Source organism: Nocardia sp. 852002-51101_SCH5132738, assembly GCF_001665695.1.
Lineage (GTDB): Bacteria > Actinomycetota > Actinomycetes > Mycobacteriales > Mycobacteriaceae > Nocardia > Nocardia nova.
The window spans coordinates 1-53,090 of the sequence record NZ_LZML01000044.1; the positions used below are offsets into that span (position 1 = coordinate 1).

The following is a 53,090-nucleotide window of genomic DNA, read 5'->3' on the forward strand; positions in this document are numbered from 1 at the left end:
ACCGCATTCGGCCGCCGGAAACCAGCCACCAGCCAGGCGACTCCACGCGGGCGTCACCAACGTCCAGGCCTCCTACAGCTAGCCCCCTTGTCGGCGGGGGTCGCGCACGCCGACAGTGTGATGACGCCGAGGGCGACCGTCGCGGCGGCGGTGAAATTCAGAACGAGGTGTCGTGGCATCGGATCCGGCCTCCATCCGGACCCCGCGGAGTGCGGGGCTTCACCGACAGATAGGCGACCGGGTTACAGGCCGAGGTCGATATTCAGTTCCGACGCCGCGCGCAGCGCCCGATGCTGCAGCACCTTCGCATTGGCCACGCTGATGCCGAGCGCGGCGGCCGATTCGCGCACCGACAATCCCTGCAGGAAACGCAGTTCGAGAATTTGGCGGTAGCGTTGCGGGAGTTCGCCCAAGACCGCGCGGACGTGTTCGGGTGCCCGCGACGCGGCGGAATCGGTTGGCGCCGAAGCGGTCTCGTCCGAAATGTCGTCGTCGATGACCGTGATCTCGCGGCCCATCCGCGATCGCCAGTGCGCGGCGAGCACCGTGCGAGCGGTGGTCCGCAGATAGGCGCGCACCTCGGCGACGCTCGCGGTGATGCGCAGCGGTTTCAGTGCGGCCACGAACACCTCCGCGGTGAGATCCTCCGCATCCGGTTTGTTGCCGACCTTGCCGAAGATCAGCGCGTAGACCCAGCCGACGTTGTCCCGGTACACCTCTTCCCAGCTGGGATAGCGATCTTGCGGTACCAGTCGCAGGTCGCGACGCCGGGGCTTCTCCGGCGATCGCGACCCGGCCGTGGATCGCCCTGCCATCCCAACCACCCTCCTGCAGCCCGGTGACGCACGCGCCTGTCAGGGATAGATACGGGATGTGGTTACATGCGGTTCGGTGCGCGCCGTCAGGCCGGCTTCTCCGGTGCGAACACCTCGATCGAGCCGTTCGCTTCACGGACCTGCAGCCGCGGCAGGGGAGCGGGGGTGCGGGGCAGCTCGTGGGTCACGACCTCACCCTCGAAACCGAAGGAGGTCGAGTGGCACGGGCAGCGCAGCCGAGCCGCCGCCGCGTCCAGCCACAATTTGCACCCCTGGTGGGTACAGATTCCCGACAGCGCGTAGACGACCCCGTCGCGGCGGCGGAGGAAGCCGTTGACGGCGCCGAGATCGAACGGTGTGGTCGCGCCGTCGGGCAGCTCCGCACTGGCGAGGACCGGCTGCCAGGTTCCGTGCGACGGCACCAGGGTCTGCTGTGCGGCAGGAACTTTCGGCTCGCCGGATCCGCTCAGCACCGTGTGGTCGATCACCCCGCCCGCCGCGGCCGCGGCCGCCACCGACGTGCCGATCAAGACCGCGCGCCGGGTGGGACGCCGCGTGCGCGCACCCGGGTCGGCGGCGGGCTCGTCGAGGTCCTCGGACAGGCGGTCATGCAGTCGGGCGATGAACTCCTCGTCGGGACTGCCGGCGCCGGTCCGGGCCGCCCGCAGCGCGATCGCGGCGCGGATCTGGGCGGCGTCGTCATCGTCGGGCCGGAAACCGCGCGGGCTGCGGCCGGCGAGGATGTCGTCGACGTAGCGCTCCACATCTTTGCTGCTCACAGCGAGCCTCCTGATCCGGGACGGGCGGCCGATCGCAGCGCCGAGCGCTGGCGTGCCTCGGCCTCGGGAACGCTGACACCGAGCCGCGCAGCTGTGTCGGCCATCGAAAGTCCTTGCAGGAAACGTAATTCCAGGATCCGCCGATCGGGTTCCGGCAGTTCGGCGAGCAGATCGCCGAAGGCTGCCGGCGTGGTCGAGGTACCGCCGGGCGGCTCGGTGTCGATCACGGTGATCTCCCGGCCCACCCGGGAGAGCCAATAGCGGGCCAGGACCGCACGCGCGGTATGTCGCAACAGTGCCGGAATCTCCGATGGTTCCGCACCGAGGGGCGATGGCTCCAGCGCCGTCATGAACACCTCCGTCGTCAGCTCTTCGGCATCGGGCGCGGCGCCCACCTTCGCGAGCATCAGCGCGTATACCCAGCCGACATTGCCGCGGAAGATCTCCTCCCAGTCGGCGTAGCCGTCCCCGGATGGCGGCGCCGGTGTGGGCGCCGACTCGGGCTGCCCGCTCATCTGCCGCCGCCCTCCTCTCCGGTGCCGCCGCACTCGAGTCCCTCTCGGGCCGATCGGGTGTGCGGACACTGTGCCGCCGTCGAAAACTGTGCCGCCATCAATTAGATAGCAGGGCGGTTACACAGACCACCGGTTACGCGCCACGAGCCGGGCGGAGCGCCGCGCCGCGTAACCCGCGCTCCTATCTGCAGGCACAACGACTGCGAGGAGTGAAGAAGATGAACGTGGCAATCGGGGTGCAGTGGGCACGAGTAGTGGCGGCCGGCGTTGCCCTCGCCGGTGCGATCGCGGCGGCCGCACCCGGTGGCGCTGCCGGGGCGCCGGACCATGCGGCCGTCGATCCGGTTGCCACGCAGTGTCTTTGGGCCGACACCGCGCATCCGCGCGGAGAGACCGTCACGGCGGGCGGGTGGAGTTACAGCTGCGGAACCGACGCCGCCGGCGCGCCTCGGTGGATTCGCGGGGCGGCGGCGATGGGGTCGAGTACGGTGCCCGATCCGGGGGCGGCGAACGCGCCCGCCGGACATTTCAGCGCGGGAGCCCGGCAACCCGGCACCGAATACACCGATTACTGCGTGGGCGACCAGTTGATCGAAGGGCGCGACAATGTCTACGAAGTCACGCCGAGCAGGGACGGTCTGCTGTTCTGGCGGCCCGCCGCGGCCGTGGACTCGTGGACGTTCGACCCCGGCAGCCATCCGGCGCCGCCCTCCGCGCGCGGCCCGAGCCTCTGCCGAGACAGTCAACTTCTCTGAATTCGGGCCTTCCCGGCGTCGCCCGACCATGGGCCGCGGCACATCGGCGAGTGAATCACCGGCGGACGGGTAATCGCACTGCCGAGCGAAGTTGTCGCGGTGCGGCGCCCCGGGTGCGGTGGTCGCGACGGTTTCGGTGCGAAAGTGCGGCGGCCGGGCGGTGACGTTCGTCCGGTTCGTGTCGGTGGGACAGGAATCGGCGTGTTCTCCGTAGGGTCGCCGGTGTCGAGGAAAGGGGCCGTCCGAATGTTCGAGCGGGTAGTGCAGAAGTCGGTGGAGACGTTCGTGCGGGCGGGGACGGGGGTGCAGGAACCGCTGGCGGCGAAGTACGTCGGCCGGTTGCGGCGCAAGCATCCGGAGCGGACGCCGGAGGATATCGAGCGCGGCCTGCGGTGGCGCTATCTGGGCGCGGTGACCGTCAGTGGCACACTCGCGGGCCTGTCGGCGGCGGTGCCCGGAGTGGGCACGATCATCGGACTGGCGGCCAGCGGTGTGGAATCGGTCTTCTTCATGGAGGCCTCGGCGTTCTACGCCGTCTCGGTGGGCGAGCTGCACGGGATGCGAACGATGTCGCAGCAGCAGCGCCGGGCGCTCGTGGTGGCGGTGGTCCTCGGCGAGGGCGGGGCGCAGTTGCTCGGCAAGGGCGCCGGGCAGTCGGCCAAGGATTGGGCCTCGGCGGTGGCGGACAAGCTTCCGGTGGTCCGCTCGATCGACAATCCGATGGCCCGCAAATTCATCGTCGGGTTCATCGCGAAGCGCGGGGCGTTGCTGTTCGGCCGGGCGCTGCCCGCCGGCCTCGGTGCGATCATCGGCGGCACCGGCAACTACGCGCTCGGCCGGGCGGTACTCGCGAACGCCGATCGCACCTTCGAATCGGCGCCCAAGTCCTGGCCGGACGACGTCCGGGCCGCCGTCAACGCCTGATTCCGACGTGCCCGAAGGGTCCGCGAGCATGTCGGTGGGCTGGGCTAATGTGCCAGAGGTGAGCGAAACCGGGATCGAGGACGCACGTGCCGCCGAGGCGGCCGACACCGCCGAGGCGGCCGACACCGCCGAGGCGGCGACGGGCGACGAGCGCACCGAATGGCAGCAGCTGGCCGAGGAGGTCCGCGAGCACCAGTTCCGGTACTACGTGCGCGATGCGCCGATCATCTCCGACGGTGAGTTCGACAAGCTGTTCCAGCGCCTGCTGGCGCTGGAGGAGGCGCATCCGGACCTGCGCACACCGGATTCGCCGACGCAGCTGGTCGGCGGCGGCTTCGCCACCGATTTCACCGCGGTCGACCATCTCGAGCGCATGCTCTCGCTGGACAACGTGTTCGACGAGGACGAGATGCGCACCTGGATCAGCCGGGTGGTCGCCGAAACCGGGGCCGATACGCACTTCGTCTGCGAGGTGAAGATCGACGGCGTGGCGTTGAACGTGGTCTACGAGAACGGCCGGCTGGTGCGCGGTGCCACCCGTGGCGACGGCCGCACCGGTGAGGATGTCACCCTCAACGCGCGCACGATCGAGGACATCCCCGAACAGCTCACGCCCACAACGGAATTCCCGATTCCAGAGCTGCTCGAGGTGCGCGGTGAGGTGTATTTCCGGCTCGAGGACTTCGAGAATCTGAACGCCGCGATCGTCGCCGAGGGCAAACCGCCCTATGCGAATCCGCGCAATACCGCCGCCGGATCGCTGCGGCAGAAGGATCCGGCGGTCACCTCCCGGCGCCGGCTGCGCATGATCTGCCACGGCTTCGGCCGCATGGTCGGATTCAGCCCGTCCTCGCAGTTCGAGGCCTATCGGGCGCTGGCGGCCTGGGGCCTGCCCGTCTCGGCGCACACCGTGCGCGTGCAGGGCGCCGACGCGGTGGTCGAACGCATTCGGTACTGGGGTGAGCACCGCCACGACATCGAGCACGAAATCGACGGCCAGGTGATCAAGGTCGACGAGTTCACCCTGCAACGCCGCCTCGGCAGCACCTCGCGCGCCCCACGCTGGGCCATCGCCTACAAGTACCCGCCGGAGGAGGCCACGACCCGCCTGCTCGACATCCAGGTCAACGTCGGCCGCACCGGCCGGGTGACGCCGTTCGCCGTGATGGAACCGGTCACCGTCGCCGGTTCCACGGTCGCGATGGCCACGCTGCACAACGCCTCGGAGGTCGAGCGCAAGGGCGTGCTGATCGGCGATACCGTCACCATCCGCAAGGCCGGCGATGTCATTCCCGAGGTCCTCGGCCCGGTGGTCGACGTGCGTGACGGCAGCGAACGGCGCTTCGTCATGCCCACCCACTGCCCGGAATGCGGCACCGAGCTCGCTCCCGAGAAGGAGGGCGATGCCGATATCCGCTGCCCGAACCAGCGGCACTGCCCCGCGCAGCTGCGGGAGCGGGTCTTCCACATGGCCGGGCGCGGCGCGTTCGACATTGAGGCGCTGGGCTACGAGGCCGCGATCGACCTGCTGAAGTCGGGCGCGATCGCGGACGAGGGCGATCTGTTCGACCTCACCGAGGAGAAACTGCTCGGCACAACGCTTTTCGTCAACAAGAGCGGCACCCTCTCGGCCAACGGCAAACGCCTGCTGCAGAATCTGGACAGCGCGAAGGACCGTCCGCTGTGGCGGGTGCTGGTGGCGCTGTCCATCCGCCACGTCGGGCCGACCGCGGCGCGCGCCCTGGCCGCCGAACTGGGAAGTATGGCGGCGATCGAGGAGGCGTCGGCCGAGGCGCTGGCGGCCGTCGACGGCGTCGGCCCGACCATCGCGGCCGCGGTGAAGGAATGGTTCACCGTCGACTGGCACCGCACCATCGTCGGCAAGTGGCGTGCGGCCGGGGTGCGGATGGAGGACGAGCGCGACGAATCCATCGAACGCAACCTGGAAGGGCTGTCGATCGTGGTCACCGGCTCCCTGCAAGGATTTTCCCGCGACGAGGCCAAGGAAGCGATCCTGGTGCGCGGCGGCAAGGCGGCCGGATCCGTGTCGAAGAAGACGGCCTTCGTGGTGATCGGTGATTCCCCCGGGTCCAAGGCGGCCAAGGCCGAGGAACTCGGTGTGCCCATTCTGGACGAGGACGGGTTCCGCACGCTGCTGGCGGAGGGGCCCGATGCGGTGCGGCCGGAGTCGGATACCGAGGACGAATCGGACTGAGGATGGATCAGCTGGATACGGGGGTGCGGATTCGTCCCGCCGGCCCGGACGATTTCGCGGCGATCGCACTGCTCACGGTCGACACCTACGTCGGCGAGGGGCATGTGCATTCCGAAAGTCCCTATGTGGCAGAACTTTCCGATACCGAGACCAGAGCGCGCGAAGCCGAGGTCCTCGTCGCGGAGCGCGACGGGGACCTGCTCGGTTCGCTGACCATCGCGCGGCCCGGCACCCCGTACGCCGATATCGCGGGGTCGGGCGAACTGGAGTTCCGCATGCTCGCGGTCGCCAAGCGTGCCCGTGGCGCCGGTGTCGGCACCGCTTTGGTCCGGACCGTCGTCGAGACGGCCCGGGCGGAGAGTTTCGCCGCCGTGGTGCTGACCACGATGCCCGGGATGGCCGACGCACGCCGCATCTACGAGCGGCTGGGATTCGTCCATGTGCCGGAACGGGATTGGCACACCGACGCCGGGCTGCCGCTCACCGTGATGCGGCTGGAGCTCACGCGAGGCGCTTAGGCGCATCCGGCGCGAGGCGGGCAGGGGCGGGCACCGCGCAGGTGCCCACCGCTGCTCGTCGCCGAAATGTGCTGCGCCGCAAGCGGTTCAGCTCAGCACGGTGGCGATGATGCCCGCCAGATAGCCCAGCCGCGCGATCTCGGACGGACGGAAATCCGGCCCGCCGGGGCGGCCCAGCAGCAGCGCCTTGCCGGTGTTGCCGAGCGGGGCGGCCGCGAGCTTGGTGTCCATGTCCCGCCAGATCTGCGGGACCCAGTCGGCCTCGGGATCGAGGGCGGTCGGCTTCTCGAGCGGCATCCACGGCACACTGCCGGCCTGCGTCTCGGGTGCGCTGGTGCTGCCGACCAGACGCTGGCCGCCGCCGTGCGGGCCCAGATCCATCACGGTGCTCCATCCGACCTGCAGGACGCGCGGGACGCCGTCGACCAGCACTTGCAGCCGGTCGTCGCGGGCGGTGGCGACCTGGTCGATCAGCTCCAGCTCGCGATGGGTGTCGAGAATGCCGGAATACGGACGCAGCGAATCGACCCGCACATCGGCGAGCGATTCCGCCGCGGTGATCAACGTGTCGGGCAGCGCGCCCGACGGAACTTCCACCACCAGATCGTCGATCGCATATCCTGCGCCGCGTTCGACGACATCCAGCGAGAGGATGTCGGCGCCGACGGAGCCCAGCGCTACTGCGAGTGAACCGAGACTTCCTGGGCGATCCGGAAGCTGCACGCGAAGCAGATATGACACGTGCTTGCCTTCCTTTCCTGTGCGACCGAGACTTTCGGACGTATACCCGAGTCTCGCAATACTTACACCCACTGCTTCCGGCAAACGATTCCACGCGGGGGCAGTGAGGTACGCCACATTCATTGTCGGCCGAACCCCCGGTGCCGTGCCAGTGCCGTTCCGATGACGTTGTGATGTCAACCGTGTGTCCGGCGCGCACCGGAACGAACAGCGCAGCCCGACCGTGACCGGATGGCTACAACACGCACCCATTAGGCTGTGTTGTCCGAGCCTAATGGGAGGCCCTGCGTGGTTACGCATCCGCTGCCGCCTCCGGGCCTCGACCCCATTAGGCTGTCCCATGCGCAGCACACTGCGCCATCGACACGCACCAACCTGCCGAAAGGGGATTCGCGGTGTCCGCCATCTCCCGCGACGAGGTCGCACACCTCGCCCGGTTGTCCCGGCTCGCCCTCACCGACGAAGAGCTCGATCTGTATGCCGGTCAGCTGGATTCGATCCTGAGTCACGTGCAGGTCATCACCGAGGTCGCCGCCGACGTACCGGCCACCGCGTCGCCGAACCCGACCGCCAACGTCACCCGCCCGGATGTGGTCGTTCCCGGGCTCAGCCCGGACGAGGCCCTGTCCGGCGCCCCCGCGGTCGACGAGCAGCGGTTCATGGTTCCGCAGATCCTGGGAGAAGGCGAGTAATGAGCGGCGATCTGACGAAACTGTCCGCGGCCGAGCTGGCGGAGAAGATCCACGGCCGCGAGGTGTCCTCGGTGCAGGTCACCGAGGCGCATCTGCAGCGCATCGCAGAGGTCGACGGTGAGCTCAACGCCTTCCTGCACGTCGCCGGTGAGCAGGCGCTGGTGACCGCCGCCGAGGTCGACGCCGCGATCGCCGCGGGCACCGTGGCCTCGCCGCTGGCGGGAGTTCCGTTGGCGCTCAAGGACGTTTTCACCACCACGGATATGCCGACCACCTGCGCGTCGAAGATTCTCGAGGGCTGGGTGTCGCCCTACGACGCGACCGTGACGGCCAAACTGCGCGCCGCAGGCATCCCGATCCTGGGCAAGACGAACATGGACGAGTTCGCGATGGGTTCGTCCACCGAGAACTCGGCGTACGGCCCGACCCGCAACCCGTGGGACACCAGCCGCATCCCCGGCGGGTCCGGCGGCGGTTCGGCGGCGGCCCTGGCCTCCTATCAGGCGCCGCTGGCGATCGGCACCGACACCGGTGGTTCCATCCGTCAGCCCGCCGCGGTCACCGCGACCGTCGGTACCAAGCCGACCTACGGCACCGTCTCCCGCTACGGCCTGGTCGCTTGCGCGTCGTCGCTGGACCAGGGCGGCCCGTGTGGTCGCACCGTGCTCGACACCGCCTTGCTGCACGAGGTGATCGCCGGTTACGACCCGAAGGATTCGACCTCGCGCGATGTGCCGGTGCCGGCGCTCGTGGAGGCCGCTCGCGCGGGTGCGCGCGGCGATCTGACCGGCGTCAAGGTCGGCGTGGTGAAGGAGCTGCATTCCGACAGCTATCAGCCGGGTGTGCTCGCCTCCTTCGACGCCGCGGTGGCGCAACTGAAGGATCTGGGCGCCGAGGTGGTCGAGGTGTCGTGCCCGCACTTCGAATACGCGCTGGCGTCCTACTACCTGATCCTGCCGAGTGAGGTCTCGTCCAATCTGGCTCGCTTCGATGCCATGCGGTACGGCCTGCGCGTCGGCGACGACGGCGCCCACTCCGCGGAGCAGGTCATGTCGCTCACCCGCGAGGCGGGGTTCGGCCCGGAAGTCAAGCGCCGCATCATGATCGGCACCTACGCGCTCTCGGCCGGATACTACGACGCCTACTACGGTCAGGCGCTGAAGGTGCGCACCCTGATCGCGCAGGACTTCGACAGGGCCTACGAGACCGTCGATGTGCTGGTCTCGCCGACCAGCCCGTTCACGCCGTGGAAGCTGGGGGAGAAGGTGAACGATCCGTTGGCGATGTACCTGTCGGACCTGTGCACCCTCCCGACCAACCTGGCCGGGCACTGCGCGATGTCGGTGCCGTCCGGGCTGTCAGCCGACGACGGCCTGCCCGTGGGCCTGCAGATCATGGCGCCGGCGCTGGCCGACGACCGGCTCTACCGCGTGGGCGCCGCCTACGAGGCCGCGCGCGGCCCGATCGCCTGAGCGCAAGCGATCGGCGAGCTCGTTCCGGGGGCCCGGATGCGTGGCGGCGTACCCATCAGGTGACGCCGCCGCGCGGGCCGGACGACAGGCGCGCGTTTCGGATCGTCGATACGCCGATTACGGCCGCGGCCACGGGCGGCCGTCGAGCCGCTCGATATCGGTGTTGAAGCGCTGCAGATAGTCGGCGAAGCGCGCGACGTCGTCGGGAGACCAGCCCTCGAGCACGCGGCCCAGACCTTCGATATTGGCGTTGCGTTCGGCGTCGAGGTTCTCCTCGCCCGCCGGTGTGATGCGGAATTTGCGGGCCATTCCGCCCTCGGGATCGGGGATGCGCTCGACGTGTCCGGCGCGCAACAGCGCCGCGGTCTGCCGGTTGAGGGTGGAGGCGTCGAGACCGAACGCCTCGCTGAGCTGGCCGATCGACATCGGGCCCTCGATGGCGAGCCGGCTGAGCAGCAGGTAGGCGCTGCGATCGAGACGGGTGCCGTCGCGGCGATAGCGCGGGTGAATGGTGTAGCGGCCGAGCAGCATGGTCTCGAATTCCACCAGATTCGTGGGCTTGTCCATGCCGTCCTTCCGCCGATTTACAGTTCTGACCTGCGAGAACCGGTATAGCACACGGCCGGGGCCGGGCGGGCACGGTGGTCGGCTGGGTGGGAGCGGCGCCGTGGTCGCCGTGGCTGCCGCACTCGACGTCAGCAGCTCCCGAGGGCGGTGCCCTGATCGAATCCGTAGCGGTGGCCGTGGCCGGGCCCCGGGGCGAGGGCGGAGAGCATATCCGCGGTGGTCTGCACCCAGCTCAGTCCCGGCAGCCATATCGGATGGGGTGCGTCGTGACGGGCACCGGTGAGATCGGGTGCGCGCCAGAGCAATTGCGGCGACCACTGCACCACCGGATCGGAGGAGTTGGCGAGGACGGTGGCCCCGCCGCGGTGCACGGCCGATGCCGGCGGGCCCGCCCACAGCGCGGCGCAGACCCGCGCGCCTTCGTCCCGGTCGTCGGCGAAGATCGCGCTGCCCGCGGTCGCGCCCAGGCTCTGGCCGTAGACGTAGAGCTTCGGCGGATGGGCCAGGCCGGACAGGCGTCGTTCGATGCCGGTGAACAGTGCCCGTGCCGAGCGTTCGGCGTCGGCCCGGGCGAACAGGAAGGTCGCCCAGCTGGGAGCCTGCGAATATTGCATGCCGACGAGCGTCGCATCGCCGTCGAACCGTTCGTCCAGGCCGCGAGCGGCATTGGCGTCGAGCCAGCCCGATCCGGTCGGCACCATCATCACGAGGTGGGCGCGGTCGAATCCGCCGGATCGTTCGATCTCCCGAATCGCCAGCGCGACACGGGAATCGAGATCGGGAGCCGAGTCCAGACCGATGTAGACGCGCACCGATCGGCCGCGTTCGGCGACGAATTTGCGCCCCTCCGCTCCGAGCGAGGCCCAGCTCACTTCCGAATCCGGGCTGCCCGAGCGGGTGTAGGAGACCGGCCGCACCACTGTGGGATCCATGGCGGCGTCGGCCGAGGCGAATGCCGACCGCTGCCAATTCACGACTGCCGGAAGCAGGGCGAACTGGCAGCCCAGGACGGTGGCGGTGACCAGTGCGGTCGCCCGCAGTCTTCCCACATACCGTGCCGCCCAGCGTAATCCACGCCCGACGAGCACGATCGGAACGACCACCGCGACGACGCCGATCGCCCAATGCAGCCAGTACCGCACACCTACCGGCGGAAAATCCATGGCCGCCCGCAGCCGGTTCTGCCAGTACCAGGCATGGGTCAGCGCGGCACCGGCCACCGAGCAGGATGCGATCAGGATCGCACTCCGGAACCGCCTCGTCCGCACCTGCATATCGAACGTCCAGTGCCTCAACACCTTCCGTCCTAGTCCCGCCACACCCAGCGCGATGAGTACCAACAGCGCGGTGAGCAACGCTTGCGCGATCGAGGTGCGCGGAAGTAGGCCCGGCGCCAGCGAGGCGGAAATCCCCGCCGCCACAGCCACCAGTGTCCCGGTCCGAGGCGTGCCGATGGTGACGAGCCGCCGAATCGTCGCGCCGAGTGCGTGCCGCGCCCGCTCGGACGCACGGGGAGGCAGCGTCGTGGGAGTTGGTTCGCCGAGCGAGGGTGGTGCGAAGCATGTCCGTACGGTGGCATCGGAGTCGGCTGCCGACGAATTGCCCTGCGTGCCAGTTGAATCTGCAGGACGGTGGGAGTGCTTCGGCGTCGATCGGTGCTTACCGTTCGTGCCAGTGCCAGTGCCAGTGCCAGTGCCAGTGCCAGAGCCCGTGCCCGGCGTCGCCGTCCTTCGTAGGTTGCTCGCCGGTTGGGTGCACGAAACCTCTCGCCCCCCACCCGGCCGCTGGAATGGTGAAAGTTCCAGCGCCGTAACGGACATCCGCGCCCGATCCGGTACCCATCCGCCGGCGCCGCCTCCCGCCGCCGCTGTCACCGGAGTGCCGAGCCACAGGCCGATCCCGTCGACACCCCGCACCGTAACGCTGCGGAGCTGAATAGCCCTGCGCGACAGCCACTCGCGTGCTCCTCGTGCGGCCTGCGACGCCGCTGCACCGATGCGTGCGGCGGGGAGAACGCGCCGGTCACGATCGCCGGCACTCCCAGCCCGGCGTCCGCTCCACCCGCGCCCGGCCGGTACACCGCGATTCGAATCCGACCACGGCGACCACCGATTCGCCGGTGCCGCCGTACGTTGCCCTCCCCGTCGCGGCCGGATGGTTCGGCGCACGATGGCGAACAACGCCGCCACCATCAGCAGCACCATGGCGAGCCGGGCGAGCACGTGGGCGATCTGCGGTCCGAGCTCCGTTCCGGAGAGCTGCCGGCCGAACAGGTATTCGGGCATCGGCGCGGCGTAGTTCTGGCGGCGGGAGTTCAAATCCACCGCCGCGGTGGCGACGGATGCCATCGTGGTGCAGCGAGCGCGGGCGAGCAGATCGCCGCGCGTATCGCAGGCGGCGAACATCCGGGTTTCGAGGGCGTTGTCGACGGCTCGGCGTGCCCACGGGCCGAGGGGATGGCCGCGATCTGCGGCGTAACGCAGCAGGTCGTAGCCGAGGTCGTGGGCCTTGCAGGCGGTGTCGAATTCGGTGGGCAACGGAATCGGCGAGGAGCACTCACCGGACGGATCGACCGGCATACCTGCCAGCTGAACCGGCCGATACCCCTGTGTCGCAGCGAAATCCGCGGGCATCACCGCCAGCTCCGGCCGGTCACCGGTCAGCGCCCGCACCGCATCGCGCGCGGCCGCATTCTCCGGCGCGGGTCCGACTTCGGCCGCCCCCGCCCCCGGCGATGACGACACCAGAATCGCGATCACCGCCGCGACGAGGGAGACGAATCCGGCGATCACGCGCAAAGGCCCACGCCGCCAACGCTTTACGCCGCACCTGCGCGCCGCCCCGCCCCGACTTGGCATCGCGGCTGACAGCGTACCGTCGTGCCCGCGCCGCGCACATCGGCCGTCGCGTCCCGGCCCGGCGTCGACCACTGTGGTCCCGCCGGCCCCGTGCCCCGACCCATCCGCAATTTCGCTCATGGCGGTCGAAGGTAGGAATCGGGAACCGGCGCGCACCTCACGCTGCGGATCGATTTCGGCACCGCTACCGGGGTGCGCGCGGTCGGCCGTCTCATACCCCGGTAGGGGGCGAGATGTCGATCCCGGGGGTGAGGACGGATCGCCGGGAAATTTCTAGGCTCGTCACCATGAGACGGGCGATACGAGTGGCGCGGCAGGCGCGGGCGGCGGCGCGAACTCCGGGCCGGGCGCGGCTGTGGTTCGACATGGCGACGGTGGTGGTCGTGGGAACGCTGTTCGCGGTCGGCTGGCCGACCCTGCACCTCACCCATCAGGTGCCGGCCGCCGCACAGCCGTTCATCGCCGCGCTGGCGGTCTTTCCGCTGGCGTTGATCCGCGTCAACCCGGCGCTGGGCTGGGCCATCTCGGCCGGTGCGGCATTGCTGATCGCGCTGGCCATCCCGCATCAGCCGGGCAACGATCTGCCGTACCAGGTCGTGCACATTCTGGTGTTGTTCGCGTTGCTGTTCGCGGTGGCGGTGCGGGCGCCCATGCAGATCGTGCTGATCGCGTGGATCGCCTCGTCACTGCTGTTCGCGACCACGATGGCGGGCACCAGCTCGTTCGCGGAGGCGGGTTTCGGCTGGCCGCTGGCGATGACCGGGCTGGTCGGATTCGGTCTGCTGGTGCGCTGGCTGGTGCTGTCGCGGCAGGCGCTGGTGCGGCAGGAGGAACAGAACGAACTGGAACGGGCTCGCCGCGCGATCCTCGAGGAGAAGGCTCGCATCGCGCGCGATCTGCACGACGTGGTCGCCCACCACATGTCGATGGTCGTGGTGCAGGCACAGACCGCGCCCTATCGGGTGCCGGACGTGTCGGACGCGGCCCGTGCGGAGTTCGACTCCATCGGCGCCTCCGCCCGGGAGGCGCTCAACGAGATCCGCAGTATGCTCGGCGTCCTGCGCAGCGACGGTCAGCTGCCCGAACACGCGCCGCAACCGGTCGCCGCGGACGTGGTGTCGGTTCTGGACGGCGTGCGCCGGGCGGGTGTGCGCATCGACTGGACCATCGACGGTCCGCTCGCCGCGGTCCCCGATACCGTCGGCCTCGCGCTGTACCGGATCGTGCAGGAGTCGCTGTCGAACGTCTCGCGGCATGCGCCGGGCGCGGCGGTCACCGTGACGTTGACGGTGGCGGTGCAGGCAGTGGAGGTGCTGGTCGCCAACGATGCCGGGACGGGCGGGGTGCCGGTGGTGAGCTCGGACGGCAGCGGTATCTCCGGAATGCGGGCCCGGGCGGAATCCATCGGCGGCATGCTGGCCGCCGGCCCGCGCTCCGAAGGTGGCTTCCAGGTGTACGCGCGGTTACCGATCCTCGTCGCGGAAGGAACCGTCGAGGCACCCGCCGCGGCTGCCCTGCCGGGCGCGCGGAACTGAGTGCGCGGTCGTGTAAGACTTAGCGGCGATGCTCACCTATTTCCAAGCCATCGTGATCGGCGCGCTGCAGGGCGTCACCGAATTGTTCCCCATCTCGAGCCTGGGCCATTCCGTGCTGGTGCCGGCCTGGTTGGGCGGCAGCTGGGAGAAGCTGGTCACCGAGGGCGACTCCGACAACGGCACCCCGTATCTGGCCTTCGTGGTCGCCTTGCACGTGGCGACCGCGCTCGCACTGCTGGGCTACTACTGGCGGGATTGGCGCGACATCATCATCGGCTTCGTGACCACGCTGCGCACCCGGCGCATCGAGACCTCGTCGCAGCGGCTGGCCTGGCTGATCGTGCTGGCGACCATTCCCGTGGGCGTGCTCGGCCTGCTGCTGGAACATCCGCTGCGCACGTTGTTCGCGACGCCGATCTACGCGAGCATCTTCCTCACCCTCAACGGCGTGGTGCTGATCGTCGGCGAGGGCCTGCGCCGGCGCAACGCGCCGTCGCTGGCCGAATACGGTCGCCGCTTCGCCGCGGACGAGGCCCGCGCCGACGCGCAGGCGCGCGGTGTGGCGCTCCAGGAGGATCTCGAGGTCCCCTCCGACGAGCGGCTGGCGGCGCTGTCGGTCAAGGACGCGCTCGGCATCGGCCTGGCCCAATCCGGTGCGCTGCTGGCCGGATTCAGCCGCTCCGGCCTCACGATGGTCGGCGGTCTGCTGCGCGGACTCGACCACGAGGACACCGCGAAATTCGCCTTCCTGCTCGCCACCCCGGTCATCCTGGCCGCGGGCGTGCTGAAGCTGCCGGAGCTGGCCGGTCCGCAGGCCGCCGGCATCCACGGACAGGCGCTGGTGGGGGCGATCGTCGCCGGCATCGCGGCGTGGCTGGCGGTGCGATTCCTGGAACGGTTCTTCAAGTCCCGCACACTGCTGCCGTTCGCGGTCTACTGCTTGGTCGCGGGGCTGCTGTCGATCATCAGATTCATCTGAGGCGGGTATGCCCATCACCGTATTGATCGCCGACGATCAGGCGATGGTCCGGCAGGGGTTCGGCGCGCTGCTGGCCGCCCAGCCCGATATCAGCGTCATCGGCGATGCGGCCAACGGCGCGATCGCGGTGGCCGAGGCCAAACGGCTGCGACCCGATGTGGTGCTGATGGATGTGCGCATGCCGGAGATGAACGGACTCGAGGCGGCGCGCGCCATTCTGGCCGCCGGATTCGATCCGCCGGTGCGCGTGCTGATGCTGACGACCTTCGATATCGACGACTACGTGTACGAGGCGTTGGGCCTGGGCGCCAGCGGATTCCTGCTCAAGGACGCGCCCGCCGATGAACTGGTCCGCGCGGTGCGGGTGGTCGCCGAGGGACAGGCGCTGCTGGCGCCGACGGTCACCCGCCGCCTGATCGCCGATGTCACCCGTCGCCGCGCGCGCCCGAAACCCGCTCCCGCCCTGAACGCGCTGACCCCGCGTGAACGCGAGGTCCTCGAGCTGATCGCCAAGGGCATGTCCAACACCGAGATCGCCGAGGCACTGTTCGTCGCCGAGCAGACCGTGAAAACCCATGTCTCCAAGGTGTTTTCCAAACTCGATCTGCGTGACCGCGCGCAAGCGGTGGTGATCGCCTACGAATCCGGCCTGGTCACGCCGGGCTGAGCGATCCGAGTAGGATCCCCACCTGGTACGTCGCCGGAAGGGGGAACGTAGGTGTTGAACAACGGTGACGTGTTCGCCGGCTTCACCGTGGAGCGACTGCTCGGTCAGGGAGGGATGGGATCGGTCTATCTCGCGCGGCATCCGCGCCTGCCCCGGCTGACCGCGTTGAAACTGCTGAATCGCGAGCTGTACACCGATGCCGAGATTCGCGCCCGTTTCGAACGCGAGGCCGATCTGTGCGCACAACTCGATCATCCCGGCATCGTCGCCGTCTACGACCGCGGCGTCGAGGACGATCAGCTGTGGATCTGCATGCAGTATGTGGACGGCGTCGACGCCGCGACGGTGAATCCGCTGACGCTGCCGCCCGAGCGCGCGGTGCAGATCATCGAAGGTGTCGCCGACGCATTGGATTACGCACACGGCAACGGTGTGCTGCACCGAGATGTGAAGCCCGCCAACATCTTGCTGGCCCGGGCGGTGAGCGGCAAGGGAGAACGTGTTTTCCTCACCGACTTCGGAATCGCCCGCCTGCGTGAGGATTCCACGCACCTCACCCAGGCCGGCATGTTCACCGCCACCCTCGCCTACGCCTCGCCGGAACAGATGACCGGTGTCGAACTCGACCACCGCTCCGATCAGTATTCGCTGGCCTGTGCCCTGTACTGGCTGCTCACCGGAACCGGGCCGTTCGACTCCGAACATCCCACCGAGGTCATTCGCGGCCACCTACAACTGCCGGTCCCGCCGGCCAGTGCGCGGCGCGCCGGACTGTCCCCGGCGATCGACGGGGTGATCGCCCGCGCCATGGCCAAGCGAGCCTCCGAAAGATTCAGCAGCTGTACGGAATTCGCGGCCGCGGCGCGAGCGGCGCTGACCGCGCCCGCGGGGGCGCCGCCGGTGAGCGGTGCGGCTCCGACGCTGATCCGTCCCGGCGGGCCGTCGCTCGTGCAGCCGAACTCGGCGCGAGTTTCCGGCGGACCGCATCCTGGTACCCACACGCAGGGATACCCGCCCGCGAACGGTGCAGGCATGCCCGCCGGACCGCACCCCGACACCCATACGCAGGGATATCCGCCGGCGAACGGTGCTCGCGTGCCGACCGTGGTTCCCGTTGGGGGACAGCAATATTCGTCGGCCGCGAATACCGGCGGCCCGGCGAATGCCGCGTCCGCTCGGGTGCCGATGCCGGCCGCGACACACTCTCCCGCAGCACCTCCTCCCGGGATGCCATCGCCCGCAAGGCCCTCTCCCGCAGGGTATTCCGCGCCGCCGCCCGGCTACCCGCCTGCCCCGGGATACCGGCCGCGGCCCCCGAAGCGCTCGGGCGCGATGGTGGCCGCGATCATCGTCGCCGTGCTGGTGGTGGTGGCCGTCGTCGTCGCGATCGTGGTGGTGGTGCTGCAGAAGAACTCGAAGGGCAATGATTTCGCCGCTCTGAAGTCGACGTTCCCGCAGCTGGTGAAGCCCTCGGGTGTGGGAAGCAGCGGCACCGGATACGACGGCCAGTCCTGTTTCCGCGAGACCGACGGCAAAACCCTGCGTACGCCGGGTGACGCCGCCGATCTTCGTTTGGGTTCGTGGACCGCCGCGTGGGACTGCTGGGGAGCGGTGGACAAGCCTGAATACGCGGTCCTGTCCTACGACTCGTCGTCGGATGCGCAGCGCGTGGTCGCGGGGTTGCCCGCCAACCGGAAGGGGGCGGGCGTCACGGGTAGCGACGTGAAATACGACAGCTACATGTGGAAGTCGGCGGACTCCGCGATCCCCAACGAATTCTGGAAAGTCATCGCGTTCCGGGACTCGGCGCGATCGCGATATCTGATCGTCGCACACGGTCAGTACTGGCCCGGTTTGCAGGAGGGCAAGACGTACCAGGAGTTCGATACCTGGTGCAACGACATGCCCATGGCATAGGGCCGCGCCGCCGGCGCGGCGCCGGCCTCCCTCACCCGAAGAACGCGGCGGCCTCCCCGTGCCGATCGGTCGGTACCAGCTTGAGCTGTTTGGTGGCCTCCGCCAGCGACACCAGGCCGATCTCGGTGCCGTGCAGCGCCACCATCTGACCGAACTGGCCGGCGTGGACCGCTTCGGCGGCGTGCAGGCCGAAGCGCGTCGCGAGCACCCGGTCGTAGGCCGTCGGCTTGCCGCCACGCTGGACGTGGCCCAGCACCGTGGTGCGGACCTCCTTGCCGATGCGGCGTTCGATCTCCACGCCCAACTGGTGGGCCACCCCGGTGAACCGCTCGTGGCCGTATTCGTCGACCCCGCCCTCGCGCAGGTGGAACGAGCCCTCGGCGGGTTTCGCGCCCTCGGCGACCACGCAGATGAAGTGTGAATCACCGCGCTGGAAGCGGCGTTTGATCATGGTGCACACCTCGTCGACGTCGAAGGGCACCTCGGGGACGAGGGTGAGGTGGGCGCCGGAGGCGATGCCGGAATTCATCGCGATCCAGCCGGCGTGGCGGCCCATCACCTCCACCAGCATGACGCGCTGATGCGATTCCGCGGTGGTGTGCAGCCGGTCGATGGCGTCGGTGGCGATGGTGACGGCGGTGTCGTGGCCGAAAGTGGTGTCGGTGCAATCGATGTCGTTGTCGATGGTCTTCGGTACGCCGACCACCGGCACCCCTTCGTCGGAGAGCCAGTGGGCGGCGGTGAGGGTGCCCTCCCCGCCGATCGGGATGAGGGCGTCGATGCCGTTGTCGTCGAGGGTGCGTTTGATTCGCCCCAGTCCCTCGAGCAGCACGTCGGGATTGGTGCGGGCGGTGCCGAGCATGGTGCCGCCCTTGGTCAGCAGCCGGTCGGTGCGGTCGTCGTTGTGGATGTGGATCTTGCGATCCTCCAGTAACCCGCGCCAACCGTCCTGGAAGCCGACGATCGCGTCACCGTAGCGGCCGTTCGCAGTGCGAACGACAGCTCGGATGACCGCGTTCAAGCCTGGGCAGTCCCCGCCTCCGGTCAAGACTCCGATGCGCATGCCGCTATCTTGCCGCGCCCGGCCGCGCGGCGCAGCCCCGCCCCCGTTAACCGGCGGTTACAGCAACCGGCTACCACAGACAGCGGACATTGCGGGCGCGCGGTGGTGTCGTCGCGCGGCCGCGCGGTGGTGTGATTGCGCGGCCGCGCGGTGGCGTCATTGCGCGGCCGCGCGGTGGCGTCACTGCGCGGGCGCGCAGTGGCCGGCCGGAAGGTCGTCGAGATGTTGCGTGATCAGCCCCGCCATCTTGTTGAGAATCTGGGTGCCGTCGTCGAAGGTGCCCGATGTCGCCTGTGCGGCAAGGGAAATGGCGACATCGCCGTTGGGTGTGGTCAGCAGGCCGAATTGGCGGACCAGGTAGTTGCCGCTCGGATCGGGGCCCCAGCCGCCTTTGAAACGGGTGTTGTCCAAATGTCCGAGGCCCCACTGCTGGCCCCAGACCACCTTGCCCATCAGCGTGGTGACGGTGTCGGCGTCGGGCAGGCAGGGCAGTCGCGATGCCCAGCGCACCTGGTCGGCCAGCGACCAGTCGGCCTGGCCGAACGCCGAGTACTCGGCGCGTGAGCGGGTCGCGGGGACGGTCGTGGTGGTGTCACCCCCTTCACGCAGCACCGCCTGCACCGCCTTGGCCGCCGCGTCGGGGGCGCCCAGCGCCTGCCACAGTCCGTCGGCGGCGGAGTTGTCGGACTCGGTGATGGCCGCCGACATCTGATAGGTGCTGGTGTTGCCGTTGGTGCGCAGAACGGCAAGTGTCAGTGGGACTTTCATGGTCGACCAGGAGGGGCCGGTGGTCCAATCGCCCATCTGCGCGGTGCGCTGGCCGCCGACCGCCATGATCGCCATACCGGCGTGCCCGTCCAGACTCGGCCGCAGCGCGGTGAAATCGGCTGCCAGCGAACCCGGCAGCGCGAACATCGTGACGGGGGCGGACGAGGTGCTCGCCCTGGTCGTCGTGGTCGGCATGCTGGTCTCGGAGGCGTTCGAGCAGGCCACCGGGCTCAGTAACAGGCCCGCTCCGAGCAGCGCCGCCGCACAGCGAACAGCGCGAAAAGCCATGGCCCGCTTCGTGCTCGGCCGGAGTGGTGCGTGCACCTGTTCACCTCCACATCATGCGGATGGCCCCGCACGGCACCATCCGTCAGACGAGGAATTGTGTGCGGTCGCGGCCCGCCGGTCAAATGCGCCGACCGTCGACGGCGCATATGAGACGACTGCGCAATCACCGCTCGCATTCTCCGCCGTGCAGTTCGTGCACGTGTTCGGACAGCAGTGCCGACATCCGGTTCATCATTTCGACCGCGTCATCATAGGAGCCCGAATCCGGTTGCGCCGCAAGGGCTACCGCGAGCTGACCGGACCACGTCGGCACCAGTCCGAACTGGCGGACCAGATACGCTCCGGTGTCGTCGTCGGGTCCCCAGCCGCCCTTGTACTCGGCGCCGACGAACGAACCCAGGCCCCAGCTCTGGCTGTCGGTGATCTGCTGCATCAGATCCACCACCCGCGAAGCATTGTGCAGGCACGGCAGCCGGGCGGCGAAGCGCAGCTGATCGACCAGACTCCACTGGGTGGCGCCGAAGACCATGGGGTCGTCGATGGATTGGCGCGCATCCGGATTGTGCCGGTCGGCGACATCGGTGGTGGTGTCGCCGGCCTCGCGCAGCACCGCCTCGACCGCTTCGGCCGCGGGTTCACCGCCACCCAGCGCGATCCAGAGTGCTTGGGCCGCATCGTTGTCCGAGGCGGTGATGGCGGCCTGTGCGACATCGGCCAGCCCGACCGGGTCCCGGCGCAGCGCCGCGAGGGCGAGTGGCACCTTGATCGTCGACCAGGCGACTCCCGTGGTCCAGTCGCCGAGCGTGATCACGCGGTCGCCGCCCACGGCCATCACCGCCAAGCCCATCCGGCCGGGTAACTGCGCGCGCAGGTTGGCGAAGCCGGCCACCAGACCGCTGGGCAGGCTGGGCGTCGAGTCGGGAACGGGCGCCGGACGCACCATGTCGGCGGGCGGCCGGGACAGGCCCGGCTCGGTACTGACCGCGGCACCGTGCGCCGCGCACGCCGAAACGAGAAGTGGGACAACTGCCAAGAACAACCGCCGCCGACCCTGGCGCCCGGTGGGCGTCGGGTCAGTAGACATAGACCACCGCGTTGTCACCGCCCGTACAGGTGACGACCTTGCCCGAACTGGTGCAGGTCATCGGATAGGACCGGCCCGTCACCGGACTCACCGCGATGATCGAGGTGCTGGCCTCGGCGGTGGCCGCGCTGGTCGCGCCGTGGGATTCGGCCGCTTGCGCATACGCCTTGCGCACCGCTTCCGCGAAACCGCAGGAGGTCACCGAGGAACCGGTCGCGGTCTTGGCGAACGAACCCTGGGTTGTCGAGGTCTGCGAGCACGGGGTCGCGCCGACCGGAAGATTGGCCGGCGTGCCGGTCGTGGTCGGCGCCGCGGTCGTAGCCGGCGCGGAGCTGGTCGCCGGTTGCTGGGCGGTCACCGCCGGGGCGGCCGGGCCCGGGGCGGTGGCCGGGTGGTCGTTGTTCGACGACGAGCCGAAGACCTGCCAGCCGACCACGCCGATACCCGCCAGGACGGCCGCACCCAGCACACCGAGGACGACCGGAACCGCGACCGATCGCGAGCGCTTCGCGGGGCGCGAATCCTGCGAACCCGTTGCCGCCACGGCGTATTCGTCATCGAAGTACTCGTCGTCGGCATAGCCGTCGTCGTAGCCGTCGTCCTCGTACCGGACGTCCTCCTCGTAGCGAGGGTCGTCGCGGTAGCGCAGATCGTCGTCGTAGCGGGTGTCGTCGTACCGGGCGTCGTCGTAGCCCTCGTCTCCGGCGACATCGAGGAACTGCGTATCGCCCGCTGCCTTCGCGGCGGTGCCGAACTGCGAGACATCGAGGAACCGGGTGTCCTGGTCGCGGGGCGTGCGATCGGTGCCGCCGGTGCGGAACTGCGAGATGTCGATCAGTTCGGTCTTCTCGCCGGGCTGCAGGTCGGCGTCGGAGAGGTCGGCATCGGAGAGGGCGGCGCCGGATCGCGCGTTGGCCTCGGGACGGGTGCTGAACTGCGTCGGGTCGAGCAGTTGGGTGCGGTGTTCGGAACCCGGTGCCGAATCCTGCTCGGCGTCGGAATGTTCGGCGTCGGAGTGGTCGGCGCGGTCGCGAACCTCTTCGCTCCCGGGCACGCCGTACGCGCGGGTCGGTACGGCCGCGGACCGCCGGGCCGGCTCGGCCGCGCGCGGCACGACTGGTTCTGCGACCGGCCGTGCCGATCCTGCCGCGCCCGACGCGGGTGGCTTGCGCATCGGCAGGCTCGGCAAGGTCGTCGGTTTCGGCTCCGCCGCAGGGGTTTCGGCGGTCAGCGTGAAGTGGAACTCGCCCGGTTCGACCAGCGTCGGATCGGCGGGGCGGATGACCGGCAGATCGCCGGACGTATCGCGCTCGTCCCTGCTCGGCGGCGGGATGATGCGCAGCGTGCCCGTGGTCTCGTACGCGCGCGACGTGGCCGCGGGGGCGTCGGTGCCGGCGGCCCGGTCCGCACCGGCCGCGTCGTTCGGAGCCGGGGCGCCTGCCGATGCGGCTGCTGAAACAGGCTGCGCGGCACCGGCATTGGCCGTGTCAGCAGCTGCGCTCGCGGCGGTGTCACCGGCGGCGACAGGGCCGCGTGGCTGGAAGTTTGCCGCAATCGTCGGTCCGTCCGGTCCGAACGGCTGGAACGTCGTCGGTTCCGGCGTGCGGCGGTAGTCGTTGTCCCGCGCCGCCGCCACGTCCACCGGGCTGGGGCCGGAGGGCGTGTCCCCGCCGCGCGGGGTGTTCGCGAGCAATTCCGCGCCGAAGACCTTCGGCGTCCCGGAATCGAACGGCGTCCCCGCGGTACTCGACTCGGCGGGCATCCGTCCGCCCAGTCCCAGCGCGGCGCGCGCGGCGGCTGCGAACTGTCCGGCGGTCTGATACCGGTCCGCCGGCGCCTTCGCCATTGCGCGCGCGATCACCCCGTCGATGGCCTCGGGCACGCCGGCCCGCGCGGCGCTGGCACGCGGGGGCGGTTCCGACAGATGCGACCGGATCAGCACACTGACGCTCTCGGCCGGGAAGGGCGTCGCGCCGGTCAGGCATTCGTGCAGGACGCAGGCCAGCGAATAGATGTCGGCACGGGCGGTCACGGTCCCCGAGTCGAATCGCTCCGGCGCCATATAGGTGTAGGAACCGGCGGCGTGGCTGCCCGTGGTGTGCGGGTTGTCGCCCTCGTCGCGGGCGATGCCGAAATCGGTGAGATACGCGAAATCGGCCGGGGTGACGAGGATGTTGCCGGGCTTGACATCCCGATGGACCAGCCCCGCGGCGTGTGCCGCATCCAGTGCGGCGGCCACTTGCTCGACGATCGCCACCGCGCGGTCGGCATCGAGCTTTCCCTGCCGGCGCAGCAGCGTGCGCAGGTTCTCGCCGCGCACCAGGCGCATATCCAGGAACAGGGAGCCGCCGGTCTCACCCCAGTCGTGAATCGGGATGATGTGCGGTTCGGCCAGCCGGGCCGCCGCCTGCGATTCGCGGCGGAAGCGTTCCTGATACGTCGCGTCTTGCGCGAGCTGTTCGGGCAGGATCTTGAGCGCGACGACGCGATCCCTACCGGTATCGAACGCCTCGTACACCTCGCCCATACCACCGCGACCGAGCAGCGAGCGCACCTCGTACGGGCCGAATCTGGTGCCGACCCGTGACCTCGGCACTTCCACCGGTGAACCTCCAACTCCTGGGCAAGGTGGCCAACCTGCCCGGCGCCGCACCGGGTTGCCTGCCCCTCAGAACGCCGATTCTCCGGGTGCGACCACGCCGTGGTCAAACGCGAAGACGATCGCGGCCGCCCTGTCTCGTAACCCTAGCTTGCCGAAAATGTGTCCGACGTGGCTCTTTACCGTTACTTCGGAGATGCCGAGTTCGCCGGCGATCTCGGAGTTGACCCGCCCGCGGCCGATCAGTTTGAGCACCTCGAGTTCGCGAGCGGTGAGCTCCGCCATGCGGGAGCGAGTGTCGGTGGGGACCGGCCGCGCCGTCCGGTAGGCCGACAGCACCCGGCCGGTGACGGACGGATCGAGCCAGGAGCCGCCCTCGGCCACGGTGCGCACCGCCCGGATCAGATCCTCGGCGGGGGAGTCCTTGAGGATGAAGCCCGCCGCGCCTGCCCGCAGCGCACCGGAGAGCAGATGGTCGTCGTCGAAGGTCGTGAGCACCAGCACCGGCGGCGCGTCCGCGCGGGTCCGCAGCCGCCGGGTCGCGTCGATGCCGCCGACCCGCTTCATCCGCAGATCCATCAGCACCACGTCCGGCCGGTATTCGGCCAAGGCGGCCGGCACCTCGTCACCGTCGCCGCATTCGGTGACCACGAAGCCGTCGCGGCGGCGCAGGATCCGTCGCAGTCCACCGCGCACGAGTTCCTGGTCGTCGACGACGAGCACGGTGGTGGTCGCGGTATCGGTGTCGGTGAGCGGACTCTGACCCGGATTCACGTGCCCTCCTGCGTTCTACGGGACACCCGCACCCGGTCGGCGCGGGTATGTCTCACCGATCCCGGTGCCCTGCGGGACACCCGCACCCGGTCGGACGGGTTGGCGGACGCGCCGGCATGTCTCACCGCTCCTCCTGGCGTTTGCGGGTGAGCGAGGTGATCGCGTCACGCACCTTCGTCAGGGGATCGTCGAGTCCGCTCACCGGGCACACCTCGTCGGGAGCGAGCGGGATGCGGGCGCGCACCTGCCAGTACTCGCCCGATCGGCCGGCCGACAGATTGCCGTTCAGGGTCGCCGTGCGCTGGCGCATGCCGTTGATCCCCATTCCGCGGCCGGTGCGCGGCGCCGGGCCCTGCGGCAGCGTATTGCGCACGCGCACGGTCACTTCGGCGGGGGTCACGGCGATGTCGAGGGACGCTTGCGCACCCGGCGCGTGCTTGGCGATATTCGACAGCGATTCCTGACTGATCCGGTACAGCGCCAGACCCGTTGACGCGGACACCGCCGCGGTGTCGCCGGTGAGGTGGTAGGTCACCGACAGCCCGGCGCCGACGAAATCGGCGACCAGGTCGGCGATGTCCTCGAGACCCGGTTCGGGGGTCATCGCGGACGGGCGCTGATCGAGCAGGCCGACGGTGTGCCGGATATCGGCCATCGCCTGGCGGCCGAGGCGTTCGGCATCGCCGAGTGCGTCGATGGCCTCGTCGACATCGCGATCGGTCTCCAGTGCGTGCCGGGCCGCGGTCAGGTGCAGCAGCGTGACGCTCAGGGAGTGGGCGATCACGTCGTGGACCTCGCGGGCGATCCGGCGGCGTTCGTCGTCGGCCGCCTGCGCGGAGCGAATCGCCTGATTCTCGCGCTCCTGATCGAGTGACTGCCGCTGGAATTGCAACATCAGGCCGACCATCCAGCCCAGCACGATCGCGACCACGTACACCTGCACCAGTTCGGCGGAGCCCAGGGCGTAGAAGACGACGATCTCCGCGACGGCGGCGATCATCCAGAACAGGCTGACCCGTTTCGGCGCGATCGCCCCGATCATCCCGACCATCACGGTCAACACCAGCGGAGAACAATCGGGTGAGACCGGCTGCAGCAGGAACAGCGCCTGGGCGGTGAGCGCGGACAGGCCGAACACGGCCGGTTTCGGCGGCAGGTCGAACAAGAACAGCAGCGGATAGCAGGCGAACAACAGCGCCACCGCGAGGAAGGGCACCCCGGTCGAGAAGTACTGGCTGCGCAGCGCCGCGGCCGCGACCGCCGCCACCACGACCGCGATATCCGCGGTGACGACCACCGAGACGGGATAGCCGTAGGACATCTCCTCGACCCGCCGCCGCAGCGTACCGGCCGGATCGTGCACGAGGTCCAGGAGACGACGCGCGACCCGCCCCAGTGCCAGGCGGGTCCGGCCCGGGCGCCGCGGCGCGCGCGACAATACCTCCGCACGGTCGTCTGCGCTGGTCAGGTCCATAACAGTCAGGCTAGTCGCCGACGGGTGGTCGCTGCATCGTTCCCGGAAAGGGCCCGCGCTCCTACCGTGGTAGGACCCGAAGTCTCGTCTGCGGCACGACGTATCCGCCGGGCGGCGTCCGTAGCGTGAGTCGCACAGTGTCCGGCGAAAGGCCCGGACACCCGGCCCGAGGAGATGGGTGCGATGACTTGGCAAGACCAGCACGCTCGTACCGACATCCTGCACGAGGTGCTCGCCCGCGCGGCCGTCGATCCGGCCACCCCGGGACTGTTCTACGACCTGCCCGACTGCGATCGGCTCTTCGGCGGACCCGCCGGAGTGCTTGCCGCCCTGCGGTATCGGTGGGACAACCATCTGCACGCCAAACTCGACCAGGCCCAGCTGCAGGGCCAGTCGCCGGGCGAGGCCTACCTGGAACTGGCCGCGGAACAACCCGTACTGCGTGCCGTACTCGACGCGCACGAGGTCCGGCATTGGCATCGCGAGCCGGCCCTGGCACGCTGAGCGACGATCCGACCCGGTTGCGGCGCAGTCGAACCCGCGCCGTCACCGCAACCGACAGCAGAAAGAGGGTGGGACGACCGCCATGTTGGAATTGACCGACGTCGTCAAGGAATACCGGGTGGGTGAACAGCGGGTTCGCGCTCTCGACACCATCAGTCTGCGCATCGAGGCGGGGGAATTCACCTCGATCATCGGCCCGTCCGGATCCGGTAAGAGCACCCTGCTGCATCTGCTCGGCGCATTGGATTCACCGGATTCGGGTTCCATCACCTTCCAGGGCGACGAGATCGGCTCCCTCGACGACAACCGGCAATCCGAGTTCCGCCGCCACCGCGTGGGTTTCGTCTTCCAGTTCTTCAACCTGCTGCCGACGCTCTCGGCGTGGGAGAACGTCGCGGTGCCGAAACTGCTGGACGGCACCGGATTGCGCAAGGCCAAGCCGCGGGCGCTGGAACTGCTCGACCGCGTGGGCCTGTCCGATCGCGCCGAGCATCGCCCCGCGGAACTGTCCGGCGGTCAGATGCAGCGGGTGGCCGTCGCTCGCGCGCTGATCATGGATCCGCCGCTGATCCTGGCCGACGAGCCCACCGGCAATCTGGATTCCAAGACCGGCGCCGCCATTCTGGAACTGCTCGGCGACATCTGCGGCGCGGGCAATTCGGTGGTGATGGTCACCCACGACATGGGCGCCGTCGAATACTGCGATCGCGTGATCACGCTGCGGGACGGGCGAATCGGTTCCAACGAGCTGGTGTCCGCGCGCCGCGGCGAGGTTCGCGACGGCGACGAGGTGGTGCGCGCGTGATCACAGCCGGCTGGGATCGGTTGCGGCTGTTCAACATCGGAGAGCTGTTCACTCACAAGGGCCGCACCGCCATGTCGATGGCGGTCATGGGGGTATCGGCGGGGCTGCTGGTGGCGGTGCTCAGCATCTCCGGTTCGGTGACCGGCTCGGTGGACCGGCTGACCTCGGCGCTGGGCGGTAAGGCGCAACTCGAGATCTCCGGCGTCACCGAGAGCGGATTCGGGCAGGACCTGGTGCCGCAGGTGCGCGCGGTCCCCGGAGTCGAGGCCGCGGTGCCGATGATCCGCACCGGGGTCGGCAACCCTGCCGACCGCACGCTGCTCATCGGCGCCGACGCGTCGGTATCGGCGCTCGGCAGCGATCTGAACGGGGCGCTGAGCGGGCAGGCGGCGAAACTGCTGTCGGTGCCGGGCGGAGTCCTCGTCGGCGCGGGGCTGGGCCGGCACGAGGGCGAGACCTTCACGCTGGGCAACCAGCAGGTGACCGTGGCCGGAGTGCTCGACGACGCCACCTCACACAAACTCAACAGCGGGCACATCGTCATCGCCACCCTGCCTGTCGCCCAGCAGCTCGCCGGCCGGGCGGGCATGGTCGACTCCGTCCAGATCGTGCCGAAGCCGGGAACCGATGTGGGGCAACTGCGTTCGGCGCTGACCGCACTGGTGAACGGCCGTGCCGTCGTGGCCGATCCGAGCCTGCGCACCGCGCAGGCGAGCGGCGCGATCCAGCTCGTGCGCTTCTCCACCACGATGGCCTCGGCCGCGGCGCTGATCGTTTCGGGCTTCCTGATCTACAACGCGATGAGTATGGCGGTGGCCCAACGCCGCCCGACGCTGTCGCTGCTGCGCGCGATCGGCGGGCGGCGGCGTCCGATGGTGCGTGATCTGGTCGTGGAGGCGGCCGTCATCGGATTGATCGGCGGCGCGATCGGTTCGGTGGTCGGGATCTTCGCCGGGCGTATGTCGATCGACACGATTCCCTCGGCCATGGTGGCGGCGGTGGACACCCGCACCGAATATATGGTGCCCGGCTACGCGATTCCGTTCGCGATCGCGGCCTGCGTGCTGGCCAGCGTCGCCGCCGCGTCGATCGCCGCCCGCCAGGTTTACAAGGTCCAGCCCATCGAGGCGCTGGCGCCGGTGGGGGTGTCGAAGGCCGATTCGGTCGGGCCGTGGTTGCGCTGGGGTGCGCTGGTGGGTGGCCTGGCCATGGTCGGCGGCGCCATCGTCATCGCGCGCGCCGATCTGGGCCGGGCCTCGCTCGCCGCGATCTCGCTGTCCATCGCGGGCGCGGTCGGCCTGTGTTTCGCCGCGATGGGGCCGATCGTGCGCCTGGCGGCCGGGGTCGCCCGGATCTTCGGCGCGCCCGGAGCCCTGGGAGCCACCACCATCGAACGAGCTCCGCGACGCGTGTGGGCCACGGCGATGACGGTGATGATCGGCGTCACCGCGACCGTCGCGATGGGCGGGGCGTCGAGCAATCTGGTCGATTCGGCGACGGACTCGTTCTCCGATCTGGGTCGCCGCGACGCCTACATCAGCCCCACCTCGCTGGCCGAATTCCCCACGGGGCCGATCCTTCCGCCGGATCTGAAGGAAACCGTGCGCCGGGTTCCCGGCGTCGCCGACGTGGGCTCGGCGCAGATGGCCTTCGCCACCGTCGGCAGCGATCGGGTGATGCTGCAGGCCTATCAGCCCAATATCCGGTCGTCGGTCCTCGCGGATCTGGGACCCGATGTGTCGCAACGGATGTCGACCGGCGAGGGCGTCGTGCTCTCGCGCGACGTGGCGCGCTCGCTGGATGTCGGCGAGGGCGCGCAGCTCGAGCTGCCTACGCCGACGGGCGTCCATTCCGTGCGGGTCCTGCGGGTGATCCCGTACTTCTCGGCGCTGTCGGGCATCGTGCTCATGGATCTGGACGTCCTGCGGCAGTGGTACGACCGCCCGGGAGAGACGATCCTCGGCGTCAACTTCGCGCCCGGCGTCGACAAAGCCCAGGTGATCGACGCGATCCGCGCGGTGGTGCCGCCCGCCCTGCACGTGGACACCGGCGCTCAGGCGCTCGCGGCGGTATCTCGAGGGGTGCAGCAGGGTACGTCGTTGTCCGGTTCGATTCTGTGGATCGTGGTGCTGGTTTCGACCGCGGCGCTGCTGAATACGCTGATGCTGTCGGTCCTGGAACGCCGCCGCGAACTCGGCGTGCTGCGCGCCATGGGCACCAGCCGCCGATTCCTGTTGCGCACGGTGCTGACCGAGGCGGCCGGTATCGGATTGGCCGGTGCCGCATTGGGTTTGGTGACCGGCGCGGCCGTGCAGTATCTGGCCACCGTGGCGATGGGTCACGCGATGACCATCGACGTGGTGTACCGCCCGAGCCCGATGCTGCTGGTCTACGCCGCCGCCGCGCTGGTCCTGGCCCTGCTCGGCTCGATTCCGCCGTCGCTGCGCGCGGCCCGCATGCCGATCGTCGAGGCCATCGCCGTCGACTGATCGTGTCAGGAGGGGAAGTCCCACGCGGCCGGGCGCGTGGGACTGCTCCGATTCCGGGTCGGCGCAGCGTCGTCGGCACCCTTACATAAACTGATGGACATGACTGCACCCACGGTGGACTTGATGGACTATGCCGACGTCATCGACCGGTACGAGCCGGTGCTGGGCATGGAGGTGCACGTCGAACTGGGCACCGAAACCAAGATGTTCTGCGGGTGCCCGACGGCCTTCGGCGCCGAGCCGAACACCCAGGTCTGCCCGGTCTGTCTCGGTCTGCCGGGTTCGCTGCCGGTGGTCAACCAGCAGGCCGTCGAGTCGGCGATCCGCATCGGCCTGGCGCTGAACTGCTCGATCACGCCGTGGGGCCGGTTCGCGCGCAAGAACTACTTCTACCCGGATCAGCCGAAGAACTACCAGATCAGTCAGTACGACGAGCCGATCGCCACCGACGGCTACCTGGATGTGGTGCTCGACGACGGCTCGGTCTTCCGGGTCGACATCGAACGTGCCCACATGGAGGAGGACACCGGTAAGTCCCTGCACGTGGGCGGCGCCACCGGCCGTATCCATGGCGCGAGCCATTCGCTGCTGGACTACAACCGGGCCGGCGTGCCGCTGATCGAGATCGTCACCAAGCCGATCACCGGCGCCGGTGAACGCGCCCCCGAGGTGGCCCGCGCCTACGTCACCGCACTGCGCGATCTGCTGAAGGCGCTCGACGTCTCCGACGTCAAGATGGAGCAGGGTTCGCTGCGCTGCGACGCCAACGTGTCGCTGATGGCCAAGGGCGCCGAGGTATTCGGCACGCGCACCGAGACCAAGAACGTGAACTCGCTGCGTAGCGTCGAGGTCGCGGTGCGCTACGAGATGCGCCGCCAGGGCGCGGTGCTCAGCTCCGGCGGCACCGTGATCCAGGAGACCCGCCACTTCCACGAGGGCGACGGCTCCACCTCCCCGGGCCGCGTCAAGGAAACCGCCGAGGATTACCGCTACTTCCCGGAGCCGGACCTCGAGCCGATCGCGCCGGACGCCGACTGGGTCGAGAAGTTGCGCGGCACCATCCCCGAATACCCGTGGCTGCGCCGCGCCCGCATCCAGGCCGAATGGGGTCTGTCCGACGAGGTGTTCCGCGATCTGATCAACGCCGGTGCGCTGGATCTGATCATCGCCACCGTCGACGCGGGCACCACGGTCGACGCCGCCCGCGCCTGGTGGGTCAACTACCTCACCGAGCAGGCCAAGGAGCGCGAGGTGGCGCTCGAGGATCTGCCGATCACGCCGAAGCAGGTCGCCGAGGTGGTCGCGCTGGTCGACGCCAAGACCATCAACTCCAAGGTGGCCCGCCAGGTCGTCGACTTCGTGCTGGCCGGTGAGGGCGATCCGGGACAGATCGTCGAGGCCAAAGGGCTGGGCATGGTGTCCGACGACTCCGCCCTCCAGACCGAGGTCGACAAGGCCCTGGCCGCCAACCCGGACATCGCCGACAAGATCCGCTCCGGCAAGGTCCAGGCCGCCGGCAAGATCGTCGGCGACGTCATGAAGGCCACCCGGGGCCAGGCCGACGCCGCCCGCGTCCGCGAACTGGTGCTCGCCGCCTGCGGCGCTGCCTGAGTGTGACGGTGTCGAATGCCCGGTCCGGTGGGGCCGGGCATTCGTCTGTGTGCGCCTAGTCCGGTCCGCCGCCCGCGCCGCCCTTGGGCGGTGGGATGCGCACGATGCGGTCGTCCAGCGGTCCCGCGGCGGCGGGTTTGTTGACCGTACCCACCCAGACGTTGCCGTCGCCGCCCAGCGCGGCGCCCCCGAGCGAGCCGTATTTGTCCTGCGCCACCATCGTCGGGGCGGTGGTCACCGCGTGCGTGGTCGGATCGGCGTCGGCGAAGGCCAGCGCCTTGGCGCCCGACATCGAGATCGCCACGCCGTCCACGGCGGCCGCGCAGCCGCCCGCACCCGGCTTGTCCGGCCAGGTCCACGCCGTGGCGACGGCGCCGTCGGGTCCCAGTCGCTGCAGCCGGTCCTCGGTGGCGGTGCGGTCGGTGAACCAGATGGTGTCCTTGTGGTCGGGGCACACCCCGCCCGCGGTGCCGATGCCGGACGCGACCACCTTCGGATTCGCGTTACCCGGCGCCGGATCGTCGATCTCGAGCAATTTGCCCGCCAGCGATCCGGGGTCGTTCGCCGCACCCGGATTGCCGGCGTCGCCGGTCAGCACCGCCAGTTTGGTCGGTGAGACGAAAGCGAGCGAGCCGTGGTTTCCGTTGGCGCCCTTGGGAATTCCGGTGAGAATCGGCTTCGGATCGCCGCCCGCGCCGATACGGACGACGCGATTGTCCGAGGCGGTGGTGATGTAGGCGTAGACCAGGCCGTCCTCGCCGTAGCTAGGTGAGAGCGCGACATCGCTGAGCCCGCCGTCGCCGGCCGCGTCGACATCGACGCGGGTGACCTCGAGCGGCTGCGGTGGCGCCTGGCTCGGATCGACGGCGGTGACCTTCAGGATGCGGCCGGTGGTGCGTTCGGTGACCAGCGCCTGCTGCCCGTCCGGCAGGACCGTCAGCCCGCCGGTGGTGTCCAGGCACGACACCACGACCGCGGGATCGGGATCGATACACGGCCCGGTGGGACGCTGCCCGGTCGGCGGCGGAGTCTTCGGTTCGCTGGTCGGGCCCTGCCCCTCGGGTTCGATGGTGGGCGCGGGAGTGAACGGTTTGGACGCGGAATCGTCGAAGCGAGCACAGCCGACCACCAGGCCGGCGGTGACGGCGAGGATCGACGCGACACGGCCGACGACAACCACACTCATTGCCCAAACGTTACGGAAATACCGCCGCGCGCGCTCGCAGGGGTCCGGACCACACCGCGCGGGCTGTCCCGGCGGCTACGGTTCGTGCTGGCGAGGCGCGCCGCGGAACCGGCCGGGCGGGGCTGACACGCCGGGAACAGACCACGCGCCCACGCGTTTGGCGTCATACTCTGTGCCCGTGACGGACAAGCCGAATCAAACACCGGAATCGAATCAGCCGTCGGGGCGGCCGTCGGGCTCCGGACCGACGGCGGGCAGCCCCTACGACAATCCGACCGGCGAATTCCCCTCGGTGAAACCCGCGGTGGGCAAGGATGTTCCGCGGACCGAGGACGATCTCGGCCTGGACCCGGACGTACCGTCCGCGGGTGCCGAGCACACGGGCGCCACGAAGAGGACGCAGCCCACGGGCGCCGCAGCCGCCGGAGCTACCGCCGCGAGCGCAGCGCATCCCGGCACCGAGCACCCCGGTACCGAACATGCCGGCACCGAGCACCCCGGCACTGAGCATCCTGACACCGTGCCGCCTGGCGCCGAGCCGGCCGCCTCGGAAGCGCCCACCTACGCCTTCGCCACCATTCCGCCCGCGCGGGCCAACGGCGAAACGGAGCGGCTGCGTCGCCCGCGCGAATATCGCCGCGGCACACTGGATCTGGGTCTGCTGGGCCTGCGCCTGACCGTCGGCCTCACCTTCCTCTACCACGGCCTGCAGAAGCTGGCGGGCTGGTTCCACGGCCCCGGTCTCGACGGCACCCGGCACATGCTCGAGCAGGGCGGCTGGAAGCACATCGAGCTGTCCACCGCGATGCTCACCGTGTCCGAGGTCGGTGGCGGCGCGCTGATCATCCTCGGTTTGGCCACTCCGCTCGCGGCCGGCGCCGTCCTGGCCTCGATCTCGACCGCGTGGCTGTGGAAGCAGGGCATGGCTCCCGACTTCCAGTACCGCCCGGTCGAATTGGAGTCGATCCTCGCCGGCGCGGCGGCGTCGCTGATCCTCACCGGCCCCGGCCGCCTGTCGTTCGACCGCAACCGCGGCTGGGCCGTCCGCCCGTCGTGGGGTTCGTTCGTCTGCCTGGTCCTGGCGCTCGGCGCAGCGGCCGCTGGGTGGATTTTCCTGCACGGCGGCAACCCGTTCGTGGGAATCTTCTGAACCGTGCCTGATTCCGCAATACCGAGTTACCGAGCGATCGAACGCCTGATCGCCGACTACGCCCTCCTGGTCGACCAGGGCGATTTCGCAGGTGTCGGCGCCCTGTTCGCCACGGGCTCCTTCGGGTCCAGCGCCGGAATGATCGAGGGCAGTGCCGCCGTGGAAAAGATGTTGTCCGGCACCGTGATCCGCTACGACGACGGCACTCCTCGCACGAAACACCTGGTCACCAACCTGGTGATCGAGGTCGACGAGGCCGAGGACACCGCGACCGGCAGGTCCTACTTCACCGTCCTGCAGGCCGCCCCCGACCTACCGCTGCAACCCATCGTCAGCGGCCGCTACGACGACCGCTTCCACCGCCCCGCCGGACAGTGGGCATTCGCGCAACGCGCGGTCACCATGGAACTCATCGGCGACGTGAGCCACCACCTGCGCAGATAACTCCGCGCGCCATTGATGTTCGAACGGAAACGGCCGCTCCGTTGGGGAGCGGCCGTTTCGCGCACTCGACAGCTACCCACACCCCCACATCAGACAGAAAGGCCGCCCCCGCGACAGAGGAGCGGCCTTTCGTATAGGTGTCCTGATCTTTCATCTGAGGCGACAACTGATCTCGTACGCACATGGGTAACTCACCGGGTACGCCCAGAACTCAGCCGGTCACCTGACGTAAGACCGACGCCCAACCCTCCGCGCGCCCAACGGCACGCAGAGGCCCGGAGAGGCGGTCACGGCACGCGGCGGACGGCACCTTTGTCGGCGGAGGTTGCCAATGCGGCGTACGCGCGCAGCGCGGTGGTGATCGGCCGATCACGCTGGACCGGCTGCCACGGCCGCTCCCGCGCCTCCATCTTGGCGCGGCGCTCGGCGAGCACCTCGTCGTCGACCAGCAGCTCGAGCGCGCGGGTGTGCACGTCGATGCGGATGCGGTCGCCGTTCTCGATCAGGCCGATGGCGCCGCCGCTGGCCGCCTCGGGGGAGATGTGCCCGATGGACAGGCCGGAGGTGCCGCCGGAGAAGCGGCCGTCGGTGATCAGCGCGCACACCTTGCCCAGGCCGAGGCCCTTGAGGAACGAGGTGGGATGCAGCATCTCCTGCATACCGGGGCCGCCGGCGGGGCCCTCGTACCGGATCACGACGACGTCGCCGGGGGTGATCTGTTTGCCCAGGATCGCCGAGACCGCGTCTTCCTGGGATTCCAGCACCACGGCCGGTCCTTCGAAGGTGAACAGGTCCTCGTCGATACCGGCGGTTTTCAGAATGGCGCCGTCGAGGGCGATATTGCCCCGCAGCACGCACAGCCCGCCCTCGACGGTGTAGGCGTGCGCGATATCGCGAATGCACCCGCCCTCGGCATCGGTGTCCAGCGAGGACCAGCGGTTCTCGGTGGAGAACGGCACCGTGGTCCGCACTCCGCCGGGCGCGGCGTGGAACAGTTCGATCGCTTCGTCGGAAGCCTTGCCGGAGCGGATGTCCCAGGTGTCGAGCCACTCGTCGAAGGAGGCGGTGTGCACGGTGGTCACATCGGTTTCCAGCAGTCCGCCGCGGCGCAGTTCGCCCAGGATGGCGGGAATGCCGCCGGCGCGGTGCACATCTTCCATGTGGTAGTCGGAGTTGGGGGAGACCTTCGACAGGCAGGGCACCCGGCGCGAGATCTCGTCGATGGTGGCGAGGTCGAAATCGATCTCGCCCTCCTGGGCGGCGGCCAGGGTGTGCAGCACCGTGTTGGTGGAACCGCCCATCGCGACGTCGAGGGCCATCGCGTTGCGGAAGGCCTTGGCATTGGCCACGTTTCGCGGCAGGACGGATTCGTCGTCGTCGCGGTACCAGCGGTTGGCGATCTCGACGACGGTGCGGCCTGCCCGCTCGAACAGCGCGCGCCGCGCCGCGTGGGTGGCGAGGGTGGAGCCGTTGCCGGGCAGTGCCAGGCCCAATGCCTCGGTGAGGCAGTTCATCGAGTTCGCGGTGAACATGCCGGAACAGGAACCGCAGGTCGGGCAGGCGCTGCGCTCGACCTCGCTCAGCCCCTCGTCGCTGACCTCGGTGGAGGCGCTGGCGGCGATCGCGGTGATCAGATCGGTCGGCGCCTGCGCCACGCCGCCGACGACCACGGCCTTGCCTGCCTCCATCGGACCGCCGGAGACGAACACGGTCGGGATGTCGAGCCGCATGGCGGCGTTCAGCATGCCGGGAGTGATCTTGTCGCAGTTGGAGATACACACCAGCGCGTCGGCGGTGTGCGCGTTGACCATGTATTCGACCGAGTCCGCGATGATTTCGCGGCTGGGCAGCGAGTAGAGCATGCCGCCGTGACCCATCGCGATCCCGTCGTCGACAGCGATGGTGTGGAATTCGCGCGGCACACCACCGGCGGCGCGCACCGCGTCGGCGACGATCTCGCCGACATCCTTCAGATGCACGTGGCCGGGCACGAATTGGGTGTAGGAGTTCGCGATCGCGACGATCGGCTTACCGAAATCGGAGTCGGTCAGGCCGGTGGCCCGCCAGAGTGCGCGTGCGCCTGCGGCATTGCGTCCGGCGGTGGTGGTGCGTGAGCGAAGCGGTGGCATGAATTCGGTCCTCGGTGGTCGGCGCGGTGGCCGGAGCGGCTCTACTCGGGCAGGGCTCTGCTCGTCGGTGCTCATCGTCCGGTGGGTCGCCGGGGCCGGGGCCGAGGGCTGGTCGGCCGCCGTGCGGAGCGTCTCTTCGGCGAGTGGTGTCGTCGGCAGAGGTGTCTGTTCGCAAGAGCAGAGTGTCTGTTCGGCGCTTCAACGTTACTCCCGCCACCGGAGCGTGCTCACCGGAGGCGGGTGGTCGTGCGGCCGCGGGGTGGCGCGGCAGCACGACGCACGTCGAGCCGGTCCGAGCGGCCGTCACCGGGTGGGGTCTCGACCACGGACCCGCACCGCGACGCGATGATCGCGGCGACTGCGCCCCGAGTGGGGACGTAGTCAGGGCAGCATCGCGAAAGCGCGAATTTGTTCCCGGAGTTCGAGGTTGGCGGGAGAGTGTGAAACATCCCACTCGAGGGAGAGGCCGCTCAGTCCTCCGTGGAGGTGTCCGGCTTGTCAGCGGCTTCGGTCGACGAGCTGTCCGCGGCACCGGATTCGGTGGCCTCGCCGGTGCTCTGGCCGCTCGTCTCCTCCGTGTCCGCCGCGCTCTTCTCCGGCCGGGCGAACGGATCCGGAATCCGCCCGTCCGATGCCGCGACCAGATCCTTCAGCCGGTCGTAGCTCACCGCCGGCAGGGCCACCTCGGAGTCGTCGCTCAGATGCGCTCGCACCCAGCCGCGCTTGGGGATCCGCAGTCCCTGGATCTGCGACCAGTCGAGGTGCCGGGAGCCGAAGGTCGTGCGCAGGTCGAGTCCGCTCGCCGATACCGTGGTGCGGGACCGCTCCACCCACCACGCGACCGCGGCCGGGATGAGAAACAGGATCCACAGCACCGCGGGCCAGCCGAAGAACGGGAACGCCGCGCAGAACAGCAGAATGAACACCCCGAGATGCGCGAGCCGGGGGATACGGATCACACGCCCCGTATCGGTTCCGCCCTCGGCGGTGTGGGACGATTGAGCTGGTGGCACGGACTGCTGCGGCGATGACACACCCCCATCCTCGCATCATGGTGAAGCGACACTCGAACCGCCCCGTCTCACATAATGAGACACCGCACGTCAAGTAATTTGACTCATCGACTCTCGCGCGCATACCGTCGAGCGCGTGAATCGAAACGAGCTTCTCGTAATCGGCCGGCGCGTCCAGCGCTGAGCCTGACGACTCGAGGTCGACTACGTCAGCTCGCAACTGCGACGCGCCACCCTCGCTCAGCCATCGGCTGACGGGGGCTTTTTTGTGTTCGGACAAGTTGTGTTCATGGCTTCGAAGATCGCTCGAGCGCCGCGCAGGCGCCGCGTGACAGCGAAGCGGTGAACGACAAGCAGTAAGGAAAAAGACGGTGAGCGCACCAACTGCACGGCCCGGGCCCTCGGCCCGCAGGCCAGCGCCTTCGGCCTCCCAGCCGACCCCCGCGGCTGCCGCCGCGATCGGAAACCGCCGCCAGGTCCCGCCCGAGAAGGTGACCGGCGCCCAGTCCGTCGTCCGCTCCCTCGAGGAGCTCGGCGTCGACACGGTATTCGGCATTCCGGGTGGTGCGATTCTCCCCGTCTACGATCCGCTCTTCGACTCCACCCGCGTGCGTCACGTCCTGGTCCGCCACGAGCAGGGCGCCGGTCACGCGGCGACCGGTTATGCCCAGGCCACCGGCAAGGTCGGTGTGTGTATGGCCACATCCGGTCCGGGTGCGACCAACCTGGTCACCCCGATCGCGGACGCGCAGATGGATTCCGTGCCGCTGGTGGCGATCACCGGACAGGTCGGCCGCGGCCTGATCGGTACCGACGCCTTCCAGGAAGCCGACATCTCCGGCATCACCATGGCGTGCACCAAGCACAACTTCCTGGTCAACGACGCCATCGACATCCCGCGCATCATCGCCGAGGCGTTCCACCTGGCCTCGTCGGGCCGTCCGGGCGCGGTGCTGGTCGACATCCCGAAGGATGTCCTGCAGGCGCAGACCACCTTCAGCTGGCCGCCGGAGATGCGGCTGCCCGGCTACCGCCCGGTGACCAAGCCGCACGGCAAGCAGGTGCGTGAGGCCGCGCGGATGATCGCCGAGGCCAAGGCGCCCGTGCTCTACGTCGGCGGCGGCGTGATCAAGGCCGATGCCTCTCCGGAGCTGCTGGAACTGGCCGAGCTCACCGGCATCCCGGTGGTCACCACCCTGATGGCGCGCGGCGCGTTCCCCGACAGCCACACCCTCAACATGGGTATGCCCGGTATGCACGGCACCGTGGGAGCCGTTGCGGCCCTGCAGAAGTCGGACCTGCTGATCACGCTGGGCGCCCGCTTCGACGACCGCGTCACCGGCCAGCTGGACTCCTTCGCCCCGCATGCGAAGGTGATCCACGCCGATATCGACCCCGCCGAGATCGGCAAGAACCGCCACGCGGATGTGCCGATCGTGGGTGACTGCCGCGAGGTCATCACCGAACTGATCGAGACCCTGAAGTCCGATCCGGCCTTCACCAACGCCGAGGCGCCGCTGCTGGACCTGGAGTCCTGGTGGACCTACCTCGACGGTGTGCGCAAGCAGTACCCGCTCGGCTACGGCCCCACCTCCGACGGCTCGCTGTCGCCGGAGTACGTCATCGAGACCCTGGGCCGCCTCGCCGGACCCGATGCCATCTATGTCGCCGGTGTCGGCCAGCACCAGATGTGGGCCGCGCAGTTCGTCAAGTACGAGAAGCCGCGCACCTGGCTGAACTCCGGTGGTCTGGGCACCATGGGCTACGCCGTGCCCGCGGCGATGGGCGCCAAGATGGGCGCGCCGGACAAAGAGGTGTGGGCGGTCGACGGTGACGGCTGCTTCCAGATGACCAACCAGGAACTCGCGACCTGTGCCGTCGAGGGCGTGCCGATCAAGGTCGCGCTGATCAACAACGGCAACCTGGGCATGGTCCGGCAGTGGCAGACCCTGTTCTACGAGAAGCGCTACTCCAACACCGACCTGGGCACCCACACCCTGCGCATCCCCGATTTCGTGAAGCTCGCCGAAGCGCTGGGCTGCCACGGCATCCGGGTGGAGAAGGAAGAGGACGTCGAGGCCGCGATCCGCGAGGCGCAGTCGATCAACGACCGTCCCGTGGTGATCGACTTCATCGTCGGCAAGGACGCGCAGGTGTGGCCGATGGTCGCCGCCGGCACCTCCAACGACGAGATCATGGCAGCGCGCGGCATTCGCCCGCTGTTCGACGAGGACGAGCAGGCCTCCGAGCCGGCCGTCATCCATGAGGCCATGTCCCACGACAAGGCGACCCTGGCGGCGCACGAACGGGCCTCGCAGAAGGAGACCAACCTGTGAGCACGACCCATACCCTCAGCGTGCTGGTGGAGGACAAACCCGGCGTGCTGGCCCGGGTGGCGAGTCTGTTCTCCCGGCGTGGATTCAATATCGAATCCCTGGCCGTGGGTGGCACCGAAGTTCCGGACATCTCGCGGATGACCATCGTCGTCACCGTGGAGGATCTGCCGCTGGAACAGGTGACCAAGCAGCTCAACAAGTTGGTGAACGTCATCAAGATCGTGGAGCAGGACGCCGACGCCTCGGTCGCCCGCGAGCTGATCCTGGTGAAGGTGCGCGCCGATGCCAGCGTGCGCACCCAGGTGATCGAATCGGCCAACCTGTTCCGGGCTAAGGTCATCGACGTGTCGCCCGACGCGCTGACCATCGAGGCGACCGGCACCCGGTCCAAGCTCGAGGCGCTGCTGCGGATGCTGGAACCGTACGGCATCCGTGAGATCGTGCAGTCCGGCGTGGTGGCCGTCGGCCGCGGGCCGAAGTCCATCACCGCGACCCGCTAACACTTATTCAGAAGAATCAACGAAGGGACACAACCACAGTGGCAGTCGAGATGTTCTACGACGACGACGCCGACCTGTCGATCATCCAGGGCCGCAAGGTCGCCGTGATCGGCTACGGCTCCCAGGGCCACGCACACTCGCTGAGCCTGCGTGACTCCGGCGTCGAGGTGCGCATCGGCCTCAAGGAAGGCTCCAAGTCGCGGGCCAAGGCCGAAGAGGCCGGCCTGACCGTCGGCACCCCCGCCGAGGTCTCGGAGTGGGCGGACGTCATCATGCTGCTCGCCCCCGACACGGCGCAGGCCAAGATCTTCACCGAGGACATCGAGCCGAACCTGAAGGACGGCGACGCCCTGTTCTTCGGCCACGGCCTCAACATCCACTTCGGCCTGATCAAGCCTCCGGCCAACGTCACCATCGGCATGGTCGCCCCCAAGGGCCCCGGCCACCTGGTGCGCCGCCAGTTCGTCGACGGCAAGGGCGTTCCGGCCCTGATCGCCATCGACCAGGACCCGAAGGGTGAGGGCCAGGCACTGGCGCTGTCCTACGCCAAGGGCATCGGCGGCACCCGCGCCGGCGTCATCAAGACCACCTTCAAGGAGGAGACCGAGACCGACCTGTTCGGTGAGCAGGCCGTCCTCTGCGGTGGTACCGAAGAGCTGGTCAAGACCGGTTTCGAGGTTATGGTCGAGGCCGGCTACGCGCCGGAGATGGCCTACTTCGAGGTGCTGCACGAGCTGAAGCTGATCGTCGACCTGATGTACGAGGGCGGCATCGCCCGCATGAACTACTCGGTCTCCGACACCGCCGAGTTCGGTGGCTACCTGTCGGGCCCGCGGGTCATCGACGCCGACACCAAGGAGCGCATGAAGGCGATCCTCAAGGACATCCAGGACGGCACCTTCGTCAAGCGCCTGGTCGCCAACGTCGAGGGCGGCAACAAGGAGCTCGAGAGCCTGCGCAAGCAGAACGCCGAGCACCCGATCGAGGTCACCGGCAAGAAGCTGCGCGACCTGATGAGCTGGGTCGACCGGCCGATCACCGAAACCGCGTAAGGTTTCACACCCGAACGACCCGCTGGGCAGTGTGTCCGGCGGGTCGTCGTGTATGCAGGGCCGCTCGCCCGCGCCGGTTCCCGGTGCTGTCTCGGCGGTCGCTGCTAGCGCTCGGCGTCCACGGTGGCCACTGCCGCCCACAACACCGGTGACTCCTCGACGGCGCCGGTCTCGCGCCAGGCGGTGAGCCGCTCCCGCTGCCAATTCGCCAGGGCGGCAACCGGTTCGACCTGTTCGTGCGCCTCGTCGACCGCGCAGATGACATCCTGCAGCGGCGTCGCGGTGGCGCCCGCGAACCGCTGGAACGCCAGGTCGGTGGGCAGCGGCCAGCGGGTGGCGGTGACCAGTTCGGCGCCGCCGTGGATCATCGCGGCGACCAAGCCCAGTGCCTCGGTGAAGCGCAGGTCGCCGCCGCTCTCGCACGCGATCAGCGCGACTCGGCTCGGAATCGGCCAGAGTTGCGGTCCCGCAACGGGTTCGGGCTCGAGCGTATGAGTACCCAGCAGCAGATCCTTGGCCGACAGCGGGCGATGCGTGCGCAGCGGCCGGGCGAAACCGGTGGTGTCGGCGGTGCAGGCGAGGTGCAGTCCGGCGTTCTCGCTCAGACCGGATTCCGGACGTTCGGCGGTGACATGGCCGACGTAGACCAGCCGGGCGGCCCCGTCCCGCAGTAGCGCGCTCAGGCGGGCCCGGTCGAGATCGGTGCGCCGGAAGGCGTGCAGCGGGTCGTCGGTCAGCGGTCGAAATCGCTGTCGCGCAACATATTCGGATACCCGCCCGGTGAGTGGCGAGCTGGAATTCATCCGCCCGAGCACCGAACCGAGCTCGGAATCGGCCCGGAATCCGGGCACGCGCGGATCGAGCACCGCGACCACCGGCATATCGCGGTCGTCGGCCCATCGGCGCGCGGTGCGGCCGGGCGCGTGGACGATGCTCGCCGGTGCGAGCAGGCTGAGATCCGCGATATCGATCAGCCGCAGGGCCGGATCGGGGGCGATGATCTCCCACGGCACCTGCGCGACCCGCGGTGACGGCTGCAGCCGGATATGCGGGCGAATTCCGCGCGCGAGCAGGTCGTGCAGTTGGATCGCGAGCGCCTGTGGAAGCAACGCACGGCTGAGTGCCTGCGCCAGTGCGTATTCCGATTCACGATCAGCGAAAGCGCCAGTGGTGAGGGCTTGTTCGAGTCCGCCGGGACGGGCCGGATCGGGCAGCGCCGCCGCGAGCCGGCGCACCGCGGCGTCGATGTCCGCGCCGGGCAGCATGGCCACACCCGCGCTCGCGGTATCCCCGAGCCAGCGCCAGGACATGTACAGATCGCCCGCATCGGCCATCCGCACGATCACCGTCGGTCGCGCACCGGGTGCCTCGTTCATATCGCCAGGACCCGATCTTCCCGGACAGTCCGGCCGTACCGGTGTTCGGCGGCGGTGAGGTAGGTGTCCAAGGCGATGTGACCATCCGGGGACACCGACAGCCGTGGGGGTGGCGCAACGGGCAACCCGGCCGCGGCGGCAACCTGGGCCAGCGCCGAGCCCAGCTGCAGGGAACCGGCGCCGGGACTGTCGAATTCGTCGCCGGGTGCCGGTATCGGGTCGAACGGAAGCCGCGGCGGTCCGCTGTCGGCGGCGGTATGGCTGTCGAAAGAAGTTCCAGCGCAGACGGTTTCGACCAGATCGGCGATCAGCTCGCCGTTACCGCACAGGTAGGCGAAGCGGAACGCCAGCCGCACGGCGGGCGCGGCCATCTCACGATTCCACCGCTCCCGCTGGGTTCCGTTGGTGAAGCTGTAGCGCACCGCGTCGATGGCGATGGCGGAGGTGACGGCCAGATCCCGAGCGAGGGCGAGTACCTCCGCGGGCGGCGGCGTGACCATGTCGCCGATGAGCGATTCCCACAGCGCGGCATGCCAGTAGTCGACCCGCGCGCACTGCAGGCCGAGCCCGCGCACGGCGTAGATCTCGTACGCGGCCGCGAGCTGTGCTTGTCCCTCATCGACTCGGCCGTACGCGAAATCCAATGTCGCCAAACGGATTCGAACGCCGGCGGTTTCGAGCGCGGCCCCGGATCGCTCGAACGATGTCAGCGCCCGGCGATACAGCTGTTCGACGTGATCGAGGTCGCCGTGCCGTTCGGCGAGATAGCCCATCAGCTGCAGCCCCAGTCCGGCGCGGTAGCCGAGGCCGGCCCGTTCGACATACTGCTGGGCGGCACGAAGATGTGGCTCGGCGTCGTCGGGGCGGCCCAGCCGGGCGTACATCATCGCGAGCGTCTGCCGGGATTCGGCCGCCGCGTTCCCGTCGCCGGCCGCCTCGAATGCGGCGAGGGCCTGGTGGGCGAAGTCGAGCCCGAGCTCGCCGCGACCGGATTCGAAGTGGGCGGCCGCGAGATTGCCGAGCGGGTAGCCGCGCAGCTGCGGCGCGGAGCGCGTCGCGAACTCGAGTGATTCGGTGGCCAGCTCGATCGCCCGCGCCCATTGACTGCGATGCATCGCGACGGCGGTGAGCGAGACCATGCACGAGACCTGCAACGTCGACAGTTCGCTATGGCCGGTGAGGAGGTCGCGCGCCTGTTCCAACGCCGTGTGCGCGGCGTCGAGATCACCCACGTGCTGCAGTGCCTGCGAATAGTTGACGAGTGTGGATGCGCGCTTTTCCGTCGCGTCGCCGGGGATTTCGGTGAGCGCGGCGCGGAATCCGGTGATGGCGCCGGCGTGGTCGCCGAGTTCGTCGCGCATACTCGCCGCATTGACCAGAGCGCTGACCCGGACGCCGCCGGTGGTGGTGTGTGCGGCGTGCTCGAATATCCGCAGGGCCTCGGTGACCTCGCCGCGGGCGTAGACCGCGGCGCCCTCGTGGAGCAGTTCGAGGCCGGGCGGGGGAGTGTCGGCCATCAGAAGTCCGTATCCGATGCCGCGGCCACGCGCTCGGCCTCGAGCAGCAGCTCGGACCGATCGGGCGAGCGCAATCGCGCCACGACGAATTCCCTGATCCGCTGCCGCTGTGCCGGGCCGTACCCACTGTCCGTCGCGCCGATGGCAGGCCCGACGCCGGGCACGTAGATATCCACGCGCACAACATTGTCCGCGTCGATGGACGCCCCACCGATCCAGGTATCACCGTTCGGCTGCAGCCCGAAATCTGTCGGCGCGGCGGTGGTCACCACGCGAGCCCGGGGCCACAGATGCCCGGGCAGAGCGGCATCGAGGTCCGGCGCCGCCGCCGCGCGCACCTCGACCGACGTACTGCCGGACTCTCTGGTCAGACGCCACGAGACGGCGAATTCCGAGGCATCCAGCACGCCCGGGGGACACCGGCGCCAATCCCAGCCCGAGGTGCCGGTCGCCAGCACCAATCCGGTGCGCCCGGGACCGGCGGGACCGGCCGCCAAGGCATAGTCCTGCCGGCGCGCCGTAGCCGCATCGAACGAGGGAGCCACCGGCGACGGTTGTGCATCGGCCCCGTCGACGATCGATTCGCAGACTTCGGTGAGAGACGCGAGGTCCCCGCCGAGCACCTCGGAATCGAGCGCGGGAATGCCGTCGATGGTGGAGGCGGGCCACCAGTGCGCGGCCCAATGCGCATAGCCGAGTTGCCTTGCGGCCTCCGCCAATTCGGGACGGGCGGGCGTCGCGAGCAGCTCTCCCGACCGGCCGTCGGCGACAGCGAGCGCCACCGGTTCGCCGTACACGGCCCACAGCCACTCCTGTGCGGCATCCGGATCGTGCAGCACCGCCGCCGGAACTGTCTGCTCGGACAGCAAAACCCACGACAGATGACCGCCGATCACCTCGAGCACCAGCGTATCGAGTCCGGGCATCGCGTCGTGGACAGTGGGAGCACCGGCCGGTGAGATGACGACGACCTCGTCGTCACTGTGCAGGAATACGGTCTCGGGCATCATCCGGCCCTCGATTCCAGCGAATCATCCATGCCTGCAAAGGAATTGGCGGTCAGTGCCTTCCGTACCCGGGCACGGTGATCGAGGATGACCGAGCGTGCGACCCCGTCGAGCAGATCCCACAGCTCGGCTGTCTCCGGCGCGGTCGGTGAGACGGATGCGCCGCGAACATCGCGCCCGTGCAGGCGAACCCACAGCCGCCGCAGATACGAACGCCAGGGACGGCGAAGCTCGGCCGCGATCACGGCGAGCGGATCGGACGGCTCCCCGGTGTCGTGCACGGCGAGGCGGCGTGCCTGCAGTACATACGCCTCGCGGCGCCACCTCCCGTTGATCGCCCGATGCGCGGCGGTGCTGCCGTGCAGAACAGAAACACCTTGCCGTGCAGAATTTTTCGACTCCATGTCGCCGCCGCTCGAGGCCACCGGCTCGCTCTCGGGCGACCCACGGGTTCCGGTGACAGGTGCCAGGCCCCGTGCCAGTGCCACTCCCGCTGCCGCTGTCACCCGAAGTGATTCGTCGAGCAACGCCCACGGCGCGCAACTCCGGGCGATCTCCTCGGTCACCAGTTCCGGGATCGTGGGCAGGTCCGAGCGCTCGGTGGAGGCTTGTAACACCGTGAAGACACGTTCGTAGATGGTGCGGTCGAACGGCAGCGCCAGTGTCGCGGTCGATGCCCCGGTGCCGAGCGCGGGGGCGACCGGCAGACGGTGCGCGGTCAGGCCCAGTTCCTGCGCCGAGTCTTCAGAGGTGTTGTGCCACAGTGCAATTCCTGTGTGCGTCCCTGCTCGCTCCGTGATCAGGGTGCGCAGTTGCCGGGCGGCATCTCCGGCTCGGGCGGTGGCGCACGAATCGAGTAGTGCGGCGAGGGCGGTGGTGTGGTCGGCGATCGCGGGCGCGGAATGCGGTCGCCGGCGCCACGCGGTATCGATCAGCGCCGCGAGTTCGCCGGCCGTGGACCGATCGGTGAGATGGTCCTTCAACGCCTGCGTGGTGCGCCCGGCCGTGAGGTGATGGATGTCGTGCAATGTGGCTGTGGCGGTGGGCCGATCGCGTACCGGATCCGGTGCCCCGGACACCGTCGCCAGTTCGAAACAGCGCTGGAAGTACAGGTCCTGCGGATTGCCGTCGGTGATGCGCAATGCCCGTCGGACCTGCTTGAGGAGGGTGAACCAGGCCGCGGTCGCGAGCAGGACATCGGCGGCGGCATGGACGCGGGCCGCGAGCAGCGTGGCGCCGTCCGCGGTGAGTATCGGCCCGGCGCAGGCGGGGTGCTGGACAGGCCGGATCACCAGCGGGTCGAGGATCAGTTTCACGGTGCGGCGCAACGGTCCACCCTGGGCGCCGCTGAGCGCCTCGACGCCCTCGATACCGCGCCACACCTCGTCGAGCACCATGGCGCGCGGTCGTCGCATTCGGTCAGATTAACCGACCGTCGCTGCCGCTGCCCGGGCCCGAAACCTGGGATCGGTAGGCGGCGAACCGTTCCTACTTTGTGAACAACGGCCCGGTCACAGGGCCGGACTCACCGAGAACGAAGGAACGAACACCATGCGTACCAAGCAGATCCGGATCGCCGCCGCCACCCTCGCCGCCGCCGGTCTCACTCTGGCCCTCGGCGCCTGCGGCGACGACTCCGGCACCGCCGCCCCGGCATCGACCACCGCGGCGCCCGCGACCCAGGCCCCCTCGGGCGGTAAGTCGGCGGCCCTCGTCGACGGCAAGGCGCTGAGCGCGAACTTCGACACCACCTGCGCCCAGCACGCCGGAACCCTCGCACTGGCACTGAACGATGCCGCCAACTCCACCTACGGCCGGCTGACCGTCAGCGCCACCCTGACCGCGGGCGGCGACACCGTGCAGGCCGTCGCCATCGGCGGTAGCAAGGGCGGCGCCTCCGGTATGCCGTATGCCGTGGGCTTCGGCAACGGCCAGCCTGGCGGCTCGGCCACCGTCAGCAAGGACGGCAAGACCTACAAGATCACCGGTGAGGGCGTCGCCGCCCCGGATATGACCAACCCGATGGCCGGCCCCGCCACCGCGAAGTTCGAGCTCACCTTCGCCTGCCCCACCATCGTCAACGGCTGAGCAGGGGAGGAATCGTCATGCGCACCACAGCACGAGCCGGGGCCGTCGCATTCGAGGTCTTCGCGGTCGGCGTCTACCTCTGGCACGGGTTCACCTATCGAGCCGGCAGTCCGTGGGAACCGGGTTTCGCCGCTTGGCTCAACGGTTTTCTGGCACTGCCGATCATCGCGTTCACCACGGTGGTGATGGTCTTCGTGTTCACCGGCGAGGGCGTGCTGTCGGCGCTCACCGGCCGCAACAGCGCGGAGTTCCGCGATGGCCTGCTCGGCCTGGGAACCGTCAAGTCGGTTCGCGAGACGGGGGTCAGCGTGAACGATCAGCCGCAGCTGCGCATCGAGTTCAGCGTCGAGGGCGCCCGGGGGGAGATCTTCGACTCGGCCGCCAAGATGATCGTGCCCCTCGCCGAACTGGCGCTGCTGCGCCCCGGCGTCGTGCTTCCGGTGCGCTATCTGCCCGGACGGACCGACAAGGTGGAAGTCGACCGATCCGGCGACAGCGCCTCGGCGCAGCAGGCGATGAACGAATCGATGATCCGCAAGGGAGTGACCACGCGGGCCAAGCTCGATATCGCCGGCCGCGGCGTCGCCGCGCAGGCGGTCGTGCAGTCGCTGTCGGTGCCCGGCGAAATCCGCAACGGCTACGCGAAAATCGACCTCGGTCTCGCGGTCACCCGGCCCGACGGCAGCACCTTCAGCACCCACGCGGAGAAGTTCCTCCCGCCGACGAGCGTCTCGAATGTGCAGGTAGGGCGGATCGTGCAGGTGCACTACCTGCCGGAGAACGAGCAGGAGGTCGTCATCGCGATTCCGCTCAACGCATGAGCCGCGGGGTGTGCCGCCCTTCGCAGAACCAGTGCTGCGGAGGGCGGCACGGTCGTGTCGGCGGCAAGCGGATCACGGTGGTCGCCGAATGGTTGCCGCGAACGCGTTCCGGGGCAAAACTTGGTGGATGACGAATACCGTGGCCGAACCCGTTTCCGGCGAACCCCGCTCCACGGGACGTGCGGTGCGCGCCACCGTCCCCCGCTCGTCGCTCGGCGAATTCCGTCCCGCCCCCGATCGCGATCCGATCGCGATCCTGGAGCGGCAGGCGACGACCCGGCTGCCCGAGCTGGTACCGATTCGCTACGCCCGGATGGCGGCCGGGCAGTTCTCGTTCTTGCGCGGCGCCCCCGCGATCATGGCCGCCGACCTCGCCACGATCCCGCACACCGGGTTGACCGTCCAGCTGTGCGGGGACGCGCATCTGTCGAATTTCGGCATCTTCGCCTCCCCGGAACGGTCACTGGTGTTCGACCTCAACGATTTCGACGAAACCCTGTCCGGCCCGTTCGAATGGGATGTCAAGCGGCTGGTGGCGAGTGTGGCCGTGGCGGCGAGGGAGAAGGGCTTCACCGACGAGGAAGCCACCGCGGCCGCCCGGACCGCCGCCACGGCCTACCGGGAATGTATGCGGCGTCTGGCCGGCATGGACTCCCTCGACGTCTGGTACGAGCAGGTGGACGAGGAGACGGTGGCGAATATGGTGAGCCGCCCCAAGTTCCGCGAGGGCGTGGACCGCACCTTCGAGGCGGCCCGCAAGCGCACCAACCTCGGCGCGCTGCGCAAACTCACCTACATCGACGCCGATGGCGCGCTGCGCATCCAGCATCGGCCGCCGCTGCTGACACCGGTCGATTACGTCGACGCGCAGACCGTCGAAGAGGTGTTCATCGCCTACCGGCGGTCGCTGCCCGAGGAACGGCGGGTGTTGGCCGATCGCTACCGCATCGTCGACTACGCGCACAAGGTGGTCGGCGTGGGCAGCGTCGGCACCCGCTGCTACGTGATCCTGACCGTCGACAGCGACACCGGCGGCCCGCTGTTCCTGCAGATGAAGGAAGCCGAAAAGTCGGTGCTCGAGCCCTATCTCGCGCCGAGCCGCTTCCAGCACCAGGGCCACCGCGTCGTCCACGGCCAGCGTCTGCTGCAGACCTCCAGCGACATCTTCCTCGGCTGGGTCTCCGGCCCCTACGACCGGAACTACTACTTCCGGCAGCTGCGCGATATGAAGGGCGGCGCCGACATCACACAGCTGTCGAAGGCCGCCCTGCGCGACTACGCCGGAATCTGCAACACCACGACACCCGAGGACCGATATTCGATATTCAGCGCGGACATGCCTGCCTCCTTCGCGTTCAGCGCGGAACGGTGCCACCGTCGATGACGAACGTCTGTCCCGTAATGAAACTGCCTGCGTCCGAACACAACAGCAGCGCGGGCCCGACCAGCTCGTCCGGCTCACCGAGCCGCCGCAGCAACGGTGCCGCGGCCATCGCGTCCACCACTTCCTGCGGATTGTTGCGGACCATATCGGTATCCACCGCACCCGGCGCTATCGCGTTCACCCGAATCCCGTCGGCGGCGAATTCGGCGGCCATCGAGCGAGTGAACGACAGCAACGCCGCCTTCCCTGCCGAGTACATCGCCAGCCCCCCGGAGAACCCGAACGCCCCGATCGACGCGAAGTTCAACACCGCCGCATGCTCGCTCTCCCGCAGATACGGCAGCGCGGCCTGCACCAGGAACAACGGCCCCTGCACATTCACCGCGAACGACTTGTCCACCGCCGCCTTCTGCATCACCGCCAAGGGCTGAGCCAGCGCATTCGCGGCATTGTTGATCACGATGTCGACCCCGCCGAACCTTTCCACCGTCTGCGCGACCAACGCCTGCACCCCCTCGACCTCTCCCAGATGAGTCGGCACCCCGAGAGCCTCGGCCCCCAACTCCCGCAGCCGCTCCACGGCCTTCTCACAAGCCTCCGGCTTCCGACTGGCGACAACGACATTCGCCCCCGCACAAGCCAACCCCTCGGCCAGCGCGAGCCCGATACCCCGAGTACCGCCGGTGACGATCGCGGTCCGCCCGCTGAGGTCGAAAAGTTTCTGGAATGAGCTGCGGTCCACGGGATGAGCCTCTCTGCTGGTGTCGCTCTGCCGAGCAGAACTGACGACGGTCGCAGTCAGTTCTATCAGGCGAGTCGCGCGGCGTGTTCCGAACGGCGGGGCTCGCCGCGCGGGTCCTCGCCCTGTCGCCCGTCCGAGGTTCGGTGCACCGTCGGCAAACCGACGTCGGGCGACTCGCTCCCGCGGAGTTGTCGGTGGGCTCCGCAATACTGATCGTGGGGAGAGGCGGGAGGACTCGACATGAACTTCGTGATTACGCTCGTGGCCTCGGCGATAGCGTCGAGAAGCTCCGAAGATGGTGTGGCACAACAGGTCACGGAAGCTTACGGCGATTTGAAGCGGCTGATCATCGATAGATATCCGGACGTCGACGTTTCGGCGCTGGAGCGGAAGCCGCATTCCGACGCCAAGAAGGCGTCGCTGGCCGAGGATCTCGACGACGCCGGTGCGGCGGATGACCGTGCCTTGGAAGCAGCGGCCTTGCGCGTGCTGCGCGCGGTGCACGGGTCGGACACGGCGCCCCTGGAACTTCCGGGCACAGAGCTTGCCGGAGCAGAGGAGTCGACAGGATCCGATGCCGCCGCCCTGTTCGACGGGGCCGTCGCGGCTGAAGACGCGGGGCGTTTACCGGAGGCCGAAGCTCTGTACCGCCGCGCCGCCGACGCCGGGCACACCGGCGCGATGAACAACCTCGGGCTGCTTCTGGAAGATACGGGTCGGTCGCCCGAAGCCGAGGGGTGGTTTCGCCAGGCCGCCGACCTCGGGAACGTGACGGCGATGAACAACCTTGCCGTACTCCTCGGGGCAGAACGTCCGGAATGTGCCTACGAGTGGTTCCGCAAGGCAGCCGACGCCGGGCACACCGGCGCGATGACCACGCTGGGCGTTCTGCTGGAGAAGCAGGGACAGGTCGAGGAAGGCGAGGCCTGGTACCGCCGAGCCGCCGACACCGGCGAGCCCAACGCGATGTTCAACCTGGGGTTGCTTCTGGAGGACGCCGGCAAGGCCGAGCCGGCCGAGCTGTGGATCCGCCGCGCTGCCGACGCCGGCCATGCCACTGCCATGTTCAACCTGGGCGTGGTCGCGTACGACTCGGGCCGGACGCAGGAGGCAGAAGCCTGGTGGTGCAAGGCCGCTGACGCCGGGCACCCCAAGGCGATGTTCAACCTGGCGATCAGGTTGGAGGAGGCGGGCAGGTCGGAGGACGCCGAAACCTGGTATCGGCGGGCCGGCGAAGCTGGGCATCCGGCCTCGATGCTCAACCTGGCCTGCACATTGCGGCAGGCCGGTAAGCAACGGGAGGCCGAGACCTGGTACCGAAAGGCCGCCGATGCCGGGAACGTGGCCGCGATGTTCAACCTGGGCTTGTTACTCGAAGCCATCGGCGAAGTGGGGGAGGCCGAGTCGTGGTACCGCAAAGCCGCCGAGACGGGCGAAGCCGTTGCGATGACCAACCTGGGCGCACTGCTGATGGAATCGGGCCGGTCCGAGGAGGGCGAGTGGTGGTGCCGTAAAGCCGCCGAGGCAGGACGTCCCGTCGCCATGTGCGACTTGGCGGTAGCGATGGAGAGGACCGGCCGTATGACGGAAGCCGAAACGTGGTACCGCCGCGCCGCCGAGTCCGGTCATCCCAGAGCGATGTTTCTCCTCGGCGGCATCCTCGAACAGCGAGGACGAACCGACGAGGCCGAAACATGGTGGCGCAGAGCCGCCGACGCCGGCCACCCCGGCGCGATGTCCGGCCTGGCCTACCTACTCGCGATGGCAGGCCGTGTCGACGCCGCCGAAACCTGGAGGCGCAGAGCCGCCGCCGCGGGCGAGCCCGGCGCTACCCCCATGCGGTGACGAGTCCCGTTCCGCTCGGCATCCCTGATCCGAACTGCAGTCCGGAGCGGCCGCCGCCTGGTCTACGGTGGATACCGGCCATTCCACTCGTCACCCGGGAGGTGTCTTGCGCTCCACCCGCATACTGCCGGTCCTGCTCGTCCTGGTAGCCGCGGCACTCCTGCTGCCCACGCGCGCAAGCGCCGACGCCGCCATCGACGACACCACCTCCCACCGCATCGACGAACTCGTCGCACTGCGCGCCGGCGCGACCGGAGCGAGCAAAGGCGAACTCCTCGACCTGCTGTCCCGACAATTCCTGGGCACCCCCTACGCCGCGAACACCCTCATCGGCTCCGCAACCCAGCCCGAACAACTCGTAGCCGACTTCCGCCAGGTGGACTGCTTCACCTTCCTCGACTACATAGAAGCCCTGAGCCGAACCACCGACCGAAACCGCTTCGAAGCCAACCTGATCGACACCCGCTACGCCGCCGCCCAAGTCGACTACCCCCACCGCAAACACTTCTTCACCGACTGGGCGCAAGTCGCCGACGTCGCCGCCACCGACATCACCGGGAATCTGTCACCCGCCGCAATCAAGGTCCCCAAACACCTCAACGCAAAGGGCGACGGAGCTGTCTACCTGCCAGGCATCCCAGTAGTCGACCGCGCCATCACCTACATCCCCAGCGCAGCGGTCGACGAGGGCGTCGTCAGCGGCCTCCGAACCGGCGACTACATCGGCGCCTACGCCGACCAGCCCGGCCTCGACGTCACCCACGTCGGAATCCTCATCAACACACCGACCGGCCCGGTCTTCCGAAACGCGTCGTCACTTGCGGTAAACAACAAGGTTGTGGACACCCCGCTGGGCGAGTATTTGCAGACCGTTCCCGGGATAGTGGTGTTGCGCCCACGACCGGCGTAGACCGGCAACGGATGGTTTTGGCGCAATCAGTCCCACCAGTTGAAGATGGCTTGCCCGAGGGTATGCGGGTTCCAATACCGGACTTGGTCGAGTTCGGCTGGTCCCGGGAGTGTCGGATTACCGGTGGATCTGACCCCGGTAGGGGTTAGTTTCCGGTCGGGTTGATCCGGCCTTCGAATGCG

General features: G+C 69.1%; 44 protein-coding genes. 24 read left to right on the forward strand and 20 right to left on the reverse strand.

Features of this window, described 5'->3' with window-relative positions; translation table 11 throughout:
- Positions 1–242: 242 nt before the first annotated feature.
- The 3 genes from A5789_RS06665 to A5789_RS06675 all read right to left on the reverse strand — a co-directional run bounded on the left by A5789_RS06665 (position 243) and on the right by A5789_RS06675 (position 2,109).
- Positions 243–815: an RNA polymerase sigma factor gene (locus A5789_RS06665; protein ID WP_064907168.1), complete on the reverse strand. Its 573-nt coding sequence runs from the start codon at positions 813–815 to the stop codon at positions 243–245.
- A gap of 86 nt (positions 816–901) precedes the next feature.
- Positions 902–1,594 (reverse strand): Rieske (2Fe-2S) protein, encoded by a 693-nt coding sequence (locus tag A5789_RS06670; RefSeq protein WP_064907169.1) that lies wholly within the window; start codon positions 1,592–1,594, stop codon positions 902–904.
- On the reverse strand, positions 1,591–2,109 hold the full coding sequence (locus tag A5789_RS06675; RefSeq protein ID WP_064907170.1) for an RNA polymerase sigma factor: 519 nt from the start codon (positions 2,107–2,109) through the stop codon (positions 1,591–1,593). The genes A5789_RS06670 and A5789_RS06675 overlap by 4 nt, the downstream gene beginning before the upstream one ends.
- A 218-nt stretch (positions 2,110–2,327) precedes the next feature.
- Here A5789_RS06675 and A5789_RS06680 point away from each other — a divergent pair, with 218 nt between their 5' ends.
- The 4 genes from A5789_RS06680 (at position 2,328) to A5789_RS06695 (ending at position 6,521) form a co-directional block, all read left to right on the forward strand.
- Positions 2,328–2,864, forward strand: a complete 537-nt coding sequence (locus A5789_RS06680; RefSeq protein WP_155525681.1) for a hypothetical protein — start codon at positions 2,328–2,330, stop codon at positions 2,862–2,864.
- 246 nt (positions 2,865–3,110) lie between these two features.
- Positions 3,111–3,788, forward strand: coding sequence for a hypothetical protein (locus A5789_RS06685; RefSeq protein ID WP_063018715.1), 678 nt, complete (start codon positions 3,111–3,113; stop codon positions 3,786–3,788).
- 28 nt (positions 3,789–3,816) lie between these two features.
- On the forward strand, positions 3,817–6,003 hold the full coding sequence (gene ligA, locus A5789_RS06690) for an NAD-dependent DNA ligase LigA (protein ID WP_082940505.1): 2,187 nt from the start codon (positions 3,817–3,819) through the stop codon (positions 6,001–6,003).
- Positions 6,004–6,005: 2 nt separating this feature from the next.
- Positions 6,006–6,521: a GNAT family N-acetyltransferase gene (locus A5789_RS06695; RefSeq protein ID WP_063018713.1), complete on the forward strand. Its 516-nt coding sequence runs from the start codon at positions 6,006–6,008 to the stop codon at positions 6,519–6,521.
- Between the two features lie 87 nt (positions 6,522–6,608).
- Here A5789_RS06695 and A5789_RS06700 read toward each other — a convergent pair whose 3' ends face one another.
- Positions 6,609–7,262: an amino acid-binding protein gene (locus tag A5789_RS06700; protein WP_030512928.1), complete on the reverse strand. Its 654-nt coding sequence runs from the start codon at positions 7,260–7,262 to the stop codon at positions 6,609–6,611.
- 395 nt (positions 7,263–7,657) lie between these two features.
- Between A5789_RS06700 and gatC the strand changes: the two genes are divergently transcribed.
- Complete coding sequence (gatC, locus tag A5789_RS06705; RefSeq protein ID WP_036503944.1) at positions 7,658–7,954, forward strand: Asp-tRNA(Asn)/Glu-tRNA(Gln) amidotransferase subunit GatC; 297 nt, start codon at positions 7,658–7,660, stop codon at positions 7,952–7,954.
- Positions 7,954–9,426 carry an Asp-tRNA(Asn)/Glu-tRNA(Gln) amidotransferase subunit GatA gene (gene gatA / locus A5789_RS06710; RefSeq protein ID WP_064907171.1) on the forward strand — a complete coding sequence of 491 codons (1,473 nt, stop codon included), beginning with the start codon at positions 7,954–7,956 and terminating at the stop codon, positions 9,424–9,426. Before gatC ends, gatA begins: the two co-directional genes overlap by 1 nt.
- Positions 9,427–9,543: 117 nt before the next feature.
- Here the strand turns inward: gatA and A5789_RS06715 are convergent, their stop codons facing one another.
- Together A5789_RS06715 and A5789_RS37665 are read right to left on the reverse strand one after the other, a co-directional pair.
- Entirely contained in the window at positions 9,544–9,993 is a 450-nt protein-coding gene (locus tag A5789_RS06715) for a MarR family winged helix-turn-helix transcriptional regulator (protein ID WP_036503940.1), read from the reverse strand.
- A 128-nt stretch (positions 9,994–10,121) separates the two neighbouring features.
- Entirely contained in the window at positions 10,122–12,785 is a 2,664-nt protein-coding gene (locus A5789_RS37665) for an alpha/beta-hydrolase family protein (protein ID WP_227462862.1), read from the reverse strand.
- Positions 12,786–13,138: 353 nt separating this feature from the next.
- Here A5789_RS37665 and A5789_RS06725 point away from each other — a divergent pair, with 353 nt between their 5' ends.
- From A5789_RS06725 to A5789_RS06740, 4 genes are read left to right on the forward strand one after another with little or no spacing between them, the layout of a single operon-like run.
- Positions 13,139–14,386, forward strand: a complete 1,248-nt coding sequence (locus tag A5789_RS06725; RefSeq protein ID WP_082857434.1) for a sensor histidine kinase — start codon at positions 13,139–13,141, stop codon at positions 14,384–14,386.
- A gap of 28 nt (positions 14,387–14,414) precedes the next feature.
- On the forward strand, positions 14,415–15,365 hold the full coding sequence (locus tag A5789_RS06730; RefSeq protein ID WP_063018709.1) for an undecaprenyl-diphosphate phosphatase: 951 nt from the start codon (positions 14,415–14,417) through the stop codon (positions 15,363–15,365).
- A gap of 7 nt (positions 15,366–15,372) precedes the next feature.
- Complete coding sequence (locus A5789_RS06735) at positions 15,373–16,032, forward strand: response regulator transcription factor (RefSeq protein ID WP_036503935.1); 660 nt, start codon at positions 15,373–15,375, stop codon at positions 16,030–16,032.
- A 51-nt stretch (positions 16,033–16,083) separates the two neighbouring features.
- Entirely contained in the window at positions 16,084–17,949 is a 1,866-nt protein-coding gene (locus tag A5789_RS06740; protein ID WP_064907172.1) for a serine/threonine-protein kinase, read from the forward strand.
- Between the two features lie 31 nt (positions 17,950–17,980).
- Here the strand turns inward: A5789_RS06740 and A5789_RS06745 are convergent, their stop codons facing one another.
- The 6 genes from A5789_RS06745 to A5789_RS06770 all read right to left on the reverse strand — a co-directional run bounded on the left by A5789_RS06745 (position 17,981) and on the right by A5789_RS06770 (position 25,999).
- A complete protein-coding gene (locus A5789_RS06745; RefSeq protein ID WP_030512937.1) occupies positions 17,981–19,012 on the reverse strand; it encodes an ATP-dependent 6-phosphofructokinase in 1,032 nt (343 codons plus the stop codon).
- Positions 19,013–19,192: 180 nt separating this feature from the next.
- Complete coding sequence (locus A5789_RS06750) at positions 19,193–20,068, reverse strand: hypothetical protein (protein ID WP_064907173.1); 876 nt, start codon at positions 20,066–20,068, stop codon at positions 19,193–19,195.
- A 163-nt stretch (positions 20,069–20,231) separates the two neighbouring features.
- A complete protein-coding gene (locus tag A5789_RS06755) occupies positions 20,232–21,101 on the reverse strand; it encodes a hypothetical protein (protein WP_030512939.1) in 870 nt (289 codons plus the stop codon).
- 40 nt (positions 21,102–21,141) lie between these two features.
- The gene (locus A5789_RS38480) at positions 21,142–23,754 is read right to left on the reverse strand and encodes a protein kinase (RefSeq protein ID WP_369828758.1); all 2,613 of its coding nucleotides are present in this window, start codon (positions 23,752–23,754) and stop codon (positions 21,142–21,144) included.
- A 66-nt stretch (positions 23,755–23,820) separates the two neighbouring features.
- Entirely contained in the window at positions 23,821–24,474 is a 654-nt protein-coding gene (locus A5789_RS06765) for a response regulator transcription factor (protein WP_063025578.1), read from the reverse strand.
- 172 nt (positions 24,475–24,646) lie between these two features.
- Positions 24,647–25,999: a sensor histidine kinase gene (locus tag A5789_RS06770; protein ID WP_064907175.1), complete on the reverse strand. Its 1,353-nt coding sequence runs from the start codon at positions 25,997–25,999 to the stop codon at positions 24,647–24,649.
- Positions 26,000–26,182: 183 nt separating this feature from the next.
- On the opposite strand from A5789_RS06770, the gene A5789_RS06775 reads away from it, so the two are divergent.
- The 4 genes from A5789_RS06775 (at position 26,183) to gatB (ending at position 31,408) form a co-directional block, all read left to right on the forward strand.
- Entirely contained in the window at positions 26,183–26,503 is a 321-nt protein-coding gene (locus A5789_RS06775; RefSeq protein ID WP_051755193.1) for a hypothetical protein, read from the forward strand.
- 82 nt (positions 26,504–26,585) lie between these two features.
- Positions 26,586–27,308, forward strand: a complete 723-nt coding sequence (locus tag A5789_RS06780; RefSeq protein WP_063015142.1) for an ABC transporter ATP-binding protein — start codon at positions 26,586–26,588, stop codon at positions 27,306–27,308.
- Positions 27,305–29,797, forward strand: a complete 2,493-nt coding sequence (locus tag A5789_RS06785; protein ID WP_064907176.1) for an ABC transporter permease — start codon at positions 27,305–27,307, stop codon at positions 29,795–29,797. The genes A5789_RS06780 and A5789_RS06785 overlap by 4 nt, the downstream gene beginning before the upstream one ends.
- 93 nt (positions 29,798–29,890) lie before the next feature.
- Complete coding sequence (gene gatB, locus A5789_RS06790) at positions 29,891–31,408, forward strand: Asp-tRNA(Asn)/Glu-tRNA(Gln) amidotransferase subunit GatB (protein WP_369817611.1); 1,518 nt, start codon at positions 29,891–29,893, stop codon at positions 31,406–31,408.
- A gap of 55 nt (positions 31,409–31,463) precedes the next feature.
- Here the strand turns inward: gatB and A5789_RS06795 are convergent, their stop codons facing one another.
- Positions 31,464–32,594, reverse strand: coding sequence for a sorbosone dehydrogenase family protein (locus tag A5789_RS06795; protein ID WP_030512947.1), 1,131 nt, complete (start codon positions 32,592–32,594; stop codon positions 31,464–31,466).
- A gap of 178 nt (positions 32,595–32,772) precedes the next feature.
- On the opposite strand from A5789_RS06795, the gene A5789_RS06800 reads away from it, so the two are divergent.
- Both A5789_RS06800 and A5789_RS06805 read left to right on the forward strand, forming a co-directional pair.
- Positions 32,773–33,744 carry a DoxX family protein gene (locus A5789_RS06800; RefSeq protein WP_064907177.1) on the forward strand — a complete coding sequence of 324 codons (972 nt, stop codon included), beginning with the start codon at positions 32,773–32,775 and terminating at the stop codon, positions 33,742–33,744.
- A gap of 3 nt (positions 33,745–33,747) precedes the next feature.
- Positions 33,748–34,188, forward strand: a complete 441-nt coding sequence (locus A5789_RS06805) for a nuclear transport factor 2 family protein (protein ID WP_082940506.1) — start codon at positions 33,748–33,750, stop codon at positions 34,186–34,188.
- Between the two features lie 287 nt (positions 34,189–34,475).
- Here the strand turns inward: A5789_RS06805 and ilvD are convergent, their stop codons facing one another.
- Together ilvD and A5789_RS06815 are read right to left on the reverse strand one after the other, a co-directional pair.
- Positions 34,476–36,317 (reverse strand): dihydroxy-acid dehydratase, encoded by a 1,842-nt coding sequence (gene ilvD / locus A5789_RS06810; RefSeq protein WP_063015148.1) that lies wholly within the window; start codon positions 36,315–36,317, stop codon positions 34,476–34,478.
- 470 nt (positions 36,318–36,787) lie between these two features.
- A complete protein-coding gene (locus A5789_RS06815; protein WP_064907178.1) occupies positions 36,788–37,276 on the reverse strand; it encodes a PH domain-containing protein in 489 nt (162 codons plus the stop codon).
- A 425-nt stretch (positions 37,277–37,701) separates the two neighbouring features.
- On the opposite strand from A5789_RS06815, the gene A5789_RS06820 reads away from it, so the two are divergent.
- Genes A5789_RS06820 through ilvC form a run of 3 tightly spaced genes read left to right on the forward strand, consistent with a single transcriptional unit; the run spans position 37,702 to position 41,218 of the window.
- Positions 37,702–39,666 carry an acetolactate synthase large subunit gene (locus A5789_RS06820; RefSeq protein WP_063015152.1) on the forward strand — a complete coding sequence of 655 codons (1,965 nt, stop codon included), beginning with the start codon at positions 37,702–37,704 and terminating at the stop codon, positions 39,664–39,666.
- Positions 39,663–40,166: an acetolactate synthase small subunit gene (ilvN, locus tag A5789_RS06825; protein WP_040720620.1), complete on the forward strand. Its 504-nt coding sequence runs from the start codon at positions 39,663–39,665 to the stop codon at positions 40,164–40,166. The genes A5789_RS06820 and ilvN overlap by 4 nt, the downstream gene beginning before the upstream one ends.
- Positions 40,167–40,216: 50 nt before the next feature.
- Entirely contained in the window at positions 40,217–41,218 is a 1,002-nt protein-coding gene (gene ilvC / locus A5789_RS06830) for a ketol-acid reductoisomerase (protein WP_181064025.1), read from the forward strand.
- A 104-nt stretch (positions 41,219–41,322) separates the two neighbouring features.
- Here the strand turns inward: ilvC and A5789_RS06835 are convergent, their stop codons facing one another.
- Genes A5789_RS06835 through A5789_RS06850 form a run of 4 tightly spaced genes read right to left on the reverse strand, consistent with a single transcriptional unit; the run spans position 41,323 to position 46,515 of the window.
- Positions 41,323–42,594: a CHAT domain-containing protein gene (locus A5789_RS06835; RefSeq protein ID WP_064907180.1), complete on the reverse strand. Its 1,272-nt coding sequence runs from the start codon at positions 42,592–42,594 to the stop codon at positions 41,323–41,325.
- Positions 42,591–44,111 (reverse strand): lipopolysaccharide assembly protein LapB, encoded by a 1,521-nt coding sequence (locus A5789_RS06840; RefSeq protein ID WP_064907181.1) that lies wholly within the window; start codon positions 44,109–44,111, stop codon positions 42,591–42,593. The genes A5789_RS06835 and A5789_RS06840 overlap by 4 nt, the downstream gene beginning before the upstream one ends.
- The gene (locus A5789_RS06845; RefSeq protein ID WP_064907182.1) at positions 44,111–45,121 is read right to left on the reverse strand and encodes a hypothetical protein; all 1,011 of its coding nucleotides are present in this window, start codon (positions 45,119–45,121) and stop codon (positions 44,111–44,113) included. Before A5789_RS06845 ends, A5789_RS06840 begins: the two co-directional genes overlap by 1 nt.
- Positions 45,118–46,515 carry a hypothetical protein gene (locus A5789_RS06850; protein ID WP_064923078.1) on the reverse strand — a complete coding sequence of 466 codons (1,398 nt, stop codon included), beginning with the start codon at positions 46,513–46,515 and terminating at the stop codon, positions 45,118–45,120. Before A5789_RS06850 ends, A5789_RS06845 begins: the two co-directional genes overlap by 4 nt.
- Before the next feature lie 154 nt (positions 46,516–46,669).
- On the opposite strand from A5789_RS06850, the gene A5789_RS06855 reads away from it, so the two are divergent.
- The 3 genes from A5789_RS06855 to A5789_RS06865 all read left to right on the forward strand — a co-directional run bounded on the left by A5789_RS06855 (position 46,670) and on the right by A5789_RS06865 (position 49,411).
- On the forward strand, positions 46,670–47,206 hold the full coding sequence (locus A5789_RS06855) for a lipoprotein LpqH (protein ID WP_030512959.1): 537 nt from the start codon (positions 46,670–46,672) through the stop codon (positions 47,204–47,206).
- A 17-nt stretch (positions 47,207–47,223) separates the two neighbouring features.
- A complete protein-coding gene (locus A5789_RS06860; RefSeq protein ID WP_064902169.1) occupies positions 47,224–48,027 on the forward strand; it encodes a hypothetical protein in 804 nt (267 codons plus the stop codon).
- Between the two features lie 127 nt (positions 48,028–48,154).
- Positions 48,155–49,411 carry a DUF2252 domain-containing protein gene (locus tag A5789_RS06865; protein ID WP_082940511.1) on the forward strand — a complete coding sequence of 419 codons (1,257 nt, stop codon included), beginning with the start codon at positions 48,155–48,157 and terminating at the stop codon, positions 49,409–49,411.
- Here the strand turns inward: A5789_RS06865 and A5789_RS06870 are convergent.
- Complete coding sequence (locus tag A5789_RS06870; RefSeq protein ID WP_064923079.1) at positions 49,383–50,153, reverse strand: SDR family NAD(P)-dependent oxidoreductase; 771 nt, start codon at positions 50,151–50,153, stop codon at positions 49,383–49,385. The genes A5789_RS06865 and A5789_RS06870 overlap by 29 nt on opposite strands.
- Before the next feature lie 240 nt (positions 50,154–50,393).
- Here A5789_RS06870 and A5789_RS06875 point away from each other — a divergent pair, with 240 nt between their 5' ends.
- Complete coding sequence (locus A5789_RS06875; protein WP_082940508.1) at positions 50,394–51,998, forward strand: tetratricopeptide repeat protein; 1,605 nt, start codon at positions 50,394–50,396, stop codon at positions 51,996–51,998.
- A 106-nt stretch (positions 51,999–52,104) separates the two neighbouring features.
- Positions 52,105–52,908, forward strand: a complete 804-nt coding sequence (locus tag A5789_RS06880; protein ID WP_193615533.1) for a DUF1460 domain-containing protein — start codon at positions 52,105–52,107, stop codon at positions 52,906–52,908.
- Positions 52,909–53,090: the final 182 nt, after the last annotated feature.

Excerpts from the sequence above, each read along its gene's own strand:
- A5789_RS06845 (WP_064907182.1), bottom strand. The coding sequence starts at position 45,121 with ATGATGCCCGAGACCGTATTCCTGCACAGTGACGACGAGGTCGTCGTC.
- A5789_RS06795 (WP_030512947.1), bottom strand. The coding sequence starts at position 32,594 with ATGAGTGTGGTTGTCGTCGGCCGTGTCGCGTCGATCCTCGCCGTCACC.
- A5789_RS06865 (WP_082940511.1), top strand. The coding sequence starts at position 48,155 with ATGACGAATACCGTGGCCGAACCCGTTTCCGGCGAACCCCGCTCCACG.
- gatA (WP_064907171.1), top strand. The coding sequence starts at position 7,954 with ATGAGCGGCGATCTGACGAAACTGTCCGCGGCCGAGCTGGCGGAGAAG.
- A5789_RS06680 (WP_155525681.1), top strand. The coding sequence starts at position 2,328 with ATGAACGTGGCAATCGGGGTGCAGTGGGCACGAGTAGTGGCGGCCGGC.
- A5789_RS06840 (WP_064907181.1), bottom strand. The coding sequence starts at position 44,111 with ATGGCCGACACTCCCCCGCCCGGCCTCGAACTGCTCCACGAGGGCGCC.
- A5789_RS06725 (WP_082857434.1), top strand. The coding sequence starts at position 13,139 with ATGAGACGGGCGATACGAGTGGCGCGGCAGGCGCGGGCGGCGGCGCGA.
- A5789_RS06745 (WP_030512937.1), bottom strand. The coding sequence starts at position 19,012 with ATGCGCATCGGAGTCTTGACCGGAGGCGGGGACTGCCCAGGCTTGAAC.
- ilvD (WP_063015148.1), bottom strand. The coding sequence starts at position 36,317 with ATGCCACCGCTTCGCTCACGCACCACCACCGCCGGACGCAATGCCGCA.
- A5789_RS06855 (WP_030512959.1), top strand. The coding sequence starts at position 46,670 with ATGCGTACCAAGCAGATCCGGATCGCCGCCGCCACCCTCGCCGCCGCC.
- gatB (WP_369817611.1), top strand. The coding sequence starts at position 29,891 with ATGGACATGACTGCACCCACGGTGGACTTGATGGACTATGCCGACGTC.
- A5789_RS06835 (WP_064907180.1), bottom strand. The coding sequence starts at position 42,594 with ATGAACGAGGCACCCGGTGCGCGACCGACGGTGATCGTGCGGATGGCC.
- A5789_RS06675 (WP_064907170.1), bottom strand. The coding sequence starts at position 2,109 with ATGAGCGGGCAGCCCGAGTCGGCGCCCACACCGGCGCCGCCATCCGGG.
- A5789_RS06875 (WP_082940508.1), top strand. The coding sequence starts at position 50,394 with ATGAACTTCGTGATTACGCTCGTGGCCTCGGCGATAGCGTCGAGAAGC.
- A5789_RS06780 (WP_063015142.1), top strand. The coding sequence starts at position 26,586 with ATGTTGGAATTGACCGACGTCGTCAAGGAATACCGGGTGGGTGAACAG.
- ilvC (WP_181064025.1), top strand. The coding sequence starts at position 40,217 with ATGTTCTACGACGACGACGCCGACCTGTCGATCATCCAGGGCCGCAAG.
- A5789_RS06860 (WP_064902169.1), top strand. The coding sequence starts at position 47,224 with ATGCGCACCACAGCACGAGCCGGGGCCGTCGCATTCGAGGTCTTCGCG.
- A5789_RS06735 (WP_036503935.1), top strand. The coding sequence starts at position 15,373 with ATGCCCATCACCGTATTGATCGCCGACGATCAGGCGATGGTCCGGCAG.
- A5789_RS06695 (WP_063018713.1), top strand. The coding sequence starts at position 6,006 with ATGGATCAGCTGGATACGGGGGTGCGGATTCGTCCCGCCGGCCCGGAC.
- A5789_RS06730 (WP_063018709.1), top strand. The coding sequence starts at position 14,415 with ATGCTCACCTATTTCCAAGCCATCGTGATCGGCGCGCTGCAGGGCGTC.
- A5789_RS06665 (WP_064907168.1), bottom strand. The coding sequence starts at position 815 with ATGGCAGGGCGATCCACGGCCGGGTCGCGATCGCCGGAGAAGCCCCGG.
- A5789_RS06770 (WP_064907175.1), bottom strand. The coding sequence starts at position 25,999 with ATGGACCTGACCAGCGCAGACGACCGTGCGGAGGTATTGTCGCGCGCG.
- A5789_RS06685 (WP_063018715.1), top strand. The coding sequence starts at position 3,111 with ATGTTCGAGCGGGTAGTGCAGAAGTCGGTGGAGACGTTCGTGCGGGCG.
- ligA (WP_082940505.1), top strand. The coding sequence starts at position 3,817 with ATGTCGGTGGGCTGGGCTAATGTGCCAGAGGTGAGCGAAACCGGGATC.
- A5789_RS06775 (WP_051755193.1), top strand. The coding sequence starts at position 26,183 with ATGACTTGGCAAGACCAGCACGCTCGTACCGACATCCTGCACGAGGTG.
- A5789_RS06850 (WP_064923078.1), bottom strand. The coding sequence starts at position 46,515 with ATGGTGCTCGACGAGGTGTGGCGCGGTATCGAGGGCGTCGAGGCGCTC.
- A5789_RS06715 (WP_036503940.1), bottom strand. The coding sequence starts at position 9,993 with ATGGACAAGCCCACGAATCTGGTGGAATTCGAGACCATGCTGCTCGGC.
- A5789_RS06750 (WP_064907173.1), bottom strand. The coding sequence starts at position 20,068 with ATGGCTTTTCGCGCTGTTCGCTGTGCGGCGGCGCTGCTCGGAGCGGGC.